This is a genomic window from Pelagicoccus mobilis (assembly GCF_016595505.1).
GTDB lineage: Bacteria > Verrucomicrobiota > Verrucomicrobiia > Opitutales > Opitutaceae > Pelagicoccus > Pelagicoccus mobilis.
Window position 1 is genome coordinate 55,390 of sequence record NZ_JAENIL010000023.1, and the last position, 57,671, is coordinate 113,060.

Annotated in this window: 42 protein-coding genes (1 of these 42 running past the window's edge); 22 read left to right on the forward strand and 20 right to left on the reverse strand. The window is 54.7% G+C overall.

Annotated elements, in window-relative coordinates:
* Positions 1 to 46: 46 nt before the first annotated feature.
* Positions 47 to 1,177 (forward strand): DNA-processing protein DprA, encoded by a 1,131-nt coding sequence (gene dprA / locus JIN87_RS13500; RefSeq protein ID WP_200356098.1) that lies wholly within the window; start codon positions 47 to 49, stop codon positions 1,175 to 1,177.
* 57 nt (positions 1,178 to 1,234) lie between these two features.
* Complete coding sequence (locus JIN87_RS13505) at positions 1,235 to 3,994, forward strand: tetratricopeptide repeat protein (protein ID WP_200356099.1); 2,760 nt, start codon at positions 1,235 to 1,237, stop codon at positions 3,992 to 3,994.
* Between the two features lie 4 nt (positions 3,995 to 3,998).
* Here JIN87_RS13505 and JIN87_RS13510 read toward each other — a convergent pair whose 3' ends face one another.
* The 4 genes from JIN87_RS13510 to nadC all read right to left on the reverse strand — a co-directional run bounded on the left by JIN87_RS13510 (position 3,999) and on the right by nadC (position 7,319).
* Complete coding sequence (locus tag JIN87_RS13510) at positions 3,999 to 4,544, reverse strand: pyridoxamine 5'-phosphate oxidase family protein (protein WP_200356100.1); 546 nt, start codon at positions 4,542 to 4,544, stop codon at positions 3,999 to 4,001.
* A gap of 24 nt (positions 4,545 to 4,568) precedes the next feature.
* Positions 4,569 to 5,273, reverse strand: a complete 705-nt coding sequence (locus JIN87_RS13515; RefSeq protein WP_200356101.1) for an SDR family NAD(P)-dependent oxidoreductase — start codon at positions 5,271 to 5,273, stop codon at positions 4,569 to 4,571.
* A 33-nt stretch (positions 5,274 to 5,306) separates the two neighbouring features.
* Positions 5,307 to 6,293, reverse strand: coding sequence for a biotin--[acetyl-CoA-carboxylase] ligase (locus JIN87_RS13520; protein ID WP_200356102.1), 987 nt, complete (start codon positions 6,291 to 6,293; stop codon positions 5,307 to 5,309).
* A 114-nt stretch (positions 6,294 to 6,407) separates the two neighbouring features.
* A complete protein-coding gene (nadC, locus tag JIN87_RS13525) occupies positions 6,408 to 7,319 on the reverse strand; it encodes a carboxylating nicotinate-nucleotide diphosphorylase (protein WP_200356103.1) in 912 nt (303 codons plus the stop codon).
* A 101-nt stretch (positions 7,320 to 7,420) separates the two neighbouring features.
* Between nadC and JIN87_RS13530 the strand changes: the two genes are divergently transcribed.
* Positions 7,421 to 7,705 (forward strand): hypothetical protein, encoded by a 285-nt coding sequence (locus JIN87_RS13530; RefSeq protein ID WP_200356104.1) that lies wholly within the window; start codon positions 7,421 to 7,423, stop codon positions 7,703 to 7,705.
* 129 nt (positions 7,706 to 7,834) lie between these two features.
* A complete protein-coding gene (locus JIN87_RS13535) occupies positions 7,835 to 8,452 on the forward strand; it encodes a hypothetical protein (RefSeq protein WP_200356105.1) in 618 nt (205 codons plus the stop codon).
* 23 nt (positions 8,453 to 8,475) lie between these two features.
* Here the strand turns inward: JIN87_RS13535 and JIN87_RS13540 are convergent, their stop codons facing one another.
* Complete coding sequence (locus tag JIN87_RS13540; RefSeq protein WP_200356106.1) at positions 8,476 to 9,393, reverse strand: aldose 1-epimerase; 918 nt, start codon at positions 9,391 to 9,393, stop codon at positions 8,476 to 8,478.
* A 143-nt stretch (positions 9,394 to 9,536) separates the two neighbouring features.
* Here JIN87_RS13540 and JIN87_RS13545 point away from each other — a divergent pair, with 143 nt between their 5' ends.
* Genes JIN87_RS13545 through JIN87_RS13560 form a run of 4 tightly spaced genes read left to right on the forward strand, consistent with a single transcriptional unit; the run spans position 9,537 to position 13,077 of the window.
* Positions 9,537 to 11,000 (forward strand): NfeD family protein, encoded by a 1,464-nt coding sequence (locus JIN87_RS13545; RefSeq protein WP_200356107.1) that lies wholly within the window; start codon positions 9,537 to 9,539, stop codon positions 10,998 to 11,000.
* Entirely contained in the window at positions 11,000 to 11,464 is a 465-nt protein-coding gene (locus tag JIN87_RS13550) for an NfeD family protein (RefSeq protein WP_200356108.1), read from the forward strand. Before JIN87_RS13545 ends, JIN87_RS13550 begins: the two co-directional genes overlap by 1 nt.
* A gap of 2 nt (positions 11,465 to 11,466) precedes the next feature.
* Positions 11,467 to 12,486, forward strand: a complete 1,020-nt coding sequence (gene floA / locus JIN87_RS13555) for a flotillin-like protein FloA (RefSeq protein WP_325176385.1) — start codon at positions 11,467 to 11,469, stop codon at positions 12,484 to 12,486.
* Between the two features lie 6 nt (positions 12,487 to 12,492).
* On the forward strand, positions 12,493 to 13,077 hold the full coding sequence (locus tag JIN87_RS13560) for a hypothetical protein (protein ID WP_200356109.1): 585 nt from the start codon (positions 12,493 to 12,495) through the stop codon (positions 13,075 to 13,077).
* Positions 13,078 to 13,222: 145 nt separating this feature from the next.
* Here the strand turns inward: JIN87_RS13560 and JIN87_RS13565 are convergent, their stop codons facing one another.
* Both JIN87_RS13565 and JIN87_RS13570 read right to left on the reverse strand, forming a co-directional pair.
* Complete coding sequence (locus JIN87_RS13565; protein ID WP_200356110.1) at positions 13,223 to 14,095, reverse strand: mechanosensitive ion channel family protein; 873 nt, start codon at positions 14,093 to 14,095, stop codon at positions 13,223 to 13,225.
* Between the two features lie 194 nt (positions 14,096 to 14,289).
* Positions 14,290 to 15,135: a UDP-2,3-diacylglucosamine diphosphatase gene (locus tag JIN87_RS13570; protein ID WP_200356111.1), complete on the reverse strand. Its 846-nt coding sequence runs from the start codon at positions 15,133 to 15,135 to the stop codon at positions 14,290 to 14,292.
* Between the two features lie 138 nt (positions 15,136 to 15,273).
* Here JIN87_RS13570 and miaA point away from each other — a divergent pair, with 138 nt between their 5' ends.
* From miaA to JIN87_RS13590, 4 genes are read left to right on the forward strand one after another with little or no spacing between them, the layout of a single operon-like run.
* Positions 15,274 to 16,242 carry a tRNA (adenosine(37)-N6)-dimethylallyltransferase MiaA gene (gene miaA, locus JIN87_RS13575; protein WP_200356112.1) on the forward strand — a complete coding sequence of 323 codons (969 nt, stop codon included), beginning with the start codon at positions 15,274 to 15,276 and terminating at the stop codon, positions 16,240 to 16,242.
* Between the two features lie 48 nt (positions 16,243 to 16,290).
* Positions 16,291 to 16,812, forward strand: a complete 522-nt coding sequence (locus JIN87_RS13580) for a hypothetical protein (protein ID WP_200356113.1) — start codon at positions 16,291 to 16,293, stop codon at positions 16,810 to 16,812.
* A 14-nt stretch (positions 16,813 to 16,826) separates the two neighbouring features.
* A complete protein-coding gene (locus tag JIN87_RS13585; protein WP_200356114.1) occupies positions 16,827 to 17,693 on the forward strand; it encodes a 50S ribosomal protein L11 methyltransferase in 867 nt (288 codons plus the stop codon).
* 37 nt (positions 17,694 to 17,730) lie between these two features.
* Positions 17,731 to 18,249, forward strand: coding sequence for a hypothetical protein (locus JIN87_RS13590; protein WP_200356115.1), 519 nt, complete (start codon positions 17,731 to 17,733; stop codon positions 18,247 to 18,249).
* 15 nt (positions 18,250 to 18,264) lie between these two features.
* Here JIN87_RS13590 and JIN87_RS13595 read toward each other — a convergent pair whose 3' ends face one another.
* The 4 genes from JIN87_RS13595 to JIN87_RS13610 form a co-directional block, all read right to left on the reverse strand.
* Positions 18,265 to 18,747, reverse strand: coding sequence for a GNAT family N-acetyltransferase (locus JIN87_RS13595; protein WP_200356116.1), 483 nt, complete (start codon positions 18,745 to 18,747; stop codon positions 18,265 to 18,267).
* Positions 18,748 to 18,755: 8 nt separating this feature from the next.
* Positions 18,756 to 20,546, reverse strand: coding sequence for a sulfatase family protein (locus JIN87_RS13600; protein ID WP_200356117.1), 1,791 nt, complete (start codon positions 20,544 to 20,546; stop codon positions 18,756 to 18,758).
* Positions 20,547 to 20,727: 181 nt separating this feature from the next.
* A complete protein-coding gene (locus JIN87_RS28800; protein WP_200356118.1) occupies positions 20,728 to 21,645 on the reverse strand; it encodes a transglutaminase domain-containing protein in 918 nt (305 codons plus the stop codon).
* Positions 21,646 to 21,903 carry a DUF350 domain-containing protein gene (locus JIN87_RS13610; RefSeq protein WP_200356119.1) on the reverse strand — a complete coding sequence of 86 codons (258 nt, stop codon included), beginning with the start codon at positions 21,901 to 21,903 and terminating at the stop codon, positions 21,646 to 21,648. It abuts the gene before it with no gap.
* Positions 21,904 to 21,973: 70 nt separating this feature from the next.
* On the opposite strand from JIN87_RS13610, the gene JIN87_RS13615 reads away from it, so the two are divergent.
* Positions 21,974 to 23,389, forward strand: coding sequence for a sigma-54-dependent transcriptional regulator (locus JIN87_RS13615; RefSeq protein ID WP_200356120.1), 1,416 nt, complete (start codon positions 21,974 to 21,976; stop codon positions 23,387 to 23,389).
* A gap of 29 nt (positions 23,390 to 23,418) precedes the next feature.
* Here JIN87_RS13615 and JIN87_RS13620 read toward each other — a convergent pair whose 3' ends face one another.
* From JIN87_RS13620 to JIN87_RS13635, 4 genes are all read right to left on the reverse strand, one after another.
* On the reverse strand, positions 23,419 to 28,158 hold the full coding sequence (locus tag JIN87_RS13620; RefSeq protein ID WP_200356121.1) for a PAS domain-containing protein: 4,740 nt from the start codon (positions 28,156 to 28,158) through the stop codon (positions 23,419 to 23,421).
* A 213-nt stretch (positions 28,159 to 28,371) separates the two neighbouring features.
* Positions 28,372 to 28,959 carry a hypothetical protein gene (locus JIN87_RS13625; protein WP_200356122.1) on the reverse strand — a complete coding sequence of 196 codons (588 nt, stop codon included), beginning with the start codon at positions 28,957 to 28,959 and terminating at the stop codon, positions 28,372 to 28,374.
* Between the two features lie 49 nt (positions 28,960 to 29,008).
* Positions 29,009 to 30,415, reverse strand: a complete 1,407-nt coding sequence (locus JIN87_RS13630) for a DUF1501 domain-containing protein (RefSeq protein ID WP_200356123.1) — start codon at positions 30,413 to 30,415, stop codon at positions 29,009 to 29,011.
* Between the two features lie 55 nt (positions 30,416 to 30,470).
* Positions 30,471 to 36,896 (reverse strand): DUF1800 family protein, encoded by a 6,426-nt coding sequence (locus JIN87_RS13635; protein WP_200356124.1) that lies wholly within the window; start codon positions 36,894 to 36,896, stop codon positions 30,471 to 30,473.
* A 510-nt stretch (positions 36,897 to 37,406) separates the two neighbouring features.
* Between JIN87_RS13635 and JIN87_RS13640 the strand changes: the two genes are divergently transcribed.
* The 5 genes from JIN87_RS13640 (at position 37,407) to JIN87_RS13660 (ending at position 43,407) form a co-directional block, all read left to right on the forward strand.
* Positions 37,407 to 38,273, forward strand: coding sequence for a hypothetical protein (locus JIN87_RS13640; RefSeq protein WP_200356125.1), 867 nt, complete (start codon positions 37,407 to 37,409; stop codon positions 38,271 to 38,273).
* 102 nt (positions 38,274 to 38,375) lie between these two features.
* The gene (locus JIN87_RS13645; protein WP_200356126.1) at positions 38,376 to 39,608 is read left to right on the forward strand and encodes a hypothetical protein; all 1,233 of its coding nucleotides are present in this window, start codon (positions 38,376 to 38,378) and stop codon (positions 39,606 to 39,608) included.
* Between the two features lie 52 nt (positions 39,609 to 39,660).
* On the forward strand, positions 39,661 to 41,085 hold the full coding sequence (locus JIN87_RS13650; RefSeq protein WP_200356127.1) for a sensor histidine kinase: 1,425 nt from the start codon (positions 39,661 to 39,663) through the stop codon (positions 41,083 to 41,085).
* Between the two features lie 3 nt (positions 41,086 to 41,088).
* Positions 41,089 to 42,666 (forward strand): outer membrane protein assembly factor BamB family protein, encoded by a 1,578-nt coding sequence (locus JIN87_RS13655; RefSeq protein WP_200356128.1) that lies wholly within the window; start codon positions 41,089 to 41,091, stop codon positions 42,664 to 42,666.
* A gap of 273 nt (positions 42,667 to 42,939) precedes the next feature.
* The gene (locus tag JIN87_RS13660) at positions 42,940 to 43,407 is read left to right on the forward strand and encodes an aminoacyl-tRNA deacylase (RefSeq protein WP_200356129.1); all 468 of its coding nucleotides are present in this window, start codon (positions 42,940 to 42,942) and stop codon (positions 43,405 to 43,407) included.
* Positions 43,408 to 43,627: 220 nt separating this feature from the next.
* Here JIN87_RS13660 and JIN87_RS13665 read toward each other — a convergent pair whose 3' ends face one another.
* Positions 43,628 to 45,439, reverse strand: coding sequence for a family 16 glycosylhydrolase (locus JIN87_RS13665; RefSeq protein WP_200356130.1), 1,812 nt, complete (start codon positions 45,437 to 45,439; stop codon positions 43,628 to 43,630).
* A gap of 240 nt (positions 45,440 to 45,679) precedes the next feature.
* Here JIN87_RS13665 and JIN87_RS13670 point away from each other — a divergent pair, with 240 nt between their 5' ends.
* The 3 genes from JIN87_RS13670 (at position 45,680) to JIN87_RS13680 (ending at position 51,395) form a co-directional block, all read left to right on the forward strand.
* Positions 45,680 to 48,586 (forward strand): TonB-dependent siderophore receptor, encoded by a 2,907-nt coding sequence (locus JIN87_RS13670; RefSeq protein WP_200356131.1) that lies wholly within the window; start codon positions 45,680 to 45,682, stop codon positions 48,584 to 48,586.
* Between the two features lie 179 nt (positions 48,587 to 48,765).
* Complete coding sequence (locus JIN87_RS13675; protein ID WP_200356132.1) at positions 48,766 to 50,151, forward strand: MFS transporter; 1,386 nt, start codon at positions 48,766 to 48,768, stop codon at positions 50,149 to 50,151.
* An 11-nt stretch (positions 50,152 to 50,162) separates the two neighbouring features.
* Positions 50,163 to 51,395, forward strand: coding sequence for an IPT/TIG domain-containing protein (locus tag JIN87_RS13680; protein ID WP_200356133.1), 1,233 nt, complete (start codon positions 50,163 to 50,165; stop codon positions 51,393 to 51,395).
* A 15-nt stretch (positions 51,396 to 51,410) separates the two neighbouring features.
* On the opposite strand, the gene JIN87_RS13685 is transcribed toward JIN87_RS13680, so the two are convergent.
* Positions 51,411 to 52,466 carry a LacI family DNA-binding transcriptional regulator gene (locus JIN87_RS13685; RefSeq protein ID WP_200356134.1) on the reverse strand — a complete coding sequence of 352 codons (1,056 nt, stop codon included), beginning with the start codon at positions 52,464 to 52,466 and terminating at the stop codon, positions 51,411 to 51,413.
* A 339-nt stretch (positions 52,467 to 52,805) separates the two neighbouring features.
* Here JIN87_RS13685 and JIN87_RS13690 point away from each other — a divergent pair, with 339 nt between their 5' ends.
* Entirely contained in the window at positions 52,806 to 56,255 is a 3,450-nt protein-coding gene (locus JIN87_RS13690; protein ID WP_200356135.1) for a hypothetical protein, read from the forward strand.
* On the opposite strand, the gene thiE is transcribed toward JIN87_RS13690, so the two are convergent.
* The 3 genes from thiE to JIN87_RS13705 form a co-directional block, all read right to left on the reverse strand.
* On the reverse strand, positions 56,252 to 56,908 hold the full coding sequence (gene thiE / locus JIN87_RS13695) for a thiamine phosphate synthase (RefSeq protein ID WP_200356136.1): 657 nt from the start codon (positions 56,906 to 56,908) through the stop codon (positions 56,252 to 56,254). The genes JIN87_RS13690 and thiE overlap by 4 nt on opposite strands.
* 62 nt (positions 56,909 to 56,970) lie before the next feature.
* On the reverse strand, positions 56,971 to 57,516 hold the full coding sequence (locus JIN87_RS13700; protein WP_200356137.1) for an Asp23/Gls24 family envelope stress response protein: 546 nt from the start codon (positions 57,514 to 57,516) through the stop codon (positions 56,971 to 56,973).
* Between the two features lie 23 nt (positions 57,517 to 57,539).
* Positions 57,540 to 57,671 carry the end of an Asp23/Gls24 family envelope stress response protein gene (locus JIN87_RS13705; protein WP_200356138.1) on the reverse strand. The gene runs 306 nt beyond the window's last position, so the window shows 132 of its 438 coding nt (coding positions 307-438); the start codon falls outside the window, past its right edge; it ends in the stop codon at positions 57,540 to 57,542.

Genomic DNA, 57,671 nt, shown 5'->3' on the forward strand with positions numbered 1-57,671 from the left:
TGGTCTTGTTGGACTTTCTGCCACCGGCTCTCCAATGTCCTGCGTTATGGAACTCCAACTTTCCCGTAAGCAGGCTTACTGGGCCTTGAACGGGCTGCCTGCGATTGGCCCCGTGTCGCTGAATCGCTTGCTGTCCGCCTTTGGTGGCGACCCGTGTCGCGCTTTGTCTGCGACACGACCTGAGCTCGAATCGATCAAAGGGCTGCAGCGTCGGACTGTCGACGTGTTGCTCGATTGGTCGAAGCATTTCGATCTCGAGCGTGAGATGGCTCAGGCTGAGCAGCGAGGTGTGGACTTTGTCTCTTGCGAGGACGAAGAGTATCCGAGCTTGTTGAAGGAAATCTCTGATCCGCCGATTGGGTTGTATCGATTGGGGAAATACGACTTTAGAAAACCGTCGGTAGCAATCGTGGGTACGCGGAACTGTTCTCTTTATGGTCGCAGTGTTGCGGAGAGTTTTGCCAAGGACTTGGCTCAGCTCGGTTTTTGCGTCGTGAGTGGAATGGCCCGTGGAATAGATACCTTTGCTCACAAAGGGGCTTTGCAAGTGGAGGGAGGATCGACGGTCTGCGTGTTCGGTTGCGGAATAGACATCGTGTATCCACCGGAGAATGTTGATGTGTTTCGGGAAGCGCAGCTTAATGGAGCGGTGGTGTCAGAATTTCCTTTCGGGCGCCGAGCGGATCGCCAGACCTTTCCGATGCGTAATCGAGTGGTGAGTGGGATGTCGCACGCGGTGATTGTGGTGGAATCGGATGATGCCGGCGGATCGATGATCACGGCCCGCTTTGCAGGAGAGCAGGGACGGGTCGTTTGCGCGATTCCGGGACGGATCGATCAGAAGGCGAGCAAGGGAAGCCATCAGCTGATTCGCGATGGAGCGGTGCTGCTCCGCAGTGTCGACGATCTTCTGGAGGAGCTTGAGCATCTGAAGCTAGTGCCAAGCCTCGCGACTGGTGAATCGAGTTTGGAAGCGGAAATGGCGTATCCAGAGTTGGAAGGAGACGAAGCCGCAGTGGCCAAATCTCTTGCAGGCGGCGAAGCCCTTTCGCTGGAAGACCTGGGAATAAGGCTAGGCTTAGCGGTATCCGAGATCTCTGTTCTTTTGATGGGAATGGAGCTGAAAGGTCTTATCGCAAAGCGCTTGGACGGAAAATTCGAGCTGGCATACAAGTAGCTCCTACCTCGACACGCTTTGACCCAGTCACCTTTCTATTTCTCCTACGATATACACATGAAGAAGATCAGGATTTTGCTTCTCTCTCTCGTTTCGCTAGCGATTTTCTCTCATGCTCAAGCGAAAGAAGCCCCGGACCAAGATGCTATGCGTTATCAGTTTGACGAAGCGATGGCGGAGTTGGGAGGGGGAGATGAAGCGACCCAAAAAGCAGTTGCCCTGAAACTGAAGAAGCTCGCTGTAGCTGGACATGGGCGGTCTCAATATTGGCTCGCTCAACTCTATTTCGAAGGGATTGGAGTGGGCCAAAACGTTGAGCAGGGGAAGCTCTGGATCCAGCGAGCGGCAGAGTCAGGTTACCCGATTGCGATGTTGGCTTACGCCGAGATTTTGATTGGGGAGGTGGAAGGTGACGAGGAACCGGACTACCAGACACTGAAGTCTCTGTTGGAAGGTACCTTGTCCGATGCGGCAGCTGCTGGGCTTTCACCAGAGGAGTTTGGCATTTATCGCCGTACCAAAGCTCGAGCCAACTACCTGCTCGGTCTGCTCTACCAAAACGGTTGGGGCGTTGAGGAAGACCTCGTGAGAGCGATGCAGCTGATGGAGAAAGGATCGCGGACGGGAAGCAAGGACGCGAGTATGGCCCTGGCCATTGCCTATGCCAAAGGTGAGGGTGTGGAGCGGGATGTGGAGAAGGCGAAGACCTTTTTCGATCTGTTTGACCTGCAGTCGGCAGACGAAGCGAATCGATCGATTGAAGGGACACTGGGGATGCAGGAGGACCGAGGTGACCGGGAGAACATGATCGAGGCGAGCGAACTCATCGGGGAGTCGATCACGCAAATGGTCTATGCGATGCAGACACAGTTCGCCACCGAAGTTCTGGATGAAGAAAGTGAGGACTTCGATGCGGAGTTTGCCGCGACCTTGCTAGGCTTTGCTGCGGAGGGAGGCTACCTGGAGGCCAAGCTGCGTTTAGGGCTGCTTCATTATCGAGGTCTGGGAGTGGAGAAGGATTTGGCGAAAGCGGCTGACTACTTTGCGTCCGCTGCGAAAGAGGACTGGGTATTAGCTCAATACAATTGGGCAGCCATGCTGCGAGCGGGAGAGGCGCAGAGCGAGGGGAAGCGGTACTCTGCCGAGTCTCTCTTTGAGAAGGCAGCGGACAGCGGCCTCTATGCGGCTCAAGTGGCCTTGGATGATAAGCTGAGTCCTGTCTCGCCTTTGAGCCCAGAAGAGGCGAGCTCTCTCTGTATTGAACAAGCGGATGCAGGGGATGCTCGAGCAATTTACAGTCTCGCGCTCCGGAAGACCTCGGGTTGGTTGGTCGATGTTGAGCCCGATTTTTCTAAGGTTATCTCACTTTATGAAAAGTCTGCGGAAGACGGTTACAAGCGCGCTCAGTTTGTCATCGGAGCCATGAAGCTTTCCGGGGAAGGGGTGGCGTTTGATCCATTGGGAGGAATCGCCTACATCAAGGATGCGGCTTATCAAGGGTTGCCGGAAGCTACCTATACCTTGGCGGAATGTAAGCTCAAGGGCTTGGGCGTTTCGCAAGATCCATTTGACGCTTATGAACTGTTCAAGAAGGCAGCTCGCTTGGGATTTACCAACGCCTACAATCGCGTAGCCGCGTTTCATTATTACGGAATTACTGTTCCGAAAAATGAATACAAAGCGGCCGAATTGTATTTGTATGCTGCTGATGAAGGAGACGCGGAGGCGGCGCAAAATTTAGGTAACTGTTATCTACGGGGAATCGGAGTGAAGATGAGCACTCGGGAGGGAATTCGTTGGATCAGCAAATCTGCAGAATTAGGGAATCTGGTTTCTTGTTATCATCTCGCGAATATTTACCGGGAGAACTTACTGGTGGATCAGGATTTGGTTGAGGTCGCGTACTGGTTTGAGCGAGCTGCAGAGTTGGGTGATAAAATGGCGATGCGAGAGACGGCTCTGAATTACTTCTTGGGGCGTGGACACCCTCGAAACCGAGGTAAAGCAGCTCAATGGCTGGAGATGTATTTGGTGCACCCGGCTCCGATTACAACTGCGGCACTGTACTTCCCCGGCGAATACGAAACGAATGCCGTGCTAGAGAAATTTCGACCGGATGACTATTCGGCGATGCTAATGTCTGCCGATCTTATGGCGGAAAAAGAGTGGTCTGGAACGAATCGCAAAGAGGCTCGAAAACTCTACGAAAGTATGGCGAGCAAGGGTGCTCAAGGAGCTAAACTTCGTTTAGCTCGAATGTACCGAGATGATGATTCCAGCAGCAAGGATGCGAAGCGAGCGATCTCGTATTTCAAAAGTCTTTACGACGGAAATCACGATGAGTCGTATGAAGGAATGCGTCATTTTGCGGCGGAAGCCGCATATGAGCTCAGTGTGTGTTATGCTGATGGATACGGGGTAAAGGCGAGCGAGTCCCAACGGGTGCATTGGTTGGAAGAGTCGGCTAGGCTCGACAAAGTGGAGGCTCAGTTCGAGCTCGGAAGCTTACTCGCTGCCCAGACTGAGAGTTCTGCTACGCGGTCTGCCGGAACCAACTGGCTGCTCAAGGCTGCAGAGCATGGGGATCATCGTTCACAGCTAGCGATTGCTCGCCTTAACTTGGAGAGCCCTGTCGCGAATGTGGCTAAGGGCGTTGTCGTCGATTGGTTGAAGGCCTTGGTTGACGATGGCTCAGGTGAAGCTCGTGTCTTGTTGCGGAAATATGGGGTCCGTTACAAGGAGATCGAGCGTAGACAGCCATCACCTCAGAAGGAGGAGAAACCGGTTGATCCGTGGGCTCCGATAGGCGCGGCTTGATGGCCTAGTCGAGATCGATGGAGGGGAGGCCATCGATGCTGGTGACGTTGTTTTCCGCTTGATAGGCTTTTACGACTTCGGGGCCTTTTTTGGCGGCCCATTTGTCGAGCCCGTCACGGTGTCCTTGGAAGTCGTAGAAGGGGACGGCGTAGCCGCAGGAGTCGCACACGCGTTCGACTTTGATGTGGATGATGGCGCGAGCCCCCGGGTTCTCTGGAAAGTTGCCGGCGAGTTTCTCGTACTCCTCGCTGCCTTTGAGATAACTCACGCCTTTGCCGTGCAGGCGGAAGATTTGCGGTGGGCCTTCGAAGGCGCAAAACATGATGACGATGCGGCCGTTCTCGCGAAGGTGAGCGATCGTTTCCGCGCCGCTGCCGGTGTAATCGAGGTAGGCAGCTTCTAGCGGTCCGAGGACGCGGAAACTGTCTCCGCCTTTTGGTGACAGGTTGACGTGCCCGTCGGCGGAAAGCGGGGCGGTGCCGACGAAGAACATCTTCTGTTTTTCGATCCAGGTTTTGTGTTTCGGCGAGATCTCGGGATGAACTTTCATTTTGAACTAGGTTCCGGGGATGGATTAGAGCTTTTGGTAGAGTTCGGGTGGAAGGAGGCGAAGGAGAAGGGCGACCCAGCGCCAGCGGCCTGGAATGTAGGCCACTTTCTTGCGTCGCTCGACGGCTAAGAGTAGGGCTTTGACTGCGTGTTCGGGGGAGATGAGCCAAATTGGGTTGTCCGCTTTCATCATGGCGGTGTCGACGAAGCCTGGGCGGATTTCGGTGACTTGGATGGGTAGCTTGTCCTTCGCCACGCGAAGCTGGAGCCCCTCGAGGTAGGAAGCGACAAAGGCTTTGCTAGCGTTGTAGGCGGGAGCATGGGGGGAGCCTCTGACTGCTGCGACCGAGCTGATGCCAACGAGTTTACCGCGCCCTTGCTTGATGAAATGCTGCATGGCGTGACTCGCTACTTCGGTGAAGGCGAGGGCATTGAGCTGCACGGTTTCGCTCTCGAGTGATGGCTCTAGCCTGGAGTTTATGTGTCCGGTACCGAACACGATGTAGACTGCTTCGATTTCGCGGTCCTGATGGAAGATCGCTTCTAGGTTCTTCCGCAGGGAGGCGGGCTTGCTACCATCGAAATGCGTTACGGTTGGTCGCTTGTCTTCGAAGTGGCGCTGGATCTCGTCTGGACGATGGCTAAGGAGTTCCAGGGGTTCTCCTTGCGAATGGAGCTCCTTGGCGAGGGCGAGTCCTATGCCAGAGGAACTGCCGAAAATGAGGATCATCGCTTGGGGTTGGGCGTGTTTGAAGAGTGGGCTCTACTTCTTCTCGATCGTCACTTCGCCTGCCCGGGCTAGGTAGCGAGTGCCGTCTGGGCGTTCGATAATGAGAGAACCGTTCGAATCGATGCCGTTGGCTGTGCCTGAGATCCGGCTCTCGCCTTGGAGAAGAGTGATCTCTTTTCCGTTTAGGGTATCGTATCTCGACCAGCGTTCTTTGAGTTCGGTGCGATGGCTTCCGTCGAGGAGCTTTTTGTAAGCGATGGCGATGCGTCCGGTGAGAGTGGATACGAGTTTGTTTATGTCGAAGGTGCGTCCTGATGATTGGCTGAGGGAAGTCGCTATCTCTTTGAGCTCAGCGGGCCAGTCGGCTCCGTCGCTATTCACGTTGAGTCCGAGCCCGAGCACTACGTTGAGGACGATGTCTGCTTCCATGCGTGCTTCGGTTAGGATGCCGGCTACCTTTTTGCCGTCTATGTGCAGGTCGTTGGGCCATTTGATTTTGCAACTGACCTGGCAGAGGGAGTTGATGCATTCGCAGATGTTGATCCCCATCCAGAGGGTGAAGAGCGACATTTGGCTGGGCGAAATCTGGGGGCGGAAGGCGAAGCTTGAGTAGAGGTTTCCGTTTTGCGGGCTGTGCCATTCTCGGCCGAGGCGGCCGCGTCCAACGGTCTGTAGTCGTGATAGGACTACGAAGGGGGTGCACTCTCCGTTGGCGATGCGTCGTTCGGCTTCCGAGTTTGTGCTGTCGACTTCGTCGAGCACGATTGCCTGGTAATCCTCGGCCGCATGTTGAAGGCGGGCTTGGATGAGGGCTTGGTTCAAGGTGTCTGGGACTTGGGTGAGCCGGTAACCCTTGCTGCGTACGGCTTCGAAGTCGAACCCTTGAGCTTTGAGTTTTTCCATGTATGACCAGACGGATACGCGGGAGACGCCGATGAGTTCGGCAAGCTGGCTGCCGGAGACGAAGTCGCCGTCGGCGGCGAGAAATTCGCGGAGTATGAGGACGTTTGTGTCGGACATTGAAAGAGGTTGTTTAGGACTTAGGTTTTTAGGGATTGAGGTGTTTTATTTGTGCGTGGTCGTTTTTCTGCCTAAGGCCTAAATTTATAATGCCTGATTCCCTAGATTGGAATTTCATGAATCGAGGCCGATGTCGATCCAGGTGGATTGGTGGACGGTGGCGCCGGTGGAGATGAAATCGAGTCCGAGAGTGGCGAGTTGGGGGAGGAATTCGATGGTTATACCGCCGCTCGCTTCGGTGACGGCTTTGTCTCCTATGAGCGAGATGGCCTTTTGGAGTTGAGGAATGGAAAAGTTGTCGAGGAGGATGATGTCGACCTTGGCGGCGAGGGCGTGCTCGATTTGCTCGAGGGTGTCGACTTCCATCTCTACGAGAATGTCGGGGTGTCGTGCTCGGGATTCGGATACGGCGTCGATGGCCGATTGGCGAGGGTCGCTGCCGAAGGCGGCCAGGTGGTTGTCTTTGAGCATGACGCGGTCGAAGAGGCCGATGCGGTGGTTCCATCCTCCTCCGCAGGCGACGGCGTATTTTTCGAGGACGCGGTAGCCGGGGGTGGTTTTGCGTGTGTCGAGCAGGCGGGTCGAGGTGTCGCCCATCGCGGCGACGTACTGGCGAGTGAGCGTGGCTACGCCGGAGAGTTTTTGCAGGAAGTTGAGGAGCGGGCGTTCGGCGCTGAGTAGGCTTCGCACGGGGCCGGAAACGGTTCCGATGACTTGTCCGGCGGTTAAGGTGTCGCCGTCTGAGGCGACGCCTTGGAATTTGAGTTTCGAATCGTATGCGGCGAGCACGTGTGGCGCGAGCTGGGTGCCGCAGATCGTGATGGGGGTGCGTGCTTTGAGGGTGGTGCTCACGCTTTGGTCCGAATCGAGCAGGGCGGAGGAGTGGTCGCCTGCAGTGATGGTGCCGGCGGCAAGCCCTCCGGCCGAAAGGTCTTCGCTTTTGGCGAGCTCGATGAGGGCTTGGATGGGGCCGAGGTCGAGGTCGGTCCAGGAGAGTTTTTGGCAGCAACGATCGGGTTGTTTCATGGGAAAGCGGGCAGGATGTGTGGATATGCGAAAATGGTGAAGCGGGAATTTTGATTTGTTGGGGTTGCTGTAGCGGATCTTGCTTCTCTAGGTATTGAGGCATGAGTTTTGATGAATTTGTGGAATCCGTGTCTTCTGGAACTGCTCCTGCTGGATTGAGTGGGGCGCTTGTGGCGCTCTGGTGGGACAAGAAGGGGGATTGGGAGCGAGCTCACGAGGAGGCGCAGAGCGCGGGGAGTCGTGAGGGCGATTGGGTGCATGCGTACTTGCACCGCAAGGAAGGGGACGAGGGGAATGCTGGGTACTGGTATTCCCGCTCTCGGGAGCCTTTTTTCGAGGGGACTTTGGACGCGGAGTGGGAAGCGATCGCCAAGGCTTTGTTATAGAGACGATTCTTGCGGTTTTGTGGCGGGAGCGGAGGTCTCGCAACTGTCCTCTCGGGCACGTAAGGGTGCCTGCCGATTGCGCAAGGCGCTGGAATAGGCTAGGTTAGGTGGAGTTAACCGTGTATGCCTATGAGCTCTCCTCTTTTTGGCCAGATCGTTTGTTTCCTGTTTTCTTTTAGCTTGCTGGGCATCGCCTTCTTTCGGGCGGACGTTCAGACAGCGTTGAAGGGTATGTCTGTGTTTTGCGGGATGTGCTTGGTGATCATTGGAGCGATCGGTCCTGAGAATATTGCGACGCTGACTATTAAGACGGCGGAGAGCGAAATCAGCTTCAGCCGCTACGAGCCGACGGAGGAGGAGAAGGAGGAGGTTTTGGGGCTGATTTCGAGTGCGAAGGACGCGAACGACCTGGAGGGAAATTCGTTCGTCAAGGCTGCGGAGGAGCGGACTCCGGAGGAGCGTTCGAGTCTGGACTATTTGCTTTTGGCTAGGGTGGAGAGCTTGAAGGAGGATCCGGCCAAAGCGCTCGAGTACGCTTACGTGGGCAGAACGATCGAGACTAAGGACGCGACGGTGCGAGCTGAGCTGAACGGGGTGATCGGGCAGAGCTACAAGGACTTTGGAAAACCCAAGATCAGCAGCAAATTTCTCAGGGAGAAGAAGGAGCTTTTGATCAATCCGGAGACGATCAGGCGGGTAAGCGAGAATCAGCTCGCTCCGATTCAGAGCCCCAAGCCGCAGAAGTAGGGGGCGTCTCGGGGCGTTTGGTATTAGACGCGGACGGTAATTGAGAAGGCCTGGGTTTCGCCGGGACCGACTTCGTGTAGGCCGATTTCGTTTTCGGGGGCGTTGGGCGGTCCCATCCAGGGCTCGATGCAGAAGAAGGGGGCGGCGTCAGATTCTGTCCAGGTGACGAGCGCGTATCCAGGATTAGGGGTCGCTTGGGTGCCGACTTCGATTTCTAGCTTGGAGTCGTCTGTCTTGCAGCGGCACTCGACGAGTGGGCTGGTGAGTTGATAGTGGATACGGTCGACGATGGCGGGGTTGTCGATCGACTCGAGTTTCTTGTGCCCTTTCACGGGATCGAGGCTGCCGTTGGGCGCGTGGCGGACGGCGTGCTTGGCTGGGATGCGAAGCTCGTAGTCGCCGCGGCTGGTGCCGTCGAGCCAAGGGATGGTGAAGTAGAAGTGGTGTCCTGCGGACCAAGGGATGGAAACCGTGTCGTGGTTGGAAAGGCGGAGTTCGACGCTGAGCTCCTTTTCTTGGAAACGGTAGATGACTTCGAAGTCGTATTCGAAGGGGTAGCCTTCTTGGGCGGCTGCGTCGGGAAGGAGCCGCGCCGCGAATCCGGTTTGGTCGACGCGGCTGATTTCGAATTGGCCCTGTCTGGCGTAGCCGTGCATGGGCATGGGCAATGTCTCGCCGGACGGGGCGACCCACTTTTGGAATTCGCCTTTTGAGTAGGTGCGGGCGGAGAAGGGGAAGAGGATGGGGTTGCCGCCGCGGGCTTTGACCAGCTCTTCTATTTTGCCGATTTGTGGCCAGTGGACGATGTCTCGGAAGCTGCCGTCTGGGTAGCTGAGATTCCAATTCATCAAGCGGGCTCCGCGGGTCGGCGAGGCGAGGAAGGTGGACGCGCCTACCTGCCAGCGATAGATTGTTTCTCCAAGGTACTCTATTTCCTCCATGTTGTTGGCTTGGGATCAAAGTCGTTTTGCGGGAATTTGGAAACGAAAAGTGCAGCAAAGCGCGTCCTTTAGAAACATTGGGTGGAATATCGTGGGAGTTCTGCAATGGGTGGGTCTTGCATTTCGTGTTTCTCTTTAACACGATGAGTAAACCCATGATAATTCGTTGCTGTACCCTGCTTTGCCTTTTTTTGGCGGCTCGTTTTGTGTGTCCCGTCGCGTCGGCTCAGGCTGTCGCTGGATCGGCGGAAGAAGCTGCTTCCGCGGGAGATTTGGAAGGTCCGAAGTTCTATGTGATCCCGGTGCAAGGGCCGATCGGCCCGCCGACGCTTTTTGCGGTGAGAGGCGGGGTCAAAACTGCGATCGCGGAGGGGTATGACCATGTGGTGTTGGATATGGATACGCCGGGCGGCAGGCTTGATTCAACCCTGGAGATTATGGAGGTGCTTGATCGTTTCCCGGGCAAGACGATCACTTATGTGAATGAGGAGGCTATTTCTGCGGGCGCGATCATCTCTGCGGTGACGGATGAGATCTACTTCACTTCGAAAGCGGTGATTGGCAGCGCGGAGCCGGTGACGGGACAAGGGGAGGATATCAACGAGTCGATGAAGCGGAAGCTGATGTCTTATCTGAACGCGAAGATGGAGGCTTACACGGACGAATATCCGTTTCGAAGCGATGTGATTCGGGCCATGATGGATCCGGAGTTCGAGTTCAAGATCGGGCGGGAAGTCATTTCCCCGAAGGGGGAGCTGCTGAACCTGACAGCAAAGCGTGCTCACGAGGAGTACGGGAAGCCTCCAATGCCTCTGCTCGGTTCCGGGATCGTGGACGAGCTGGATACTTTATTAAGTAGTTTGAGCACGGATACGGATCCTGTGGTGACGCGTTTCGAGGCGACTTGGTCTTTGAATTTGGCGGAGTTTATCGTGAGCTTGGCGCCGTTTCTATTGGCGATCGCGATTATCAGCGTTTACGTGGAGTTCCAGACTCCGGGCTTCGGGATCTTTGGGATCACTGGAGTAGTCTGTTTTCTGATCGCGATTTTTGGGCACAACGTGGCGGGGCTTTCCGGGCACGAGCCGCTGTTGTTGTTTGTGATCGGGATGATCTTGCTGAGCTTGGAGTTGTTCTTGGCTCCGGGGACTCTGTTTTTTGCCATCCCTGGATTTATCGTGTTGCTTGTTAGTTTGATTTGGGCGATGGCGGACGTGTGGCCTTCGGAGACGCCGGATTTCGAGTGGACCTGGGAGATGTTTGAGAGGCCGATCCAAAACCTGCTGGGCGGCTCGATCATGGGGATTGCGATCATATTGCTGCTGGCCCGCTTTTTGCCGAAGACGTTTTTATGGAATCGCTTGGTATTGGACGAATCCTTGGCTGGCGCGAGTGTGGAGAGTTTGTCGGAAAGCTCGAGCGAAGTAGAGGACAGTCTCGTTGGCCAGGTGGGGATCGCTGCCACTGACATGATGCCAGGGGGGCAGGTCGACGTTGCGGGACGGCGCGTGGAAGCGAAGTTGAATTTTGGCTCGGTCGATCGTGGCGCGGAAGTTAGGTTGATCTCGAAGTCCGATTTTGGATACATAGCAGAGGAAGTTGAGTAATGAGCTTGATTGTTGGACTAATGGTGCTGGGCCTCGGCTTGGTAATGTTGGAGATTTTTATTCCTGGAGGGATCGTGGGCGTGTTTGGGGGGATCAGCATGATCGCTGCCGTGGTGATCGCGTATCAGGATCTGGGAACGGAAGGGGCTCTCATCACATTTGGCATCGGCCTTGTGGGATTGGTGGCCTGCTTGTGGTTTGAGTTTAAGGTGCTTCCAAAGACGCCGGCAGGGAAACGTCTGTTTTTGCAGGATCAGGTGGCTGGCAAGAGTCAGCACGATGTGGCGGACCAGTCGATGATCGGGAAAGAGGCTACGACGGCTACGGCTTTGGCTCCTTCCGGCTATGTGATTCTTGATGGTAAGAAATTGGAGGCCTTTTCGAAGAGTGGCTTTTTAGAAAAAGGGGAGTCGGTGACTATCGACTCGTATGATCAATTTAAAGTAACTGTATCCAAAAAATAATTATGAGTAGTACAATGTTTACGATCGGCCTCGCGGTGTTGGGGCTTCTTGGTTTGGTAGTTTTTCTCTACCTTCTTTCGTTCTTTAAGACTTGGTTGAAGTCAGTTCTGGCGAAAGCGACGGTTGGCTTTACCACTTTGGTGGCGATGCGATTGCGTCAGGTGCCGTATGGAATCGTGGTGGATGCCAAGATCACGGCGGTTAAAGCGGGTATTGATCTGACGGAAGGTCAGTTGGAAGCTCACTACTTAGCGGGAGGAAATCTGATCCCGACTGTGCAGGCGATCATCGCTGCGAAAAAGGCGGGCATCAAACTCGACTGGGAGCAGGCTTGCGCGATCGATCTCGCGACCAAGGGGTCTGGCAAGTCGGTTGTGGAAGCGGTGCGTACCTCGGTTGACCCGAAGGTTATCGATTGCCCGAGTCAGGACAGCACGAAGAAGTCGATCGATGGTGTGGCGAAGGACGGTATCCAGGTGAAGGCCAAGGCCCGTGTGACGGTGCGTACGAATTTGGAACGTTTTGTCGGTGGAGCGAAAGAGGAGACGATCATCGCTCGTGTAGGCGAAGGTATCGTAACTACGATTGGTTCGGCTGACAGCTATAAGACGGTATTGGAAAGTCCGGACAGCATTTCGAAGGTGGTGCTGGATCGTGGATTGGACGTTGGAACGGCGTTCGAGATTTTGTCGATCGACATCGCCGACGTGGACGTAGGGCAGAACGTGGGCGCCTTGCTCCAGGAAGCTCAAGCTGAGGCGAACAAGAACATGGCCCAAGCTCAGGCTGAAATTCGTCGTGCAGCGGCGGTTGCTCTCGAGCAGGAAATGCAGGCCAAGGTGCAGGAGATGCGTGCGAAGGTAGTGGAAGCCGAGGCCCAAGTGCCTCTGGCTATGGCTGAAGCGTTCCGTAGTGGAAATCTGGGGATCATGGACTACTACAAGATGAAGAATGTGGAGTCAGATACCAACATGCGCGATTCCATTTCAGGTAAGGGAGATAGCGAAAGCGAGGCTCGATAGCCGATCATGGATTGGCTTTTTGACAACTTAGGGAAGCTCGCCCCGATCGTAATCTTCCTGCTCTATATGATCTCCTCGATGAAGCGAGGAGGTCAGGAGGAGGAAGAACCTGATCCGCAAGCGGCGGAGCGGGCGCGTAAAATCCAGGAAGAGATTCGCCGAAAGATCCTCGAGCGTCAACGAGGCGACGGTGAGCCGACGGGCCGTCCGCCCGAGCAGCCTCAGCCGATTGAAGAGACTATCTTTTTCGAGGAGGAACCTGAGCCTTTCAGAGCTCCGGAGCCGCCGGTGCGGACCTTGCAACGAGAAGAGCCCGAGCCGGCTCCGACGGTGGTGGTCGATCCTTATGTGCAGAAACGCCGCGAGGTTGAGGCTCAAATGGAAGAGGCCAAACGGATGCAGGAAGCTGCTTTGCAGAAGGCGAAGTCAATCTCCAAAGGGAAGGGTGGTGGAACTCAGACCATGGTTCCTGTGCCGATCGCATCAGGGGAGATACGCGACCGACTAAAACTTGGACTAGAGGACCGCGATTCGCTCAAGACGGCTATCGTACTCAAGGAGGTCTTAGATACTCCGGTCGCGATGAGATGATTTCGAGGTAGGGCTCGACCGCCGAGCGAGCTGCATTGATAAAATCAAGCTTTCGCGGTCCGCCCGGCGATCGGAACCTACCTTTAACAAGAAAGCCGCAGCGTGTTTGCTGCGGCTTCTTTTTTGAAAGGTTGTGAAGGTTGCCTTAGCTCGCGGAGCTGTCGACGTTGTGCATGTAGACGTCCTGTTGCGGGAACGGGATGGAGACGCCTTCCTTGTCGAGGCGTTGCTTGATTGTCTTTTGGAAGTCGAAGAAGACGCCCCAGTAGTCCGAGGTTTTTGCCCAAGGACGGACGACGAAGTTCACGCTGCTGTCGGCTAGTTCGGATACCTCTACCTGCGGGGCGGGGTCGTTGAGGATACGGTCGTCGGCGTTGAGGACGTCGAGGATGACGTTTTGTACCTTGTCGAGGTCGTCGGAGTAGCTGACTCCTACGGTCATGTCGACGCGACGCGTGTCGTTGGCGGTGATGTTGGTGATGCAGCCCGCCATGATGGAGGAGTTCGGCATGATGATCTTCTTGTTGTCAGGGCTGTGCATGACGGTGACGAGGACGCCGATTTCCATGACCTTGCCGATCTGCCCGCCTGCGTCGATGACGTCTCCGATGCGGAAGGGGCGGAACATGATGATGAGCACGCCAGCGGCGAAGTTTGAGAGGGAGCCTTGCAGGGCGAGACCGACTGCGAGGCCGGCGGCACCGAGGATGGCTACCAATGAAGTGGTTTGAAAGCCAACTTGCTGCGCGGCGGCGAGGATGACGCAGATCATCAAAACGTAGTAGATGATGCTGGTGCCGAAGGAGATGAGCGCCGGATCGACGTTTCGTTTCTCCATGGCTTTGCGGATGCCGTTGCGGACCATGCTGACGATCCACTTTCCGATGACGAAGATGACGATCGCGTAGAGCACGTTGAGGGCGTTGTCTACGATGATGCCTTGGATCTTCTCGATCGTCTCGGGCGAGATGATGGTGGAGGAGGCCTCTTGAGTTGTTGCTGATTCTTCTTGTGCCATAAATGGGTTGGTTAACTAGGTTTAGGAATGAAATGTAAGAAAGTGGTAAACTCCGATTAAATCGAATGTTTTCGTTGGCTATGAGCATTTTATGAAAGCTCAAGAAGCCAGGGTACTTACAACGTTCCTCTGGGGGCTCCCAGCGGGATCCTCATGCCCCAGCGAGGGGCGCAACAGAAAGAGGGGGAGGGCTCTTAGAAGCCGCCGGCGATCAAGTTTTGGGAGAGCTCCTCGGAGTCTAGACCGTCTTCGTTTTCGGATGGGACGTTTTCGGTTTTCATCGGGTACTCGACGATGAAATCCTTGAAGTGGATCAGCTCGAAGCGGCCGTCCTCGTGCTCGGCGATGGCGGATAGCGATTCTACCCAATCGCCTGAGTTCAGGTAGTGTAGGTTGTCGAATTGCTTGTCGGCGGGGGTGTGGATGTGACCGCAGATCACGCCGGTGCAGCCACGCGACTCGGCGAGCTTGGCGAGTTTTTCTTCGAAGTCGGAAATGAAGTTAACCGCCTTTTTGACCTTCGCCTTAATGGATTTGGAAAGGGAGTAGTACTCTTTGCCTCGCCAGGAGCGGTACTTGTTGTACCAGCGGTTGAGGTTCATGAGCATCTTGTAGCCCCAGTCGCCGAGGTGGGCGAGAAAGGTGAAATTCTTGGTAATGGTATCGAAAACGTCGCCGTGGAGGACGAGATAGCGTCCGTTGGGATTTTCGTGGATGTAGTCCTCGACGATTTTGACGGTGGCGAACTCCATGGGGAGGAATCGGCTGAGGATGTCGTCGTGGTTGCCTCGGAGGTAGATGACTTCTTGTTGCTGCTTTTCGACGCGCTTGAGGATGTAGCGGACGAATTTGGTGTCCGTCTTGGTCCACTTGCTGCCGCGTCCGAGCTGCCAGCCGTCGATAATGTCTCCGTTTAGGACGAGGCGGTCGCACCGGGTATTCTTGAGGAAGTGCAGGCATTCCTTCGCCTTGCAGTTCTGGGTGCCGAGATGGACGTCCGAGATGAAGATCGTCTTGAATCTGAGCGGAGGCTTCTTCATGAGTTGCGAGCTAACCGAGGAAATGGGTGCTGTCTTGCTCTGTGGTAATGACGCTCGAATACGTGGGCGCGAGTCAATAGTTTTTGATCATGCGAGATGTAACCTCAGTGTCACTCCTTGGTTGCGAAAGAGTCACAAATGCCTGAAAATAGACAAGTTAGCGTTGAAGATGTTCGCCCCTTGGCGCGAATTTATTGCCTGAGCGGTTGCACCGCGGTAGGGAAGACGGAGCTGGCCCTGAGTTGGGCGGAGCGCTTTGACGCGGAAATTGTGAACTGCGATTCGCTGCTATTTTATCGTGGAATGGATATCGGCACCGCGAAGCCGAATCGAGAGGAGCAGGAGAGGGTGCCGCACCATTTGATCGATATTCTAGAGCCTGCGGAGCAAATGGATATCGGCCGCTACATCGATCTGGCGATCGGGACCATTCGCGAGATTCAAAGTCGAGGTCGAAGGGTTTTGGTGACGGGAGGAAGTGGATTTTATTTGAAGGCCTTTTTCGCGCCGGTTGTGGATGCGGTAGCGGTGAGCGAAGAGTCGTCGCAGCTCGCAGGCTCAATTCTGGAAAAAGGACTGGATGCGGCTGTATCCGAACTGCTGAGACGCAATCCGGATGGCTTGGACGGCTTGGATGTGGATAATCCGAGGCGGGTGATCAAGGCTTTGGAGCGGTGTATCGAATCGGGGAAGACTCTCCAGGAGCTGAAGTCAGATTTTGCGGGGCAGACGAATGCCTTGGTGCAGGCGGATAAATCGCTCTGTATCTTGGAGCGTGAGAAAGAGGAGCTGAACGAGCGGATCGCCCAGCGCGTGGGGATCATGTTGGAGCAGGGCTTGCTCGCTGAAGTGGAGGCGTTGCTTGGCAGGGGGATCGAGGCGAATCCCAGCGCGTGCAACGCAATCGGGTATCGTGAAGTTATATCGTATCTGAAGGGTGAATACGATATCGATTTGATGGAGGAAAAGATCGCGACCAACACGCGCCGGCTGGCGAAGAAGCAGCGGACTTGGTTCCGGGGGCAGTTGCCGGAAGAAAGGCGTCAGCTTGAGCTTTCTGGCCGGAACCGGGTGGATTTAACGGAGTTGTTTGAGGAAATCCTCTAGGAAAATTGCCTCGCCTCTTACCGAGGGAGGCATCAAATCTGGCAGAAAATGAGTGATTTGAACGAAAGAGAAGAGGACGAAATCGTAGACCTCGACAGTTGTGCTAAAAAGAAATCGATCTTTATCGCGGCCGCGGTCACGGCGGTTTTGGGTTTGGTTGGCTACAGCTATATGTTGCTGGGCATCCACTTTGTGATTGGAGGCTTTGCGGCGGCAGGGCATTTTGCGAAGCGGCACAGCATCTCGTTTTCCTCGATGATTGGGGCGAAGCTGGGGGCCTTGTCTGCGTTCTTGGGTATGCTGGTATCGTTTACGGTGTTCGCGATTGTCTTCTACACGGGGTTCACGGAGGAGGATTTCGAGCCGCTGCGTGAGCAGATTCTCCAGACTCTTTATGAGGACGGGCAGCCGGATGCGGCTGAGTATGCGGAGAATATGACTTTGGAGCAGGTACGCCCGCTCATTTTAGGCGCGATGATCACGGTCGGTTCCGTGGTGTCTTTGCTTCTAGGAGCGCTGGGTGGCGTGATAGGAGCGGCAATGTTCAAGCGAGGACCGGAAGCGAAGTAAGGAGGCCAAGCACGATGTACGAGATTACGATTTTTGTATCGAAGGAAGAGTTCGAGATTTTGGAAGAGGCGGTCTTCGAGGTGGAGGACGCGACGCGTTGGAACCTTTTTGAGGATTTCGAAGCCAAGGGCTATCGGGTGCAGGGGATCTACGAGTCCGAGGAGGAGGCTCGGGATGCTTGGGCGGAGCTTTCTGGAATCGCCGAAGTGAGTGGCGAGGCGAAGATTCGTCAAATTCAGGACTCTGACTGGAAGGACAGCTACAAGGAGCATTTTAAGCCTTGGTCGATTGGTCCATTACATTGGGTGCCGGTGTGGTTGAAAGGTGAATACGATATGCCTGAAGGGCATGAGGCGGTGTGGCTCGATCCTGGAATGGCGTTTGGCACTGGGAATCACGGAACGACCCGCTTGTGCGTGGAGCGTTTGATCGAAGCTCGCGAGCGAATCGGGGCGGATCAGGTTTCCGGCCTGAAGGTTGTCGATGCGGGTTGCGGATCGGGGATCCTTGCGATTTCCGCGAAACGGCTTGGGTTTGGAGAGGTGACTGGTTTCGACAACGATCCGGATGCAGTTCGTATCGCTGTTGAAAATGGCGAGTTGAACCAGACGCCTGAGGTTCCGTTTACGGTAGGCGATTTAGAGTCTGGCTTCGCGGATCAACCGTATGATCTGGTGTTAGCCAATATTTTGGCGGTGGTACTGATCGAGTTTTGCGAGCAGATCGCGCCGGTCGTGGCGGACGGCGGGACGCTGATTCTTAGCGGTATCCTGACGCATGAAGCTGAGAAGGTTAAAGCTGCCTTTGAACCGCTCCGTGACTGGAAGGATATTCAGATTCACGAGCTTGGCGAATGGTCGAGTGTGACCTTGTTGGCTTAGATGCTTTGGCTTTTTGAACTGGTCGATAGCTGGAAAAATGAAAGCCTTCGTATTCTCAGTTCTAATACAATTTTTTGTACCTTCTGTGTTTTCGTCGGAAGAGAAGGTCTATTCCAGAATCGTTGCCGATTTCAACGAGGACGGCATTATTGACGTGGCATACTCCGAGCCGGGACTTTGCGGAAACGCGGGTTGCTGGTGGAGCATCCACAAGGGGAGAGGAAATGGTTTTTACGAGAAGGAAGTCCTGTCAGCATTCTTTCATCCGCTCGCAGTGAACATTTCGATGAAAGAAGGTAAGCCAGTTGTCACTATCTACCACCGAGCTGGAGGTGGCGAAGGCCAGTTGATCGAGTACGAACCAAATAGCAACGAACTAACTAAGATTTCCGAAAGGACCATCTACCCAGATGACAACGGTAACGCAAAAGACAGATTGCTATACGAAGAGCTTTTCGGAGATCTAAGAAACAATCGAATTGATGAGACCATTTCCGAAGTGGAATACCTAGAGCAAATCGAAAAGATCAGAGCAAACCAGGCGATAGGGCAATGACGGAGCATCGCCCTCCTATTTTGTGGCGGCTTTGAGTTGTTCTTCGTTGAAACGGTGGAGTTGCCACTCGCCGAGACACTGGGCTCCTTGGGATTTGTAGAATTCGAGGGCAGGGGTGTTCCAGTCTAGGGCAACCCATTCCATGCGTCCGCAATCTTCATCGAGAGCGACTTGGGCGACTGCCTTGAAAAGGGCTTTGCCCATTCCATGCCCTCGGTATTCAGGTTTTACGTACAAGTCTTCTAGGTAGATGCCTGCCTTTCCGACGAAGGTAGAGAAGTTGTAACAGAAAATCGCGTACCCGACGGGTCCATCTGTCTCGTGTTCGGCAATCAGGCCGCGGGCGGCGGGACGTTCTCCGAAGAGAGCTTCGTGCATTCGTCCTTCCGTTGCCTCGAGCTGATCGAGCAGTTTTTCGTATTCCGCAATTCCGCGAACGAGTTCGAGAATGACGGGAATATCTTGCTCGGCAGCTGGGCGAATTTGGAAGGAAGGCATTTGTGATCCTAGTCTTGGAATAGTTCTAGGGCTCTGGGGCGGTAGGCGCTGGCCCAGTCTGGCGTCTCTGCTGGCTTCTGCTCGATGTCGTTTGCGGAGTCGGGAAGCTCGATGCCGGCATCGTGGATGTGGTTCAAGGCGTTGATGGCGTAGATGCTGAGAATGAGTTCGTATTTGGGGAAGTGGGAATACTCTACGAGCAAATCAATGGCTTTTGAGCGGGCGGCGTCGTCTGAGGAATGAAGGGCGACGACTTCGGCGGCGGTTACGGCGACGATAGGCTCTTTGTCATCGAGGGCTGCGATTGCGCTAGGCATCGCTTTCTCGATTTTAGCGGGCTTCGAACTGAGGAGTTCGACGAGACGCCAATATTTGGAGATTTTTGAATTGGGAGTTTTCTTGCGGTTTTGATTGGGCTCGAAGTAGTGGGCGAAGGCTTCGGCGGGAGATTCGCCCTTGGCCATTACCTCGCGAAGCATCGGCTCTGGAATGAAGGATAGGTCGCGGGTGCGGTTCTGGTGTTGCTGAAGGGCGTCGCGAAGTTGGTTGAGCTTCTTGCGGTGTTTTTTGCTGGCTGCGAGGTTGACGGTTTCGTGCGGATCGCTGGCGAGATCGAAAAGCTCTTCTGCGGGATGTGGTTGCCAGAAGGCGGATTGGACGTCGTTGAGTTTTCCGTCATTGAAAAGTTGATACCACATGTTGGTGGTGTTGGTTTGCTGTTGGTAGTACAGATATTGCCCGTGAGGGAGATGCGGGTAGTAGTTGCGGATGTAGACGTAGCGGCCGTCCGTGACGGTGCGGCAGGAATCGGGTCGCTCGTCCATGCGGCCTTTGAATCCGAACGAAAAGGCGGGAGCTTTGGTTTGGTATTCTCCTAGGAAGGCTTTTCCGTGGTAGTAGGAGGGAGGCTTTATGCCGGCCAGAGAGAGTGTAGTGGCAGCGTAGTCGACAAAGCTGACCAGACGATCGCTTGTGCCGCCTGGTAGGTATTCGCTCGGGGCGAGGTGCTTGAATTTTTCCGGGACGTGGACCATGAGGGCGACGTGCAGGCCGGACCAGCCTGGGTAGCGCTTGCCGCGCGGCATGCCGGAACCGTGGTCGGACCAGAAAATGACGATCGTGTCTTCGGCGAGTCCGGCTTCTTCCAGTTCGTCCAGGCGAGCTTGGAAGTGGTTGTCGATGAGAGTGAGGCGATCGTAGTATTGGGCCCAGTCCTTGCGAACCTCGGGGATGTCGGGATGGTAGGGTGGAACCGGGGCGAGGGCGGGATCGTGCTGAGGGTTTTTGTTCTCGTTGCGGATCTGGCTTTCGTGGGAGGCGGTGTAGTTGAAGATGGCGAAGAAGGGCTGATCCGGGTTTGGACGGTTCTTCCAGTGGGCGGTTTTGGAGGAGTCGTCCCAGCCTTTGTCGTCGGTGAGGAGGTTGTAGTCTTCTTTGTTGTTGTTGGTCGTGTAGTAGCCTGCTTCGCGAAGGTAGGTGGGGAAAAACTTGAGGTAGCTCGGGGAGGGGACGCGGCTGCGCATGTTGTGGGCTCCGAGGCTTGGTGGGTACATGCCGGAGATGATGGTGGTGCGGGCGGGAGCGCAGACGGGGGCGTTGGAGCTGGCCTTGGTGTAGCGCAGCGCTCGCTTGGCGAAGGTGTCGAGATTTGGGGTCGTCGCGTATTCGTCGCCGTAGCAGCCGAGATGTGGTCCGTGGTCTTCGGCGGAGATCCAGAGGATATTGGGGCGATCCTTGGCAAAGAGCGCTGAGTTTAAGCAGAAAAGAGCGAGTAGCGTAAGTAGCTTGGGGAATTTCATAGGGTGGATGTGACTTTGGCTAGTTCACGAAGAAGAGCAACGACCGAGTGACTGGAAGACACCGAACCACCGATATTTTGTACTCTAAAATTAGAGTGAACCCATGGGGCTTCATTTCGTCGCCTAATTTTACGTATTACCGATTTGGTTACGTTTTATAGGCGAGTGAGCTGCTGTAGACTTATCGGAGGACGCGGCCGGCCTTTTGCCAGTGTTTTCCGGTGTAGTCGCCCGGTTTGGAGAGGTCTTCTGTGGTCCAGTAGTAGTCTCTGTTGAACATGGACTTGGGGACGTAGCCTTTGGCTAGGGCAGCTAATGGGTAGGAGCTCCAGAGCCGCCGGCGTCGTTTGCTGGTGGCTTCGAGCAAAAAGGTGCCGCTGTCTCGAATGACGACAACCCAGGCGTGTCCGCCGCCGTCGTGCGTGCCGGTAACGACTCGGGCGTCTTCCCCCATCTCGATCAGCCAGTCGGCCAAGGCGATGGAATGGTCCTCGCAGTCGCCGCGTCCAGCCTTGAAGGCTTGGTAGGAGCTTAGCCAGATCTCTTCGAAGCCGGCGAACTGATCCTTATCCAGCTGGTACTTCAGGCGCATGTTCAGGACTTGGTGGGGCATCCAGATTTCGCTGACTGTGAAGGGGGAGTAGCCGACGAGGAAGCTGTTGAGGAAGTGGTGGTTGCGGTCGATTCCGAGCTTGGTGGCGGCGAATTTCTGCTTTTTCGAGTCGAGAAAGAAAAAGCCTTTGTCGTTCTTTAGCTTCTTCGAGCTCTTCGCGTGGCTGGTGACGTCCTTTTCGGAGATCTTGGTTTTCGCTTGGAGCGAAACGGCGGTTGCGTTTGCGGGTAACGCGTAGCTCGCAGCGGGAGCGTTCGGGCTGGTTGGGCCATCGCTTAGGGTACGTTCGATTTCGCTCGCGAAAAAGGTATTCAGTTCGTCCTTACGCTCGGCTGTTCGGGGAACTTGTGGCGGCGCGGGTTCCGTGCGGAATGGGTCAGGCGGTCTTGGCTGTTGTTCCTCGGTTGTGTGTTTTATGAGCGAGGAAGCTATGAAGCACGCCAGTGCGATCGAGAAGATCAGAAAGTTGGATACCGCTTTCTTCACTTAGGCTCGAAGACCGAACGAAATAATGATCGCGACAAAAATAAGGAGGCTTGAGGCGAAGACGGCGACTGAGATGTTGTTTTTCTTCAGTTCCTCTTCGATGTCGATTTTTCGGAGGAGGTAGCGGTCGATGAGCTTGATGGCGTAGACTCCGAAAAAGAGGGAGATGATGGTGTAGGTGACGCTCAGGAGGAGATTGGCGAAGGAGGCGAGTAGGAAGTTCAGGTCCATGGCGAGAGAGTAGGTTGGGATTCCCAAAATATGAAGGATGAATTTTTCAATTGTGAAGGGGCTTGATTCTTAGGCTAAGTGGGGGCTAGTTGGATACATGAGCGCATTGCTGAGTGGTCGAGAGATACTGTTGGTGGAGGATGAATCTTTGTTGCGGAAGCGATTAACCGCCTATCTCGAGTCGCAAGGAGCTGCATGTACTGCGGTGGGAACGGTTCAGGAAGGGCGCAATGCGCTGGAGAGTTTGCCGCTTGATTACGTGCTTGCGGACGTGAACTTGCCGGACGGGCTTGGCTTGGATCTGATCGAGATCGCTCAGGATCAAGGGGAGATCCCGATCGTGATCATGACAGCGGACGGAGGGGTGGAAGTCGCTGTTGAAGCGATGAAGCGGGGCGCGAGCGATTACCTGGCCAAGCCGTTTGACCCGAACGAACTTCCGCTGGTATTAGGGCGAGCCCAAAGCGGTCGTCGCGAATCTCGTTTGCAGAAGCATCGCAATGAGGCGGCAAACAAGGTTACCTCAGACGAAGGTTTGTTTTTTGGCGAGTCCTTGGATGTGTTTCGGGGGCAGATGCAGAAGGTCATCGAGGCGGATCGTAGGTTGAGCGACAAGTTGCCTCCAGTGCTGATCGAAGGAGAAACGGGTACGGGCAAGACGAGTGTGGCCCGTTGGCTGCATGCGAATGGTTCTCGGAGCGATAGGGAGCTAGTGGTGGTCAATTGCGCGGCCTTGCCGGAGCAGCTGGCGGAGTCTGAATTGTTTGGCCATGAGAAGGGAGCCTTTACTGATGCTAAGCAGGCTCGAATCGGGCTGTTTGAAGCGGCGGATGGCGGAACGCTTTTCTTGGACGAAATCGCGAGTTTGACGGCTTCTTTGCAAGCGAAGGTTCTAACTGCGATCGAGGAGGGGCGTATTCGAAAAGTGGGGAGTAGCAAGTTGATCGACGTGAATGTTCGTTTGATAGCCGCTTCGAATCGTTCCTTGAAGGAACTTTCTGAGCAAGGGGAGTTTCGGGAGGATCTGTACCATCGTTTGAATTTGCTCAACTTTACGATTCCGCCGTTGCGGGAGCGTGGGGAGGATGCGTTGCGCATGGCGGAGCATTTATTGGCGGGTCTTGCCAGGAAGTATGGTTACAAGAAGTCCGCTTTTTCTGAACGTTGTCGCCGCTGGATCTGCAACTACGAGTGGCCGGGAAACGTGCGCGAGCTGCAGCACGAGATTGAGCGTGCTTTGGTCTTGGGCGATCCGGAGAGCCTCGAGTTTTTGGGTATGCCGAGCGGTACGGTAACTGTCTCTGAGGGGGAGACCGTCGCGAACGATGGGGGTGACTGGCTGAACCCTGCCTGGGCGCTACCGGAGGAGGGATTTATGTTGGAGGCGGCGATTGACCGTTTGATCGATCTCGCGATCGAAGAATGTGGGGGGAATGTATCCAAAGCGGCACGACGGATCGGGGTGGCTCGGGATTACATTCGCTATCGCAAAACGAAAAAGGGAAAGAGCTAGACCGCCTTGGTGGTTGGCGGTGTTGCCAGCTAGGATTCCGGGGTAAGTTCTCTGAGCTTTTTTAGCGTCATTGAGATCTTATCCATCTCAAACATCATGGCTTGTTCTTCCAGAGCATTTGCCGTTTTCAAGAGTTGCTCGAAGCCGTGTTGTTCTGCGATCGACTTTAATTCCTGCGCGAACTCTTCAATGTCATTGATGGACATCATTCTCTCAAGTTCATGGGTTCGTTCTGCCATTTGCTTCAGTTGGGAAAGGATCTCCGAGTAGTCTTCAGTGACATGGCTGGGCTCTACGTTTTGTTCGGGGGCTGAGGTTTCCTCTACGTCTGTCTCGCCTGCGTATGCATGTGGCAAAAACCGCATCAACTCTTCTATCAGTTCGCTTCTGGATACGGGCTTGCGTAGGTAGCCTTCTGAGATCTCGGCGGACTTATCGGCGGAGCGATCCATGCTGGAAGCTGTTAGGATGACCACGGGGATGTCTTTGGTCTCGGGCTCGGATTTTATTCTTTCGGTGGCATCGTAGCCGTTCATGACGGGCATCTTTATATCCATCAGAATGAGATCGGGGCGGTTTTCTAGGGCCATGTCTATGGCTTGTTGGCCGTCTTCGGCTTCGATGGTTTTTAGCCTGTATTCAGCGAGGTAGCCGCTGATAAGATCGCGGTTCACTTCGATGTCGTCGGTCACGAGAATCGTCGCTTCCGAGAAGGAAACTTTGTCGGGATCGATCTTTGAGTCATTGGCTTTGTCCAAGTCAGCAACTGAGGCGACGGATACGTCTTTTATTTTCACGGTAAAAGTGGTGCCTTTCCCGACTTCGCTAGTGAGCGAAATTTCTCCGTGAATGAGCTCTATCAAGCGGCTGGTGATTGCGAGACCTAGTCCGGTCCCTCCGAACTTGTTGATGTCTTGGCCTTTGGTCTGCTCGAATGCTCCAAATATCCTCGACTGTTGATCTTCCGGAATCCCCATGCCGGTATCTTCTATCGAGAATATAAGGTCTAGCTTGCTCATGTCGTCCTGGTGAAATTCGGATTCGAGCGTGACCTTTACATAGCCTCTGTCGGTGAACTTTATCGCGTTTCCAATCAGGTTGATTAGGATCTGGCGGACTCTCGTTTCATCAAGGACGACGGCCTTGGGGAGGTCTTCGCTTGCATCAGCGTGGAACACTAGGCCTTTCTCATCGATCTTTCGCGCGAAGATCGATTTCATATCTTCGATGACGTAAGCGATGTCGACCGATTGGTAGCTGATATCCAGTTTGCCCGCTTCCACTTTGGAAAGATCCAGAATGTCGTTGATCAGGCTGAGGAGCGTTTTGCCGCTGGATTTGATGGACTCGAGATACTTCCGCTGAAGCTTATCGTTGATCTTTTTGTCGAGGATTTCTGTGAATCCTAGAATGGCGTTCATTGGAGTCCTGATTTCATGACTCATGTTCGCGAGGAAGTTCGACTTGCTGTTGTTTGCCTCTTCCGCGGCTTTTTGCGCTTCAATTAGTTCTGTTACGTTGGTTACAGAACCACTTGTTCTGATTGGTTTTCCTTCAGTGTCTCTGAGAGTTTTCGCACGCGCTCGCAACCAGACCAGAGAGCCATCTTTGTGCTTCATTCGATAGACGATGTCGTAGAGCGCATCGTTTTCCAAATGATTCAAATAGGCTGTGGTGGCTCTTTCAAGGTCCTGATCAAATAGGAAATTCGACCATTCTTCTGGGGCCATTTTGATCTCGTCGTTCTGATAGCCGAGCAGGTTTAGGAACTGGGGTGACCACCATAATTGGTCGTTTATATGATCCACATCCCACAATCCGTCACCGCTACCAGAAACCGTTAGTTCAAAGCGTAGCTGGCTTTCCTGGAGTTCGTACTCGGCAACTTTTCTTTTGGTGATGTCGGTTAACGACCCACTCGTGCGGTAAGCCTTTCCAGACTCGTCCCGTAGAGACTTAGCACGCGCTCTAAACCACTTGTAGTCGCCATGTTTGGTACGAAGTCTGTATTCAACATCATAGGGCACATCACTCTCAAGGTGAGCGTCAAAAGCCGCAAAAACTCTTTCGACATCGTCGGGATGGAGAACCGCCGCAAATGATTCGAGATCTGGAGATAGCTCATTCTCCTTGTATCCAAGTAATTCGTACACAACGGGAGACCACCAGTTTGTCTCGCTTTCGGAGTCATATTCCCAAAGCCCATCGCCAGAGCCATTTACGGTGAGTTCAAAGCGTAGTTGGCTTTCTTTCAATTGGTTTTCAGTCAGCTTCCTATCAGTGATGTCAAACATAGCTCCATCTAGATAGAGAATGTTGTCATCATCGTCGAAGATCACCTGTAGCTTATCGAGCGCATAGCGAAGCTCACCTGACGCGTGATAATACCGGAACTCATTACTAACGGCACTTCTCGTAGCAACCGCCCGCTCAAAGGCTTCTTGTATCTGCTCGAGGTCATCCGCAAAGATCAAGTCGACAAAACTCACTTTCGGTTTTTCGCCCATAAAATCGCTCGCTGGATAGCCAGAGAACTCTTCCACCCCATCGCTAATGAAGATCATCGGCCACGGCTCTTGGTGTAGGCAGCGATACGTGACTCCTGGAATATTGCCGACTAAGGTTCGAAACTGTTGCTCGCTCTCTTTTAGAGCCTTCTCCGCTAGGACTCTGTCTGTATTGTCGAAAATCGTACCGTCAAAAAAGAGGGCCTCCCCGTTTTCACTCAGGATCACTTGGCTCTTCTCGTAGGCATAGCGAATCTCGCCGCAGGAATGAACAATGCGGTATTCATTGACCAGATCCGTCTTATTCTCGATCGCTGCATCGGCAACCTGGGAAACCTGCTCGACATCATCCTCATGGATCAGATCGCCAAATTGCCTTTTGGGGGATTCACCGAGAAAATCATCAGCGGGGTATCCGGTCAGAGCCTCGACTTCACTGCTAATGAATAGCATGGTCCAAGGGTGGTAGGGCAAGCAACGGAACGTTACCCCCGGGATGTTGTCGACGAGCGTCCGGTAGCGCTCCTCTCTCTCGGCGAGTTCGTCGTTTGCCTTTCTCAGATTCTCTTCCGACTCAATCCGTGCTTGAACCTCACGACTCAGTCTTCGATTCCATATAAACGTAATATAAAAACCGATACCGATCAGAAAGACGAGCCCTCCGCCCCATTTCATGATAACAGGCCATCGCACGCCGAGCTCGTATTCGGCGTCAAATACATCCGCACGCAACTCCGCGTGTTCCTTAGGTGTCATCTTCGCCAAGGCCTTGGATAACAAAGAAGCAAGCTCCGGCCAATCCTTGCGCACTCCAAACGCCCAGGACGGGTCTTCGTAGCCGCTTGGAGCAGCGACTTGCAGATTGGTCAGACCGTATTTTTCGATCATGTAAATACCGGAAACCAAATTTCCGACATATGCTTCTGCCTCTCCGATTGCAACGGCCTCCAAGGCCGAGCGGGTGGAAGGAAAGGTTACCAATTCGATGCCCGGATAATCTGCTCTTAGGATACCATCGAAGAGATATCTTTTTTCGATTGCGACCCTTTGACCATTTAGGTCTGATAGCTCCGAAATTATCTTCGCACCCTTCTGTTTAAAAACAACGATAGGAAACGAAAGGTAATCGGTCGAAAAATTGAGATGTTCTTCCCTGCCTTTCGTACGCGATATCATCGGAATGAGGTCGATCTCTCTCCTTTCTTCGATAAGTACTCTCGCCTCGCTCCAAGTGTATTGCTTGACCTCTAGCTCTAGCCCGAGAGCAGTCAGGAGCTTTTTGGAGTACTCGTAGGCCAGGCCTTGTGGAGTTCCCTCCGACATATAGCTGAAGGGCTCTCCCAGACCCAGAGCGACACGGACTTTTTGATGTCTGTCGAGCCAGGCTTGTTCTTCAGCAGTGATATCCAGCGAGCTTGAATTTGAAAGGGAACTCGCATTCGACGGGTCGTTTCCAGGAGCGACTGGCGAATGGTAGTTGCTCCAGCGTGACTTGAGTTCGCCCATTTCTCGAACCGAAAGCTTGTTCAGCGCCTTCTGAATGGCTGAGTGAAGCAAAGGGTGCTTTTGCTGGATCGCGAAACTTAGCTCAAGGGCTCCCATTTGTTCCCGTGAGAATTCGCCGGCGATTTTGATGTCGTTGTAAATTCCCTCTTTGATAGTGTAGCCTGCATGGGCAGCCAAGTCTATGTAGTAATCCGCATCTTTGTTCCTCAAGGCTCGGTAGCCATCCTCAACGCTTTTGACTAGCAGGACATCGACTTCTGGATACTTGCTTTGGATGGTCTTCGTTTGCTGGAAGTGCTCAACGAGCGCTATCTTTTTGCCTTCGAGGTCTTCGATGTTTCGGACGGTGTCCTGCTCAATGCTGCCAACGGCAACAAAAGGGACTGTCAGTACTGGGCTTGTCTGTAGGACGTAGTCTCGGCTTGCTCCAAAGCCGGAGTAGTTGTTTAGGAGGTCGACTTCCTCGTTTTCGAGGGCCTGCAGCGACTCTCCGTAGGTTAGGCCTTCTACCCTTTCGTAGCTTACGCCTAAACTATCTAGGGCGAGTTCAAGGAGTTCGTTGAGGTATCCCGAAGGGGTTTCGTTTCGAGAAAAGGTGATGGGGGGAATACCATCGTTGAAAGGCACTTTGATCGCGGGTAAGGACTCGATGTAGCGCAACTCGGCTTCGGATAGATTAAACGCATCCCTGCTGGCTGCAGCCGACGGTGTCGTCGTGATCGTGAGTAAAAGGAAAAGGCGGAACAAAGCGTTCATTAGCATGAAACCATTGGAACTTACCCCTCAAGTGGTCTTGTTTAAACGGCTCGATGCAAGGAGCCCGTTTAAACGGGGTAATTCTACTCAGAAAGTCAGGGGAGCAGTAGATTGTCAAGGGGCGCTCCAATATCCTCGTTGTCTGAGGGATGCTACGTTTGTATCGTCTTTTCGAATATGGGAGGAGGATCCGCTGCTGGCAATGGGTTGCTGTCAGGGCGCTGCGGCAAAGCTGTGTTGGCCTCCGGCTTGGGATTCGCTGATGATGTCGTCCTCGCTCCAGTGGAGCTTGTCGGGGCCGGCGGAGCGGACTTCTATGCGGTGGCGGCTTAAGGTGTGGAAAAAGTAGGGGGTGCCCCAGCGGTCGATGATTTCACCATCGGCGTTTAGGTTCGGATCGTCTGCAGGGATGTAAGCGAGATCGAGAGGATTCTCCCCTCGAAGAAAGGCGACGACTTCATCGTGATCTCCGGTGGGTAGGGCATGGAAGACGGTGTGCACTTCCTGGAGGAGGTGTTCGAGTATATGGATGTCTTTGCGTGCGGTAGAATCGGGTTGGTTTAAGTGGGCTAAGGCGTTGATTTGCGTCGGCTGCTCTTGGGAGAGTGAGTCGGGCCTGGGAGCTGAGGCTTGTGGTTTGGGAATGCGGAGGATCTTTTCGATTTCCTCTGGGGAGGTGGCGGAGGGGTTGAGAGATGGCTGATTCGAACTTTTTGAGAGTTTCGAGCCGATGTAGGTCCCTAGGCCGAGCAGGAGGGAGGCGGCAAGGGCGAGGGCGGTGTATTTGCTTTTTGGAGGCATTTGTTCTGATCTGGCTTTTAGGCGTGCCGCGGCGGACCCGCCCTACCTTTTAGTTTGAGCCCATGAAGCCGAGGTTCGAGCTGGAGAAGTTTCCGATATTGGGGAGGACGGTTGGGAGTTCGGATTCGGAGACTCCAAACCAGCGAGCGAGGGTAGCGGCGTATTGATCGACGGAAGTGGTGGGAAGCCAGCGTCCGCGTCCGGTGTCGAGGTTGTTGCCGAAGTTGAGATCCGGGAAGTCGCCGTAGATACGTTGCCCGTTGACGGCTCCTCCCATGACGATGTGGTGGCCTCCCCAACCGTGGTCGGATCCGCGCCCGTTGGTATCAAAGGTGCGTCCGAAGTCGGAGGCGGTGAAAGAGGTGACGCAGTCGAGAGCGTCGATGGAGCCGAGGGCTTCGTGAAATCCTTTGATTGCAGAATCGAGGCCGCCGAGAAGTCCGGCGTGGGCGTCGAGTTGGGGGCCATGTGTGTCGAAGCCGCCGGTGGCGACGAAGAAGATCTGGCGTCGTTGGCCGAGGGCCTGGCGGGACTGGATCATCTTGGCGACCATGCGGAGTTGGTTGCCGAGGCTGGTGGTCGGCAGCATCTCGAACTCGCTGGCAGCCGAGATGGCTTCGTTGAAGGTGTCGGCGTTTTTGATCGCGGAGTTCGAGATGTCGGCGAATGCTTGCTCCATGAGGTGGGCGTAGTCCTTGTCGAGAAGCTGGCGGAAGCCTTCGGCTCGCGTGGTGGCGTGTTGATCCCAGCCGTTTAGAATGTCGTAGGTGGAGGAACCGCGAGAGTCGGTTCGGAAGGGCAGCAGGTTGCGCCCGACTTGGAAGAAGTTGGATCCTGAGAGTGAAACCAGCATCGAGATGGTGGAGTCGTTGTGGCTGGCGTGGATGAGGTCGGCGATACGTCCGCCCCAGCCTGTCGGATCGACCGAAGCGTTTTCGTTGACCGAGGTTTGCCAGAGTACTTGCTGGTCGCTGTGCGAGAAGAGGTGGTCTGGGATGGCTGCGGTGCGGTTGCGGTAGTCGGAGAGGGTTGCGGGAGCGAGCAGGGTGCCGACGTTTGCGATCAACGCGAGGTCGCCGTTGTTGAAGAGTTCGTGGCAGCCTGTCATGGAGGGGTGGATACCGAAGGCGCGACCGCTGGTGTTGAGTGAGTTTAGAGCGAGGAGTTCGCCTTGCGGTATGGCGAGTTGCTCCCGGCCGGCAGCATAGGTGGAGTAGGTCGCTGCATCGCTGGGAATGAGCAGGTTGTTGGAGTCGTTCCCTCCGTAGAGGAAAATGCAGACGATCGCTTTGTAGTCATCTCCGTCGGGACCGCTCGTGGTGTTGGCTGTGGCAGCGTTGAGCTGGCGGAGGTTGAATAAGGTGGAGAAGAGGCTGGAGGTCCCCACGGCGGCGCACGCGGATAGGCGGAGGAAGCTGCGGCGGTTTACGTTTTTGAAATCGATGTCCTTGTTCATGGTGATGTGTGTAGGCGGCTGTGGATGACGCGGGCTAAAGCACCGCGCTACGGGTCTACTTCTGGATGGAGAATTCGGGGCTGGTGATGAGGAGTTGGAGTGCGGTTTTGGCTCGATGTTCGGGATCGTCCATCGGGTCGATGACTGACTTGATCGTGGAGCGGGTTTCGGAGCTCATGGAGCCAGCTATAAGGAGCGTATCCAGTTCGTCGAGCAGGGCGTTGGTGTCGGAGGATAGTGCCATCAGTCCGCTTAAATTGGGGCGCACCGTGGTGGAGTAGCGCCACCAGATGGGTACATCTTCGTCGATCGATTCGTGCAGGTAGTTGGCGGTGTCGACTGTTGTGATCTCGGTGGTGATGGAGAACTCTGGGGCGACTAGGCCGTTGTCCATGATCGCTCCCGGTGGAGCGTAGTCTGGTAGATAGAAGTTGAATACGCTTGGCGCTTGGAGAGGGGATTGAGCAAAGGAGCTTGTGGTGTTGTAGATCGGATAGCGCCCGAACACGGGAGGGTTGCTGGCTGTATCCGCTTCGAAGGTACGCAAAAGGTGGGTCAGGCGGAGCACGGGTTCGCGGAGCTTTCCGTAGCTGTTGCGAGCGTGCGACTCTGGATCGCGAGCTTCTGGATCAAGTAGGATGGCTTTTACGACCGCCCCGAGATTTCCGCGACGGCCGGTGCCGTCGTCCTCATAGACTTTTGCTACGCGATAGATGTAGGCTGGGCTTGGGTTGCTCGTGATTAGGCGTTGGATGAGGCGCAGGCCGAGAAACGGACCGACGTTTGGGTGGTCGGCGAAGTGCTTGACGGCTCGGCGAACGTCCTCTGTGGGAGAAAGCCCTTGTGGCAATGTGTATCCGCCTGTGAGTGTTTTGGCGCCGAAGTCGTGGTGTTCGTCGAAGGGCACCATGGGTGAGAAGTAGTCCGTTTCGCCGTGGCGCGTGTAGTAGAAATTTGAAGACCCGGCATAGCTCCATCCTGTGAATGCCCGCGAGAGTTCGATGATGAGCTCGTTGTCGTAGGTCGGAATGTCGTGTCCATTGATGTCGCAGAGCGGAGTGCCGTCTGGATTGAGCATGATCAGGCCGATGGAGAAGAGTTGCATGATCTCGCGAGCGTAGTTCTCGTCAGGAGCGGATTTGTCGCTGCGGAGCATGGTGAGGTAGTTGCCCATGAGTGGATTAACGGTGACCTCTTGGAGGATTTGCTCGTAGTTGCCGAATGCGTTGCGAACGAGGATGTCGTAGTAGTTTGCGGTGGCGAGCCCGAGGCGGCCGAAGGTGTTTTTGTCGGATATTACTACGATTTGGCTGAGGGCGAAGGCCACGCGTTGACGGAGTTGGTCGGGGCCCTTGATCGCGGTGGTCCACCAGGTCGCGAGACGCTCGTCGGAGTAAGGCATGTAGCCCATTTCATCGAGGGCTGGGCGGAGTTCTTCCATCTGGGCTCGGTGATAGCTCGGTTCCATGGCGAGTTGCTCGTCGATCCAGGCTTCGTAGCCAATTGTTTGAAGATGTGCGATGTCGGTTTTGGTTGGACCGAAGGTGGCTTGGGCGAGGAAGCGTGAGGCTTCTTGCTCGGAGATTGTGCCCGGCTCTGGCTCCTCCCATTCGATCATCAACGGAGGACGGCAGGATGGGTCCGGATAGATGGCCGGACGGCTCTCTGCAGGCACGACGTTGACGGTTCGAACGATAGTCTCGGCGAAGCCAGTGCTCGGGTTTACGACCTGGTAGCGGACTGAGTAGGTGCCCGCTTGCTCGGTGTCGATGTGGTTGGTCACTACAACGCGGTCGGAAATATCTCTGCCTCTGCTGTCGGTAGCGGTGAAACCGGGATCAATGTAGGCGTCACCGATGTTGATGGTTTCGGTCGGGCTTCCGTTGATCGCGATCTTTGGGGTGTCGATTGCCTCGTCGTCATCGAGAGGGGAGAGGTAGGCTCCTTGTATGATCGACATTTCCTCTTGGTCTGGACGGAGCCAAGCGACTGCGAAGTGATCCCGCCATGAGTGCTCTTTGTGGCGAATCTCGATGTAATACTTCTTGCCTTCGTCCAGTTCGATCTCGGTTGATGTCTGGTACTCTGGATACATGTCCCAGTCGTATTGCTCTGTGGCTCGTGGAGTGAAGCAGATCATGCTCTTCTGGTCGGGGCTTTCGGATGGGCTTAGCCACAGTTCGACCCAGTCGTCACCGCTAACGCTGAAACGGTAGGTTCCGGTGGCTGGCGGGTGGATGAATCCGGTAACGAGCGTACCGTAATGGTCGCCATCGCTATTTTCTTGGGTGTCGAGTTGGTTGATGGGAGAAAGCGTGTCGGGGGAGTTTGGATACTTTTCGCTGTCTACCATATCGATAACGCGATTGCCTGGGATCTCATTGAACTTGGAGCGAGTGGCAGCTCCCGTGCGAGTGGAGAGGGCTGTGTCGAGGGTGAAGGTTAGCTGGTCGAAGATTTCCTCGCTGCCGTCGGAGACGTAGAGTCGAATCGTATACTCACCTGGTTCGGAGGCGTGGACATTGGTTTCGAGATCGGCGGTTGAGCTGAAGGTCAAGCGGCCTGGCCCCGAGTGTTGTTCCCAGCGGACCTTGAGCGATTCCGGTCCGTAGGAGCGGTCGAAGGCTCGACCTCTTAGGTCGGCGGTGTTCTGAGGCCAGCGTTGCTGGATATCTGCTGGGGCTATGACGATGAGATTTTGGGAGGCGTCTGGGGCATCCACGGCGGGAGCGAGGACTTCTCCGGTGATGATTTCGATTACGTCGGAGCCAGGCGTTTTCCAGGCGAGGACGGCGTGGTCGCCGCCGTTCTTTTCGCGATGGAGCAGTTCGATGGGGTAGGTTTGACCTGCGGTTAATTGGATCGGCGCGGAGGCCTGATCTTCACGGCGATCCCAATCCCGGTATCCAGAATAGCCCTGGCTGTCGATGATTTGATCGAGTCCGTCGAAGGATTGGTTGCTTGTGTTGATGGATACGCGAGCATAGTCGTCGGCGGAGACGAAGAATTGGTATTCGCCGGTTGCGGGCGCGATGAGGTATCCGCGAACACGTGTCCCGTAGTAGTCTGCCCAACCTCTTGGTAGATCAAAGGAATCGATCGTATCCAGAATGTCGGGATTGTCTGGGAATCGTGGATCATTGATTAGGTCGTCCATCCGGTACCCCGGAAGGTCGAGCCAGACTTCACGAGTGATTGATCCGATGTTTTCGGCGAGCGAAGGGAGGACGGTGACGTTTAAGGAATCGGTTGCAAAGTGCTCTCCGTCCGATGCGGTCAGGCTGATGGAGTAGGTCCCTGGTCCCGGGAAACGTGCTTCGGTGGAAACGGCGAGAGGCGTGCTGAAATCAACCTCTGGATCTGAGGCGGACCATTGGTATTCGAGGGAGTCGGGACCTGCTTGCTGGTCGTACACCTGGGCGTAGAGTTCCAGCGAATCCTGAGGCCAGCGAATGCTTTGATCCTCGCCGGCGAGCACGAGTATTTCCTTGGCGTAGGGGGTTGATTCAAAAATGGGAGAGAGGTAGCCGGCGGTGATGACTTCTCTGGGGTTGAGACCGGGACCGGACCAGGCGACGGCGAGATTGTCGGAGTATTTCCCTTCTTTGTGGAGAACTTCGATGAAGTACTTTTTGCCGGCCTCTAAGGACACAGGAGCGGACTGTTGGGTTTCGTAGCGATCCCAGTAGCGCGAGCTGACCGCGTTTTCCATGTGAGCGATGAGAACGCTGTCTTCGGGCGTTTCGTTTGTGCTTAGGTAAAGCTCGGCCCGATCGTTGCCTGCGAGCCAGAATGTGTATTCGCCGGAGACGGGCGGGTGAACGTAGCCGATGATGTGGGTCCCGTAGTAGTCGGTCCAGTTTTGGGGTGTTTCGAGGCTTGGGATGATGTCTTCGAATCGAGGCGAGCGAAGGAGTGGGTCGCTCATGAGAAGGTCCTCAATCATAGAGCCCTCGACATCGAGCCAAACGGCTCGGTTGAGTCCTCCGGTCTCTGTTGATAGGGGTGGTAGGACTCGCACGGATACGTCGTCGTAGTGAGTCATTCCGCTTGTTGAAAGAGTGAGGCGGAAGCGGTAGGTGCCTTCTCCTGGGATTTTGGCGAAGGTGGAAAGCTCGTTGGCGTTATCGATTTCAACGCCTTCCACGTTGCCGAGGTAAGTCCAGGTAGCTCCGTGGAAATTGTCTTCTTCGCCGACTTCTAGAATTTCGCCGATGAGGTCGAATTTGTTGGTGGGTGAATAGTAGTGCCGATCGGGGCCGGCGTAAGCGTATTCGGGAAGCTCGCTGCTAAGGGGGAGCGCGTCGGAGTTGCTTGGCTCGAGGTTCCCTCCGCCAATGAGCATTGGGAGCTTCTCGTCACCAAAACTCCATGACACTTCGAAATGATCGTTCCCCCAGTATTGCTTGTGTAGTACTTCGATGAAGTAGCGCTCACCTGCCACGAGGTTGATGGGGGCGGAGGTTTGCGAGTCGTCTCGGAAGTCGCCTGGGGAGCGTTTCCCGGTGCTCGCAATTTGGTTGAGACCGTTCGGCGAGTCGTCGTTTGAGAGGCTTAGGACTGCGGAGTCGTCTGCGGTGATGTAGAAGGTATGGGGGCCGGTGCGTGTCGGAATGAGGTATCCGGTCGAGCGGGAGCCGTAGGCGTAGCCCCAGTTTGTGGGGCCCGAAAGTGAAGAGAGTTGATCGACGATCTGAGGGGTGTCCGGAAAGTCAGGATGGGCAGTGAGGTCTTCGACTGAGCTGCCCTTGATATCTAGCCAGACCTCTCGAGTGAAGGCTCCTGTGGAGTCGCTGAGTGGCGAGCTCAGCGAGACTTCTACAGTATCTGTCGCCTCCGCTCCGTTTGCTCTGACAGTGAGTTGGAAGGTGTAGGTGCCTTCGGTAGGAAGTAGGGCCGAGGTTTCAAGTTCCGTGGAGGTGGAAAGTGTGGCGGGCGCTGGGCCGGAGACTTGGGTCCAGTTGATGTTCTCTACGGTAATGCTCTCGTGGATACGGAGTGTTTTTCCGGAGAGCTTAACGGAATTGTCGGGTGAGTGGATTTCTTGGTTCGGTCCGGCTTCGACGGCGAATTCGAGGGCGGAGGCGAAGTCGGGCGCAAGCTTGCTAAAGCCGTCAGGAGCTACGAAGAATTCACCTCCGATTTTCTGAATAGGTCCGCCGTCGACGCTCCAGGCCGCGGAGTGATGGTCGCTACCCCACCGGGAGATGGAGAGGAGCTCCAGATAGTATTGTTTGCCTTTTTCCAAGAGCACTGGCTCGGAGCTTTGCTCCGGATGTTTTGTCCACTCATGCTCGTGGGTGCTTTCAGGCGTGAAGGCGATCAGCTCGGCGGAATCGGGATCGGCTGACTCGCTAAGGAAAAGGGCTGTGTCATCGTCGCCCGAAATGTAGAAGGTGTAGTATCCGGTGTTTGGAGGCGTGAGCAGCCCGCGGGTGCGAACGCCATAGAGGTCGGCCCAATTGCGAGGTCCGACAAGTTCGTCGGTTTCGCGGATGAGGTGGGGACGAGTAGGGTAGTCAGGGTGACTTAGTAGGCTCTCGACTTTGCTGCCATCTACGCCGAGCCAGATTTCTTGCAGGAAGTTGCCTGTACCAGTCGCCAGAGGTTCATGTAGCATGACTGAAACCTGATCTTTTTGGGTCTCTGATTCGCTGGATACGGTGAACTCGAAGGTTCGCAAGCCGGGCGTGGAGGCGAGGACAGTGGGAGTGAGAGAGTCGGCGTCGGCGATAATTGCCGGGAGCCCGGAGACTTGTGTCCACGATATTGCGAGCGTATCCGTGTTTTGGGTGCGTAAGAAGGCGCTGCCGTTCAGCTGAATGTCATTTGCTGGCAGATAGGCGTTTTGGTTGGTACCGGCCTCGATGTAGAGATCTCGGTCTTGATCGTAGCTAGGGGCGTCCGCAATGGTGGAGAGGAGTTCTTGAGGGATGGCGCTTCGTTCGAAGGTGCCTTCGAGTTCCCAATTAACTGTGACGAAATCAGCGCCTCCTCCTTCTTTATGGAGAACTTCCAGATAGTAGGTTTGACCTGCTGCGAGCGTGATCTTTGAGGATTGTTGCTCTGGGAATTTGTCCCATTCGGTCGTGCTGGTGTAGGTGGGGACGGAAGCGATGAGCTCTGCGTTAGTGTCGGTTCCGTCTGCTCCAAAGTAGAGGACGCAGCTGTCGTCTCCCTGTATCCAGAAAGTGTAGTCTCCGGAGACGTTTGGTCTGAGATAGGCTCTGAGGCGTGTCCCGTAGTTGGAGGAGAAATTGAGAGGGGAGGAGAAGGTCGGCAGGACGTCTCGGATGGTGGGTGAATCCGGGTAGTTGGCGTTTTCGATCAGGTACTCGATGTCGCTTCCGTCGAGGTTTGTCCAAACCTCACGTAGCACGCCGTTGGATTGCGCGGAGGCGGAGTGAAGCCCGTATCCGATAACTAGTGACGCGAACAGGGCGTGCACGATTTTGAGAAGACGCGGTTGGGTAGCTCTCATGATAGCTCTTGGTTGGTTGGCAGTTTGGAGGTCGGTGGCGTCCGCGTACCGAGACAGTTCGCGAGCGCTGGAGCGGTGATCGGTAGGAATTGCGGCGATCCGAGCGGTCCGTCCTAAAGTTGAGTAATATCGAACCCGTTTCGTTGGATCGGTTAGTGATGACAGTCTACGGGCACTCTCTTCGGAAGTGGGAATCGGGATGTAGGATCCCCCATTGACCCTTCGAGGAAGGGTACGGCGCTACTAGGAGTTGATTGGTGGTCCTCGGCGAATTGCTGGGAGGGGCGTCGAGTGTGAGGGACGAGGTGACTATTTCCCGAAGCGCAGCCGAGGAATGCGGGATTGTCTGGGACTTATTTCCCAACTATTATCTTCTCAATTTTCGTAAAACGGGTGAAAATCGTGTAAGTTTATGTCTATCAACGCGAAGGAGCTTTGTCTTCCGTTTGGCATGAGCTATGCAAAGGTAGGTCCTAGTCGCCACTAACCAAACAAGTCGAAAGTAGCACAATGAAATTACTAGAAAAGATACTGGCATACGCGTTGATCGTCTCGGCGATCGGCTTGGCGTCGCCTGCCTTTTCGCAGATCGGGGAGAAGGAGTCTGGGGCTCATCACAAGCGTTTGCTGTCCCGGGTTTTGAAAAATCCGGATTCCGCTCCTGAAGGCGTGAAGCAAGACATTATCGCTCTTCGAGTCTCGCAAGAGGAGATCCGGAGGGCGTGGGTGAACGAGTACCGTCCGGAGAAGGGAGCGACCACATCGGAGATCCGGGAGGCGAGAGAGGCATTCCAAAGTGATTACGCGGAACAGATCGAAGCGAGCCGCGAGCTGCGGATCTCGGTTATGAATCAATTGCGGGACGGTGCCAGAAGGGCGATCGATGAATCCGAATGGAGCGAGGAAGCGAGAACGCTGTATCAGGAATATCAGGGAGTGCAGAGCGAGCTGGATGAGGCATGGAAGGCTGTAAAAGCTGAACTGGGGGAGGATGCGACTCGTAAGGAAGTCAACGCTGCCCGCCGACGTTTTGATGAGGCGAACGCGGATCTGGTAGCTAAGCAAAAGGAATTGGCGGTCGCGGTACGGCAGTTGATTCGCGACAACCGCGATCGAACCGTTTCCGCTCGGGAGCCTTTGCCTGAGGAACTCCAGACTTTGCGGAGCGACATGAATGTGCTTCGCGATGAGCTAAGGCAGCGCAAGCAGGAAGCGCACGAAGATATGCGAGGGATGAGTCGCCGCGAACGTGAGCAGTATCGAAAGGACCTGCTGGATGAGCTTAAGGAACTTCACGACGAAATCAAAGAACGCCGCCGCCAAGTCATTGACGAGGTTCGGGACGGCCAAACTGGCGATCGTCGTCCTGAAGGTTAATGGGAACGCGGCTCGTTTTGGGACGTAGCCGTTTAAAAGGAGATGGCGCGGTTGGAGTGGGTTCCGGCCGCGCCAGATTGCCTCAAAGTTAATCCCCTCTAAATGCCCCGTACTTTACTGTTTCTAGTCTATTTCATCTCGCTTCCTCTTGTCCTAAATGGGCAAGGGGATGTTTTGCTTGATGATGATGAGTGGCTGGATGCGTTGCTGGATGGGGACGCAGATGATTTGGGGCTAGATGCAGATAGAGCTGCGTCACGGGATTTGGATACGGAAGATCGTTTTCTGATCGGAGGTATGAGGTTGTGGGAAATGGACGCTTCCCTTGCCGGTGGGGTTGGTTGGAAGGAAAACGTTCTGCTTTCCGAGGAGGGTGGTGTCGACTCCTTCTACAGTTCTGTGGAGGGGGATCTGTTCGGCTTTGGAACCGAGGGAAATGGTTGGCCTGAGCTTGTGGCTCTCTTGTATGGAGAATACAAGTACTGCGACGATGTGCCAGGGATTGATGCGGAGACGCTTGCTCTGCTTCAGACTTCAGCGACATCGAGTTTGAGTGAGAGATGGAAGGTCGCTGCCAGGTTCGATGGGATCTATACGGAGCAGGCTTTCGATGCGTCGGTAAATGACTTCGAGACTGATGCGGCTCTGATGCGTACATGGAGGCCGGAGCTGGGCGTGAGCTTGATGCGGGAAAGCTCTCGGGGCGATGAATTGCGAATCGATCTCTTGCGTGGATATTCTCGGTATGGGCAAGAGAGCGAGGACTATGATGACTACACTGGAAGCGTGGCTTATTTGGCAGAGGTCGGTCGAAACGGAGAGATGCATGTCAGTTTGACTGGATACCGGGAGGACTATGAGGAGCGCCTCGAGCGTCTTTCGGTTGGCAGCTTGGTGGATGCCCCTTTACTTGAGGTCACCGGCTTGTTTGGCATGGGTGAGTGGCGGTATGCGTTTTCTGACGGCTTCCTGAAGCGGACCGTGACGCGAGCGAGCTTTGAAAGCGAGGATGACGCGCTGGGTGACTACTATGAACGTGAGCGCTGGCAGCTACGGCAGAGCGTCGATCTCGCTTACCTCGGATGGGATGTTCGCCTCTCGGTTTCCTACGAGGAGGTGGACTACGCTGAGCGTTTGGTTTCGATTTTATCGGAGGAAACGAGAAGCGACGAGGCGTGGCGTTGGGATGTCGAGGGAGTGCGCCGACTAAAAAGTGGGTTGGAGTTCTTTTTTAGGTATCAGGGGGCTGATAAGCAATCCAATGGGACTGGCTTCTCGTACCAGACAAGCGGGGCGATGTTCGGCTTTAGAATCAACAGCGCGGGTGATGCTTAACCTTAGAGAGTATTAGACGAGGAATAGATAACGCATGCGGAAGGAGAGCGAGATGAATCAGCCAGCCAGGAGCGGTCTTTTGGGTAAGTCCAAAATGATCGGTCTTGGGGTGATGCTGGGGTTGTTGCTCGTTTTTTCGACGGTTGTTGTTTTGGTGACTTTTTCCGTGAGAAACGACATCCGGCTTCAGATGTTGGATGTGGATTCTCATGTATTGAATCTGCTGGTACGAAACGAGATCGAGCAGGCGGAAGCGGATGCGGAGCTGGTTTTCGAGTTCGAATCGCTGGGTGAAGTTGAGCTTTGGTCGGCTCTTTTGGAGACGGCGACGCTTGATGGGGTCTTTGCAGTTCAGTATTTTGACGAGGCGGGGGAATTGAGGCAGAGCTCCTCAGAATTGCTCGTAGGCCACTCGGTTGCGGAATCGATAACGCATGGACTTGAGGAGGAAGGGCGTCACACGGTGTTTTCCGATGAGCTTTGGTTGTCGGATTTTGCGGATGTCGATTTCTCGTCGGACCGTCGTGTTGCTGTGTCGGATATTTATTTGTCGCTGGTCAGCTCTGACGGAAACACGGACTATGGTACTGCTCGTTACTTGATGGATGGAAGCGCGTTGGCGAAGCAGTTTTCGATGCTTGATCTTCAGTTGGTCAGGCAGGCGAGCATCGCGGTTGGGATTGGCGGGGCGTTGGTGCTGCTGATCTTCTGGGTCGCTTGGAAGCGGCTTAGCGAAGCGAACGCGCGGGTGTTGAGGCATGCGGATCGACTCACCAAGGCGAACTCGGAGCTGGCGATGCTGGCGCGTACTTCAGCGGTTGGATCTGTAACCGCTCACTTGATACACGGGCTTAAGAATCCGCTTGCGGGGTTGCGTGAGGTGGTGAGCGCGGGGCGTTCGGGGGAGGTCGAGCTGGATGAGGAAGAGTGGAAGGGGGCTAGCGAGGCGGCCGATCGGATGCAACGTATGGTGCAGGAAGTGATTGGCGTGTTGCAGGACTCTAGCACGGGTTTGAGCTACGAGATGGAGTCGGGCGAGTTGTTTCGGGTGTTGGAATCTCGATTCACTCGGGTGGCCGAGGAGCAGGGAATAGTGTTCTCGGTTTCGGGCGAAGGCGGCGTGAAGATGGATAGCCGGGTAAGCAATATTGTGACTTTGATCGTCAGTAATTTGGTTCAAAACGCGATCGAGGCGACTCCTGAGTCCGGTCGGGTGGGAGTGACGTTTTCGTGTGCGGGCCCGAACGCGAGTGTGAGAGTCGAGGATTCTGGTAAAGGGGTGCCTGAGGAGATGAAGGGACAGCTCTTCTCGCCCGTGACGAGCGGCAAGAGTGGAGGCGCGGGCATCGGATTAACCATCAGCTCCCAGCTGGCGAAGCATCTGGGTGGAAGTCTTCGACTTTTGGATACGGGTGAAGGGGCGGTTTTCGAGCTGGAGTTTCCGACGGAAGAGAGCTTTTTGGAGGGGGTGGACTAGACGATGGGAGTCCGTTTGCGTGCGTTGCAATTGCTGGTGGCTTCGGTTTTGCCGCTGCTCGGTTTATCGGTCCGGGCGAAAGTAGGTGATGTTTCCTGGAGCTACGAAACGGGTGCAGAGATCTTTGGTTCAGCTGCCGTCGCGTCCGACGGCAGTGTTTTTTTTGGTAGTCGGAGTGGCAATGTATACGCTTTGAATTCGGATGGCAGTGAAAAGTGGATCGTGTCGACAGGCGACTGGGTCGACTCTTCGCCTGCTTTGAGCAAGGATGAGAGCGTTGTGTACGCCGGTTCGTGGGACAATAAGCTGTATGCTCTCGCGACCGATAGCGGGGCGGTGTTGTGGACGTTTACTGCAGGGAGCTTGATCACGGCGTCGCCGGCATTGGACGATGAGGGGAACCTTTATTTCGGTTCGTCGGATGGGTTCTTCTACTCCGTAGATTCGACCGGGGAGCTGAGATGGTTTTATTTTGTTGGGGCGGAGCTGGATTCGTCTCCCGCGGTTTCTGAGGACGGGCATGTCTACGTCGGCGCGTATGATGGGAATTTGTATTCGTTCACTGGTGACGGAGAATTGCGATGGACCTTCGCGGCCCGCGAGCCGGTGGAAGACAACGATTCGAGAATCGCCGGTCCGATTGCGATTGGCGAAAATGGCGAGATCTACTTCGGGTCTGCGGATGGCTACTGCTATGCGGTGACTCCGGAAGGTGAACTTGATTGGGAGTTTGATACGCTGGAGAAGGTGGATACTGGAGTGGTGATTGGGAATAACGGAGAGCTTATTTTGGCCAGCCGTTCTGGGACCGTGTACGCTTTGGATCGCTTTGGTGTTCCGATCTGGGAGAGCTTTGTGGGCGACGTTTTCTTTTCGACTCCGGCAGTGGATTCGAAGGGGCGGGTTTATTTGGGCAGTTATGTGGGGAATGGGGTTAGCTCCCTTAACGTTTTGGAGGATGGCGGCGACTTGGTTTGGGATCACTTGGTGGTCGATTACATCGATTCGCCGCCGGTTATCGATCACTTGGGGCGCGTGATTTACGGTTGTTACGATGGAGCGCTCTACGTTATCGAGGCGGACGCTGAGCCCGCGTTGAGCTCGTGGCATCGCTATGGTGGCGGCCGAGAAAATAGAAGCCTGAAGGAGCCTTACGAGGTATCTGTGTTGTCTGCCCGTTTTGGCGAGTGGATTGGCGAACTGGGGTTGGAGGGCGTTTTTGCGGATCCTTGTTTTGACGCGGAGGAGGATGGGTATCCTCTGGCTCTTGAGTATTTGGTTGGTGGGGATCCGGCGGAGTTTGATCGGGTGGGGTTGACTTCGGGGGTCGAGCGTATCGAAGGGGTGGATCGGCTTTGGCTGGAGCACGATCGAGTGCTTGGAGACTCGGAGGTGTCTTTCGTTTTGGAGTACTCGGTCGAGTGGGGCGAGTGGGAGGATTTGATGGGTTTGGAAGGGATCGGGCAGGAGCTTGTAAATGCCGACTTGTTGGGGGATGGGTGGTATGAGCGGGTGCGGTTGGTGCTGCCGACTGGATTGCCCGCAGCGACGCTTTTCCGTCTGCGAATGGCCTGCGACTAGCAAGTGTTCTGATTTGGTCAGTAGCGAAACTACTATGGCTCCGCGCCTTATGGAATTGTTTGGGAGCGAGGGGCTGGGCGGCTCGACTTTTCTTGCGATTTGGCTACTGTTTAAGCATCGCCGCTGGCGAGATGGCGTTTGCTAATTGCGTCGGCGTTTAGTCTAAGTTCGGATCACATCTACCCCACGTACATGCCCCTCAAAGGCGTGGCTTTCGTTCCCCAAAACTCGGGTGGAGCGGGAGTCTGAATCATAAAAATGGAGGTGAGCGTTATGCCTATCGCTCGAATAACTGAGTATCTTGACCTGCACCGGATCAAGTATCAGAGAATCACTCACTCGCCAGCGTACACTGCCCAGGAGGTAGCGGCGCGAGCCCATGTCTCTGGATGGGATTTGGCGAAGACGGTTGTCGTCAAGCTTGACGACGATCTAGCGTTGGCGGTTTTGCCGGCTTCTGAGCACGTGGATCTTGGCTTTATGGCGGAGATTGTCGGCTCTAAGAAAGTTGTCTTGGCGACCGAGGACGAGTTTGTGGACAAGTTCCCTGGTTGCGACTTGGGGGCGATTCCGCCGTTCGGAAACCTTTATGGTTTGAAGGTCTACGTCGCTCCTGAGCTTGCTGAGGATGACTACATCTTCTTCTCGGCTGGCACTCACACGGAATTGATCCGCATGTCTTACGACGATTTCGAATGGCTGGTAGAGCCTGAGATGTTGCCGTTTGCGGTGATGGATTGAGGACGCGTTTCTGTTCTCTCGCTTGGCGAGGGATTGATGCAAATGAAAGACGCTACGCCGAAGAAGCGTAGCGTCTTGTGGTTTTTGAAAGGGCTCTTTTTCGAGCGAGTGGGGTATTAGAGCATTTTTCTTTTGTTTAGGCGCTGAGAATCGCGGCACAAGGCCGCTTCCCACTTTAAGATGCCTGAAGTGAAGTGCGACTGTTCAAAAGAAAAGGGCTCTAGTCGTCGATCGGAGGAGCGGCGATAACCTTGAGTCGGTGGAATCTGGCGCTTGGATTTTCGCCGTCGTTCCAGATTTGGAGGTCTTGGGAGTGCTCGAGGCTGGTTGCGATGCCTTGTTGCTGTTCGAGGGTGGCAGGGAAGTTAGCAGGCGAAATTTGGAGGCCTGCCGAGGCCGCATGGGCGGCGAGGCTGGGGCGGCGAGGGTCGCTCTGAGTGGGGGAGCTTTGCCAAAGGTATTCCAGGATGTTTGGGCGGGAGTCGGAATCTGGGTCGAGAGCGTCTTGATTGGGGCGAATGCCGTTGTCGCGTTTCCAGGCTTCGTAGGCGGTGAGGGCTTCATCGTCTAGCGAGCGGAGTTGGACGTTGTCGAGCAATGCGGTCCCGTTGGCTTGCCCGAGTCGAAACTCGATGCGGGAGTTGGGATTGCTTGAGGACGTGTGGGTGAACTCGAGTGTATGGCGTTGGGTGTTTGTATCCAGCTGGAAGGTTTTCTCGCTATAGGTGGTGTAGGGCTCGGCGTTCATGGCGAGAGCGGCAATGAGGGAGAGGGATCCGCTTTCGGTTTTTGCGTCGAAGCTGAGCTCGTAGCGTTTTCCGTTTTCGAGGGAGAGGTTGCCTTGTCCGAATTGGACGTGCCAGTGCTGGGAGCCTGCCTTGCTGATTGCAATCTTGGCTTCGCCTGCGGGGGATTGAGTGATGGAGGCGGTCGCCGAGCTATCGATGTAGTTGTACCAGCCTGACAGGGAACTGGAAAAGTCCGAGTTGCGATTCAGGGCGTTGGGATCGACAAAGTCGGCTGTAATATCGAGGGACCGGTTTACGACGATCTGGGTTTCTAATTGGCGTTCTAGCTGGGCGTTTTTCCATTTGCCCAGGCGCATTCCCAGATCTGGATCGGCGACTAGGGTAACGACTTCGCCGTCTTGGTAGTGTTCTTTTGCGGGATGGATTTCGACGATGCCGGGACCGGAGGCGTTTAAATTTACCGAATAGGGGGGCGACTGTTTGCGTTGGTAGACTCGGACGTAGTCGACGAGAAATTGGGTCGGGTAGATGGAGCTGTCCACTCCTTGGGCTCCACCCCAATCGCCGCCGATAGCGAGGTTGAGCTTGAGATGTTGGGGGCGGTGGAAAGGCCATGTGGCGTCGTTGTTTTGCCCGTCGTTTTGAAAGGTGAAGTAGAGTTGGTCGTCGACGTAGAATCGCATTTCGTCCGCTTCCCACTCGACCGAGTAGACGTGCATAGCGGTGGTGAGATCGTCGAACTCCAGGTGTCCGTTTCGCTCGGTGTTCTGGATGTGGTTGTAGGCGGTGGTATGGATTGTGCCGTGGACGGTGTTTGGATCGTATCCTACGAACTCCATGATATCGATCTCTCCGCAGTGGGGCCAGCCCACTTCGTCGATGTTGTCGCCGAGCATCCAGATGGCGGGCCAGGTGCCGCGTCCGGGGGCGAGTTGAGCCCGTACTTCGATCCTGCCGTAGGTCCAGCTTGCGGAGCGGCGGGTCGTGAGGCTGGCGGAGGTGACTGAACGACCTTCGAAGTTGTCGCGACGCGCCTCTATTATAAGTGAACCATTTTCGACTCGGCAATTTTCGCTCCGATTCGCCGTGTAGTATTGGAGTTCGTTGTTTCTTATGTAACCTTGTTCGTAGTCCCAGAATTGAGGATTGGGAGAGCCGTCGGTCTCGAATTCGTCGGCCCACACGAGCTGCCATTCACCTGTTTCGGCGGAGTGGAGCTGGGGGGGCGCGCCAAGGCTGAGCAGGGCGGCTAGGACTAGTCCAGATGGGGTGATCTTTAACATATTCAGGTCCTCCTCTTGGGTTTTGTATTAAGGTGCACAATGGTGCAATTCGTTGTTGACGCAAGTAAGAGTTGTGCTAAATTGCACCTTAAATACCCCAGAGCGTTCCAATCATCTGCTGTGATACCGGCCCCAACGGCTTCGTGACCGCTCTGTTTTTTGCAAACGGTGGAGATTCGCCGGCTCCTATTGAGAGCCGCGCTCCGATAACATTTGTACCCTACAAACTAGACTGAAGTTATGAATATCAAACAAACGAGTCAGCATACATTGCTACCGTCGATAAAGTCCCCGCTAGGCGTTTTCGCTATGGGACTCTCAGCGGCGATCGCTGCGCAGTCAGGACTGGCGCAGACTGAGGAAGAGGATGAGGTTTTCGAGCTATCACCCTTTAAGGTAGACGCTTCTGAGGACAGCGGCTACCGCGCTACAAACACGATCTCTGGCACGCGTCTGAACGCGGCCATTAAGGACTTGCCGATGCCGATCGAGGTTATCACTGACGAGTTCATCAAGGACACGGGCTCGACGGATTTGCGCGAGTCGCTTGCTTACAGCGCTGGTATGCTCATGACCTCTCAGAATGATGCGGGAGCGGGCAACAGCTTTAATACAATCGGTGGCGTACACAATCCGGAGGGCGCGACCAGCAACAAGACTCAGACTTCCTACAAGGTTCGTGGCTTTATTACGGACGCGACCTTGCGCGATGGTTACCGCCGTCAGTTCTCTACTGACGCGGCCAACATTGGTCGTGTGGAAGTGATTCGTGGACCGGCTGCTTTGCTTTACGGAATCGGAAACTTTGGCGGTATCGTGAACTACCTGCCGAAGACCCCGCCTTCCGAAAGGGTGCAGCACGTCACGCTCGCATTGGGCAATGACGAGCACTACCGTGCTGTCTATGAGACGGGCGACACCTTGGATAATGCATGGAATTTTGGATACTATGTAACTGCGGTGTACGAGGAAAATGGCAGCTACACTGAGTTCGCCGAAAACGATCGTACATTCATCTCTCCAATTTTCACCTTCCGTCCGACTGAGAAGACGGAGGTGACGATCGACCTGGAGTATGGTGAGGAAGAAAAGGACGCTATCGGCTTCCAGAGTGTTCGCGCTCGTGGTGACTTGAGCAGTAGCGATACAGCGAATCAGCAGGACCGCCTTGAACGTGCAGGCTTTTTGCAGTTTCCGGACAAGGACATCCGCACCATGCGTTGGAGCGGAGAGGACACTTACTTGGATACGGAGTCTAGCAACATTCGTCTTCAATTGACTCACAGCTTCTCGGAGAACTTGAACTTCTTGATGGGGTACAACGTCTCTAACGTGGAGTTCGAGTCCCGCGATGTGGGTGGAGGTGTTACAAATAACGTAGGTCCTGAACACCTGCGTAACACGATCACGGTGATCCCCGCTAGCGTTGAGAATGGAGATGCGGAGTTCATCTTCGGCGAAGTGACGGATGCGATCTTCCAAGGTAGCTGGACGGATCGGACAGAGGAGGTAGACCGCGAGCAAGTGCGCGTGGAATTGAACTACAACTTCGACCTGTTCCCTGATAGCGAGCGTTTCGCATTGAAAAATAGCTTCTTGTTCGGTCGTTCGGAAGAGCGTTCTGAGAACGATCAGTATATACGGGGAACCATGGAGAATGAGTTCTTCTACTGGGACCCAACAGACTCGTCGCCGATGCGCTTCGGCGAAAATGGCGACGGAACTGCGGCTCCGCCGATGGAAGACATCAACAGCTCTCTCTCTACTTCTTGGAACCAGGGCACCTATGTGGTCTATCAAGGCAAGTGGCTCAACGATCGCCTCACGGCGGTAGCTGGTATGCGTCGCGACAGAAACGATCTCCGTAACGAGTTCCAGAATTTCCGCAATGGAGACATCTCCAACACTGGTTCCGGACCAAGGGATAAGGACACGTCCCAGATTGGTGTTAGCTTCGAGGTAACCGATCGTATCTCGGTCTACGCCTTGATGGCTGAAGGGATCATGCCGAACTTCGACGGCAATCTCGACGTCTACGGAAATCCGATGGATGCGGTTACCGCTGAAAGTGAAGAGGTCGGTATCAAGTTCGACCTGATTGAAGGTAAGTTGAGCGGCACGGTTAGCGCGTACCGTATCGAGCAGACGGGTACACCGATCTTCTACTGGTGGGCTCCCGCTCCTTCGAAGGGCAACTTTGATCCGAACTCTGACATCATCTACAACGTATCCGACTTCAATCCGACTGTTGAGGCGGAGTGGAGAAACGGTGCCTTCACTGTTGCTGAGCCTCAATGGAATGCGGCTGTCAATTCTGGAGCAGCGTATCAGCTTGATGATACCTGGTACTTGAATGCTTCTGAAGCGGATGGTGCTGCTTACATGGATGCGGTATTCAACGCGTCCAAGACCACGAATCCAGGATGGCCAGGTTGGTTGTACAACCAGGACGACAATACCAACAATGCGACCGAGGACTTTGCGGCGGCTAATGGGGTCAATGCTTACCTCAGTGGCGACCAGGAGTCATCGGGTTACGAAGCTCAGTTGAACTTTGCTCCAACCGACCAGATGCAGTTCGTGCTGAACTATGCGCAAACCAAGCGTACCGTGGTTAATGCTGGAGCGTTCCCAGAGTACGAATGGGGTTCAGGTGGCGTTGACAAGTGGGCAGTCTGGTACTTCCCAGATGGTGCGTGGGGTCTTTCTGGATACAGCTTGGAAGATCAGTTCCTTAATGCGGACGACACGTCTACCTGGCAGGGTCGTGGCTACGGTGCGGGTGAAAAGCAAGATGACACGCCTCTACATGCTGTGAGCGGATGGGGTAACTACCGCATTGCTGACGGCAAGTTTGCAGGACTTTCGTTCGGCATGGGCTTCCAGTGGGAAAGCCAACGCGAATACTTCTCAGGTATCACAGACGGAGCTGGTCAGCTCGTCACGGATTCGAATGGAGAGCGCGTCGTTCTCGAGACGGATACACGTTTGAACATCGACGCCATGGCTAAGTACGAATTCACGGTCGGCGAGCGTAACGCTCATTTGCAGCTGAACGTGTACAACGTGCTCGATGACCAGGATGCGTATGGTTATCTCTACGCGAAGCCTCTCTCGTATCGCCTCCAGTTTGGTATCGATCTGTAATCATTGGTAGTTGTAGCGGCGTCGGCAGGGAGGGAAGTTCTGTCGGCGCCGCTCTTTTTTAGAATGTATTGTGAGAGCGTCGAAGGACGCTCAACGAGCGAGAGTGAGTTGGTCCGCGGTGGATCAAACTCGCTCTAACCGCTCGCAACTAGGCGTTGAGGCGCTATTGGTTTTACTTGATGACTCAAAGTACCCCAGAGAAACTACGCGTATCCGAAAAATTAGGCTATGGATTGGGCGATACCGCCTCCAATTTTTTCTTCCATACCTTCAATATTCTGTTGCTCGGCTATTACACGGACGTGTTTGGCCTGACGGCGACGGCGGTGGGGACCATGTTTTTGGTCACTAAGCTATTCGACGCGTTTACGGACCCGATCATGGGAATGATTGCGGATCGGACTAAGACGCGATGGGGCAAGTTTCGCCCTTACATTTTGTGGACTGCGGTTCCGTTCGGAGTGATCGGCTACGCGATGTTTGCAAATCCGGATTTGTCGGATAGCGGGAAGCTCGTGTATGCGTATTTCACCTACAGCTTGATGATGCTGGCGTACACGGTTATCAATGTAACGTACTCTTCGCTCTTGGGGGTTATTTCTCCTGATTCCTCGGAGAGGACGATGGTTTCGACCTATCGCTTTGTTTGCGCGTTTGGAGCTCAGCTTTTGATATCGGCTTTTGTTATCCCGTTGAGGGATTTGCTGGGCGGAGGTGATGAGGGGCTCGGTTATCAGCGGACTATGGCTTTGTTTGCGGCGGCGTCAGTGATCCTCTGGTTCATAACTTTTCTGACAACGAAGGAGCGGGTGGAGCCAGCGGCTGATCAGCAAGTGAACTTTAGCACTGATCTTGGCGTGGTTTTTAGGAATTCCGCATGGATCGCTTTGGTGGTTGTTGCTGTACTGACTCTGACGAACGTTGGTGTTCGTGGCGGGGCGACTTACTTTTATGTGAAGTATTACATCAACGACTCTGATAAAATGGTGTTCTGGATTTTTGATCGTACATCCATTGCGTGGTTGTCGGGGGGATTGGGTATGTTGGTCGGAACTCTTCTTACTAAACCTCTGACGGAAGTATTTGATAAGCGGACCTTGATGGTTTGGCTCACCGGTTTGAATGGTCTGTTCATGCTCGGCATGTTCCTGATCGGACCTGATCAGTATTGGCTAATGATCATTGTTGGGTTCATCGGCACGATCATCGTGGGGCCGACTCCTGCGATCGTCTGGTCCATGTATGCCGACGTAGCGGATTACGGAGAGTGGAAGTTTGGCCGTCGTACGACTGGTCTGGTTTTCTCCGGACTCCTGTTTTCTCAAAAGATGGGGCTCGCGATCGGTGCGGGTTTGGCTGGCTGGATCCTAGGTTGGTTTGGTTATGCTGCAGGGGCGGAGCAGTCCGAGAGTTCCCTGCTGGGAATTCGCCTTCTCTTCACTGTGTTCCCGGGAGTGCTTACTCTCGCTGCAGCGTTAGCGACGCTTTTTTATCCGCTAAACGACAAGCGTGTCCAAGAAATAGATACGGAACTTAATAAACGCCGCGGAGCTGTGGCGGGATAATTTGATTCGGAATGTCTCTCCTTGAAAATGTTGGTCCGGTAAAAGTTGAAATTCGCAAGAATGAGCGCGGAGCATATTCGCTTTTACGTGATGGACGTCCTTTCTGGGTAAAGGGTGCGGCCGGCTACCAGCACTTGGAGAGGCTGGTTGAAGTGGGTGGAAACTCGGTGAGGACTTGGGGGATGGATCAAACCGAGGCTGCCTTGCCGGAGATTCGACGTTGGGGGCTTACGCTCTGCGCGGGATTGTGGCTGGTGCCTCCGAGGCTGGGGTTCGATTACAACGAGGAAGAGGGGCGTGCTAAGCAGTTTGAGTTGATCAAAGAGCAGGTCCTCTCCTTGCGCGACCAGCCGTGTTTGTTGATGTGGGGAGTGGGTAACGAGCTGGAGCTCGGAGTGCAGGCTGACTGTAGCGTCTGGCAGGCGGTTGAAGAGGTGGCCTCCTTTATCAAGGAGGTGGACTCTCTCCATCCAGTTATGACGGTGTTGGCTTCGGTGAATGTTGATGCCTTGCGTTGCATCGAGGAGTTTTGCCCGTCGATTGATCTCGTTTGTTTCAATTCCTATGGAGATCTCGAGCAGGTCCAAGGAAAGCTGGACCGGGCGGGATGGAATTTTCCTTACCTTGTTACTGAGTGGGGCTGGGATGGGCATTGGGAAGTGCCTAAGACGGAGTGGGGGGCTGAAATTGAGCCCACTTCTACCGAGAAGGCCAAGCAGGTTCGGCGGCGTTATCGGAGGCTGGGAGAGGCGCATGAGCAATGCCTCGGTAGCTACCTCTTCCTATGGGGCTGCAAGCAGGAGAGAACTCCAACCTGGTATGGTGTTTTTGATGCCGAGGGACGGGAGACGGAAGCAGTCGGCGCGATCGAAGCGCGATGGACGGGGAAGGCTGAGAAAACGGTTTGCCCGCGGATCTCTCCGATCCACATCAAAGGTTGCTTATCGTGGAAGAGCCTCGTTTTTGAAAGGGGCGAGGAGGTACGTGCTGATTTCGATCTGGAACGCGGCTCAATCAGCGAGGCTGATGTTCATTGGGCTGTGGCCGAAGAAAGCACGGACAAGCGTGTGGGAGGGGACACGGAGGCGGCCCCCTGTCTTGTCGAGTGCCGGATCACTTGGGTTTCGGCGACCGAGATCGTTTTCCGTGTTCCAGCTGAAGCTGGAGACTACCGTTTGTTTCTGAAAGTGCAGGGCGCGGATCAAACAATTGCGACTGCCAACTTTCCTTTCCGCGTAGAATAGCGAGGCGCGTGTGTCCTAGTGGGATGGAGGAGCGGAGGTTTCGCCCTCTACGAATTCGCCTGATACCTGTACGTTTCGCCGGCTAGTGTTTGGATGGTCGATCTTGCGGATCAGAGAGCTGACCGCCGAGATTCCGATGTCGCGGAACGGGATGCGTAGGGAGGTTAACTGGGGCATGCCTTCAGGAGGGGGGGTGCCGTCGAATCCGGTGATCGAGCATTCGCCTGGGACTGAGATCCCGAAGTCCTGGAAGTTTTTCAGCAAGTCGTAAGCTTGGTGATCTGCTCCGCAGACCCAGGCGGTGACGCCTTGTTCGCGAGTGAGCTGGGCTGCTTTGCGGTAGAGTTGGTCGAGCGGGAGTTGCTCGTCGGGGCGAAGGTTGAGGATGAAATCCGTATTTAGCTCCAGACCGAAGCGGTAGAGGTTTTCGGCGTAGGCTCCGAAGCGGCGCTCTACCCATGGGGTGTGGACTGGGTATTTCCAGGTGAGAAAACCGATGCGCTTATGCCCTAGCTCTACTAGGTGTTGCATCATGCGAGAGATGCCACGGATCTGGTCAGGTAGGATGCAATCGACGTCGCAATCGTCGTAGTCTTCGAGAACGGAGACGGTGGGGAATTTGGACATGACGTTGCGCACGGCTTCTTCCTTGAGGGGATAGATCAAGATGGCGCCTTTCCAGTCGAGGCAGCTTACGCCTTTCACGATTTGGCGTGCTCGTGGTTGGGGTAGAAAAGAGGTTGGGTCGACGTAGAAGGCTTCGACTTCTAGCTTCTCGATGGCGGCTTTTTCGTTGATGCCGGTAAACAGCTCTTCGGCAGTCTTGTGGTCGTCTTCGGACAGGCGTTCCTCGCTCATGCCCACGATTACGGAGAGCTTTCTTCTATCCGAGAGTTTCGCGTTGTTGCCGGAGCGTTGGGCGGAGTAAGAATAGCCCATTTCCGCGGCAAGTCGGAATACTTTAGCGCGTGTCTCCGGATTGATCTTCGGGTGGTTGGTGAAGCAACGCGAAACGGTGGTTCGGGATAGGTTTAGCTGGTCGGCGATTAGCTTCTGATTCAATTTGGACATCGATTTCGAGTATTTTCGTAGCTTGAGGTCGCCTGATCAGCGAGCAATGTAAAAGGCGTTATTTGGATTAAACTAAAGTCTTGATAACCTGCAAAATAATGCAATTCAAAAGCGCGGTTAGACCGTGTCCCCTAACTGTTGAATCATAGTCAAGATCGCTCGTTTCGACCCTAGGATTATGATTTGTGATTGCATTAAAGTGCACCTTGTGATCTTGTTTGAGAGGTGATCCCTCCTAGAGGCAGGAAAGTGCTGGGGGCTTTTTAAGGTGGATCGCACGCCGAAACCGGTGGTGGCGGATCTGATAACTAGAATCAAAGAGACAGAAACTTATTGGCTATGAGTGTAGACGTTTTGGAAGAAAAGGCGCTGGGAGCCCAGCATGGTATCAATGGATTCGTGGAGATTGACGGAGAGTCTTTTCTTCGGATCGACAATGTGGGTGAGATGGATCCGTTTTTGATGAATGTGGTGAGTTCCACGGATCATTGGATGTTTATCGGAAGCAACGGAGCTCTGACCGCTGGGCGAAAGGATGCTGATAACTCGCTTTTTCCATACTACACTCAAGACAAGCTTTTCGAATTGGCTGAGACGACGGGTAGCGTCAGTAAAATATGGGTTGAGAGGGGGGGGCAGAAGGTTCTTTGGGAACCGGTATCGAAGGACGAAGCGGGCGAGTGTTGCGTGCGGAGGCTGTACAAGAGTGTTGTTGGAACGCGCGTGATCTTCGAGGAGGAGCGTGTGGATCTTCAGCTGCGTTTTCGTTACGAGTGGAGCTTTAGCGAGAGCTTTGGGTTCGTGAGGAAGGCGAGCGTGGAGAATCTTGGGGAAGGTGCTGTTGAGCTTCGCATTTTAGACGGTATCCAAAATTTGGTGCCTTATGGCCTGGATCAGGCGTTCATGAACCAGTTTAGCAACCTGGCGGACGCATATAAGAAGAACGAGCTTTTGAGCGATGTCGGCTTAGCGCTTTATTACCTTAGCTCGATTCCGACGGACAGGGCTGAGCCGAGCGAGGGCTTGAAGGCGACTGTTGCCTGGTCGCCCGATGCGAAAGCGAGTTCCGTGCTCTTAAGTTCTCGGCAGATTGAGCGTTTCTGCGCGGGGGAACCGTTGAATAGCGAGTTTGACCTGCGAGCCCAGCGTGGAGCTTATCTTGTCCAGTTGGAGAAGAGCTTGGGTGCTGGGGAAATCGACTCCTGGAATATTGTTGCAGATATTAATTGCGATGCTGGCAAGGTCGTCGCCTTGCGACGGAAGTTGGCGGATGCACCGGCTCTTCTGAGGGAGGTACGTGCGGAAGTGGAGGCGAATCGGGATGGCGTTTGGTCGAAGGTGGCTTCTGCGGATGGAGTGCAATTGACTGCGGATCGAGCTCGGGACGCGCGTCACTTCTCGAACACTATGTTCAACGTGATGCGTGGAGGCGTATTCGTGAATGGATACGAAATCGAGGTCGATGAGTTCGTGCGTTATTTAAAGTCGATGAACCGCTCGATGGCCGGTGCGTTCGAAGACGAGTTGCGTGGGCTTGGAGTGAGTGTCTCGCGACAGAAGTTGCTGGAGTGGACGGCGACGAAAGATAGCCCGGATCTGGTCCGTTTGGCTGGCGAGTATTTGCCTTTGACGTTCAGCCGCAGGCATGGGGACCCGAGTCGTCCTTGGAACAAGTTCTCGATCGAGACAGTTGATGCCCAAGGACAGCCAGTTTTGGCTTACCAGGGAAATTGGCGTGACATCTTTCAGAATTGGGAACCGCTCGGGTATTCATATCCTGGCTACTTGGAGGGAATGGTTTCGCGTTTCCTGAACGCGTCCACAGCCGATGGCTACAATCCGTACCGCGTATCGAACTCCGGATTCGATTGGGAGACGATCGAGCCTGACGAAGCTTGGTCGAACATTGGATATTGGGGAGATCACCAAATCGCTTATCTGTTGAAGCTCCTTGAGGCGATGGACCGTTTCCAGCCGGGTGCTCTGGACCAAAAGCTTGCGGAAAAGGTCTTTGTTCATGCTCACGTTCCTTATCGGATTCGCTCGTTCGAGCAGATTCTTGAGGATCCGAGAAATAGCGTGGACTATGACGATGAGGCATCGGAGCGACTGCTCGAGGCTGCTTCGAAAGAGGGCGCGGATGGTAAGTTGTTGCTTGATAGAGAGGGACAGGTGGTGCGTGCCAACTTGTTGGAGAAGCTGCTGGTGCCCTTGTTGGCGAAGGTTTCGAATTTTGTCCCGGATGGAGGGATTTGGATGAACACGCAGCGTCCCGAGTGGAACGATGCGAATAACGCTCTGGTGGGGTATGGCATATCGGTCGTGACTTTGTGTTACACGAATCGGTATCTGGAGTTGCTTGAGCGTTTGGTTGATCGGATGCCGGACGGAGGCGTGTTCGAGTTTGACGCTGCGTTGGCTGAGTTCCTGGAAACGCAAACGGGTGTGTTTAACCGTTTCGCGGATGACTTGGAGCGGGGGTTCACTGCGGAAGCTCGATTTGGAATGTTGAAAGAGCTTGGCGTTGCTGGTGAGAGCTATCGTGAGAAGGTGTATTCTCGCGAGCTGGGCGCTGGTGTATGTCGCGTGTCGAAGGAGAATCTCAAGTCTTTCGTGGGCTTGGCTCTTCGTTTTGTGGGGGCTTCTATCGACTCGAATCGTCGTTCGGATGGTTTGTTCCACTCTTATAATTTGCTGCAGCTTGCCGGAGAGCAGGTTGATATTGATCGTTTGCAAGTGATGCTTGAGGGGCAGGTTGCTGCTTTAAGCTCGGGCAGGCTAAAAGCGAGCGAGGCTCGAGAGTTGGTGGAAGGGCTCCGTGAGAGCGAGTTGTATCGGGAAGATGTTCAAAGCTATCTTTTGTATCCAGATCGTGAATTGCCGAGTTTTCTAGAGAAGAACGTAATCGCGGAAGGGGATGTGGAGCGTTTTCCTGTGTTTGCGCAAATGCTTGAGCGTGGCGACGGCCGAATTTTGTACCGAGATGTTGATGGCGTTTGCCGTTTCAATGGGGCGTTTCGCAATAGTGGCGATTTGGTCGCTGCTTGGGAGGGGCTTCAGGGCGAGTACGCGTTAGATTCGGAGTCTGAATCTCTTGAGGAGGCCGTAGCTGTGTTCGAGGGCGTGTTCGATCACCGTCGCTTCACGGGCCGCAGCGGTACTTTCTTTGCCTACGAAGGCCTTGGGAGCGTCTATTGGCATATGGTGTCGAAGCTCGTTTTGGCGATCCAGGAGAATTGTCAGGCTCACGCGGATGCAGACGAACGTGATCGGGAGGCCTTGGAGCTTGCGTATTTCGAGACGTTGCTGGGGCTGGGCTTGGATAAGACGCCGCAGGAGTATGGGGCGTTTCCGACCGATGCTTATTCGCACACGCCTGCGCATGCTCGGGCTCAGCAGCCAGGAATGACGGGACAAGTGAAGGAGGACGTGCTTGTGCGCTGGGCGGAGCTTGGGCTCGAAGTGGAAGAGGGGCGTATTTTGCTTCGCCCCATTCTTCTCAAGCGTAGTGAATTTCTGGATTCGAGTGCGGAATTCGAATATCTGGACGTTTCAGGTGCGAACCGAACGCTCTCTCTTGAGGCAGGTCAGATGGCGTTTAGCATTTGTCAGACTCCGATCGTGCTTACCATTGGGGCTAGCAAGTCGACTTGTGTTTCGTTCACTGATGGCGCTCAGCAACAGAGTTCAGGCTGTGGTCTGTCGGTGTCGGATAGCTCTGCGGTTTTTGAGCGAAAGGGACGCGTGCGTCGGGTGGAATTTGTTATTCCTGAAGATGCTCTGCTTTAAGCTTCGACTAGCTTGATACTTTGTTGGACTGCGGCGTTGGTGTCGGCGTCGCAGAGAACGTCCGATACTGTGACGATCCGTTTCGCTCCGGCTTGCTTCACTTGGTTGATGTTGCCGCGGTTGATTCCGCCGATGCAGAAGTAAGGGAGCTGGGGGGCTAGCTTCGCTACGTAGCGGACGAGCTCGAGCCCTACAGGTGTGTAGGTGGGCTTTGTCTGTGTTGCGAAGACTGGTCCGACTGCGAAGTAGGAGAGTGTATCCGAGCCTAGCGCGATCGCCCTTTCTGCCTGATCGGGCGAATGGGTGGAGAGTCCTAGGATCCGGTCTGGGCCAAGGCGTTGGCGGGCTTCCTTGGCTGGGAGGTCGTCTTGTCCGACGTGCAGGCCAAGGCCTGGAAAGCGTAGACAGAGGTCGATGTCGTCGTTGATGACGAGGTGGGGCTGCTCGCTGAGGGGAGTGTCGAGTGCTTCGCGTAGGGCGAGGATTTGTTCGGTGAGCCGTAGGCGTTGCTCGGCGGTGGATCCCTTGGCGCGGATTTGAATGATGCCTGCTCCTCCCGCTGCGAGGGCTTGGTATTTATCTGTCCACGCCTCTGGGGTGACGTAGCCGGTGTCTAGGATGCCGTAGAAGGAAATCTTGTCGATCGGGAGCATGTGGAGGCGTTTTGGCCTTTGCTCCGGATTTGTCTAACAAAACCGGCGAGGATGCGGATGGTTTATGCTTTTGGCGTTTGCTTTTCCTCTTCTGCGTCGGCGGGAGGAAGATTGACGGAGGAATTGCCAGAGAGGAGCTGTGAGGTGGCTTCCGGTTCGGAATCTGCGGGATCCGGGAGGTCTGCAGCCTCGTTGCTGAAGCTTTTCACGACGATCTGAATTTCGCCGATCTGATCAAAGCTAAGGGATTTTTGGAGAAGAGCGGTGATGTGTTCCTGCACGCGTTCGCAAACAGCCTTGAGGTTGTCTGGCCGGGTGAGGCGGAGCTCTACCAAGGCCGTGACTTTGTTGTTCTTAACGCGAATGACGGGCCTCGCCGCTTCGACCCATTCATCGAGCAAGCACGCTGAGCGAACGAGCTCTTGCAGAGCTTTTCGTGAAACCAGCACGCTTCCTGCGTCGCCACTGAATGCGGTGAGGTGCGCGGGCGGTTTTTTGAAGATCAGACGGAGCCCGATCAGCAGAAAGGCGAACGCTACAATAGCTACCCCGATTTGTACGGGGGTAAGCTGGGTGAAGAATTCTACTGCTGAATCTAAGGGCTCCATTTACTGGTTTTCAGAGCAGGGCGCTACTCTGAGAGAGTAGCGTTTTCGGAGTCCGCCGACTTCTTGGCGGCTTCCACTTCCTCTGGCATCTTGACGCCTTCGATGACGACGTCGACTGCGCCGACCGTTTTGCCAGTCATGTTGGTCACTTGCTT

Coding starts and splice junctions, on each gene's coding strand:
- dprA (WP_200356098.1), top strand. CDS start 47: ATGGAACTCCAACTTTCCCGTAAGCAGGCTTACTGGGCCTTGAACGGG.
- JIN87_RS13505 (WP_200356099.1), top strand. CDS start 1,235: ATGAAGAAGATCAGGATTTTGCTTCTCTCTCTCGTTTCGCTAGCGATT.
- JIN87_RS13510 (WP_200356100.1), bottom strand. CDS start 4,544: ATGAAAGTTCATCCCGAGATCTCGCCGAAACACAAAACCTGGATCGAA.
- JIN87_RS13515 (WP_200356101.1), bottom strand. CDS start 5,273: ATGATCCTCATTTTCGGCAGTTCCTCTGGCATAGGACTCGCCCTCGCC.
- JIN87_RS13520 (WP_200356102.1), bottom strand. CDS start 6,293: ATGTCCGACACAAACGTCCTCATACTCCGCGAATTTCTCGCCGCCGAC.
- nadC (WP_200356103.1), bottom strand. CDS start 7,319: ATGAAACAACCCGATCGTTGCTGCCAAAAACTCTCCTGGACCGACCTC.
- JIN87_RS13530 (WP_200356104.1), top strand. CDS start 7,421: ATGAGTTTTGATGAATTTGTGGAATCCGTGTCTTCTGGAACTGCTCCT.
- JIN87_RS13535 (WP_200356105.1), top strand. CDS start 7,835: ATGAGCTCTCCTCTTTTTGGCCAGATCGTTTGTTTCCTGTTTTCTTTT.
- JIN87_RS13540 (WP_200356106.1), bottom strand. CDS start 9,393: ATGGAGGAAATAGAGTACCTTGGAGAAACAATCTATCGCTGGCAGGTA.
- JIN87_RS13545 (WP_200356107.1), top strand. CDS start 9,537: ATGAGTAAACCCATGATAATTCGTTGCTGTACCCTGCTTTGCCTTTTT.
- JIN87_RS13550 (WP_200356108.1), top strand. CDS start 11,000: ATGAGCTTGATTGTTGGACTAATGGTGCTGGGCCTCGGCTTGGTAATG.
- floA (WP_325176385.1), top strand. CDS start 11,467: ATGAGTAGTACAATGTTTACGATCGGCCTCGCGGTGTTGGGGCTTCTT.
- JIN87_RS13560 (WP_200356109.1), top strand. CDS start 12,493: ATGGATTGGCTTTTTGACAACTTAGGGAAGCTCGCCCCGATCGTAATC.
- JIN87_RS13565 (WP_200356110.1), bottom strand. CDS start 14,095: ATGGCACAAGAAGAATCAGCAACAACTCAAGAGGCCTCCTCCACCATC.
- JIN87_RS13570 (WP_200356111.1), bottom strand. CDS start 15,135: ATGAAGAAGCCTCCGCTCAGATTCAAGACGATCTTCATCTCGGACGTC.
- miaA (WP_200356112.1), top strand. CDS start 15,274: ATGCCTGAAAATAGACAAGTTAGCGTTGAAGATGTTCGCCCCTTGGCG.
- JIN87_RS13580 (WP_200356113.1), top strand. CDS start 16,291: ATGAGTGATTTGAACGAAAGAGAAGAGGACGAAATCGTAGACCTCGAC.
- JIN87_RS13585 (WP_200356114.1), top strand. CDS start 16,827: ATGTACGAGATTACGATTTTTGTATCGAAGGAAGAGTTCGAGATTTTG.
- JIN87_RS13590 (WP_200356115.1), top strand. CDS start 17,731: ATGAAAGCCTTCGTATTCTCAGTTCTAATACAATTTTTTGTACCTTCT.
- JIN87_RS13595 (WP_200356116.1), bottom strand. CDS start 18,747: ATGCCTTCCTTCCAAATTCGCCCAGCTGCCGAGCAAGATATTCCCGTC.
- JIN87_RS13600 (WP_200356117.1), bottom strand. CDS start 20,546: ATGAAATTCCCCAAGCTACTTACGCTACTCGCTCTTTTCTGCTTAAAC.
- JIN87_RS13615 (WP_200356120.1), top strand. CDS start 21,974: ATGAGCGCATTGCTGAGTGGTCGAGAGATACTGTTGGTGGAGGATGAA.
- JIN87_RS13620 (WP_200356121.1), bottom strand. CDS start 28,158: ATGAACGCTTTGTTCCGCCTTTTCCTTTTACTCACGATCACGACGACA.
- JIN87_RS13625 (WP_200356122.1), bottom strand. CDS start 28,959: ATGCCTCCAAAAAGCAAATACACCGCCCTCGCCCTTGCCGCCTCCCTC.
- JIN87_RS13630 (WP_200356123.1), bottom strand. CDS start 30,415: ATGAACAAGGACATCGATTTCAAAAACGTAAACCGCCGCAGCTTCCTC.
- JIN87_RS13635 (WP_200356124.1), bottom strand. CDS start 36,896: ATGAGAGCTACCCAACCGCGTCTTCTCAAAATCGTGCACGCCCTGTTC.
- JIN87_RS13640 (WP_200356125.1), top strand. CDS start 37,407: ATGAAATTACTAGAAAAGATACTGGCATACGCGTTGATCGTCTCGGCG.
- JIN87_RS13645 (WP_200356126.1), top strand. CDS start 38,376: ATGCCCCGTACTTTACTGTTTCTAGTCTATTTCATCTCGCTTCCTCTT.
- JIN87_RS13650 (WP_200356127.1), top strand. CDS start 39,661: ATGAATCAGCCAGCCAGGAGCGGTCTTTTGGGTAAGTCCAAAATGATC.
- JIN87_RS13655 (WP_200356128.1), top strand. CDS start 41,089: ATGGGAGTCCGTTTGCGTGCGTTGCAATTGCTGGTGGCTTCGGTTTTG.
- JIN87_RS13660 (WP_200356129.1), top strand. CDS start 42,940: ATGCCTATCGCTCGAATAACTGAGTATCTTGACCTGCACCGGATCAAG.
- JIN87_RS13665 (WP_200356130.1), bottom strand. CDS start 45,439: ATGTTAAAGATCACCCCATCTGGACTAGTCCTAGCCGCCCTGCTCAGC.
- JIN87_RS13670 (WP_200356131.1), top strand. CDS start 45,680: ATGAATATCAAACAAACGAGTCAGCATACATTGCTACCGTCGATAAAG.
- JIN87_RS13675 (WP_200356132.1), top strand. CDS start 48,766: ATGACTCAAAGTACCCCAGAGAAACTACGCGTATCCGAAAAATTAGGC.
- JIN87_RS13680 (WP_200356133.1), top strand. CDS start 50,163: ATGTCTCTCCTTGAAAATGTTGGTCCGGTAAAAGTTGAAATTCGCAAG.
- JIN87_RS13685 (WP_200356134.1), bottom strand. CDS start 52,466: ATGTCCAAATTGAATCAGAAGCTAATCGCCGACCAGCTAAACCTATCC.
- JIN87_RS13690 (WP_200356135.1), top strand. CDS start 52,806: ATGAGTGTAGACGTTTTGGAAGAAAAGGCGCTGGGAGCCCAGCATGGT.
- thiE (WP_200356136.1), bottom strand. CDS start 56,908: ATGCTCCCGATCGACAAGATTTCCTTCTACGGCATCCTAGACACCGGC.
- JIN87_RS13700 (WP_200356137.1), bottom strand. CDS start 57,516: ATGGAGCCCTTAGATTCAGCAGTAGAATTCTTCACCCAGCTTACCCCC.